General features: G+C 64.7%; 52 protein-coding genes, 2 tRNA genes and 1 pseudogene (2 of these 55 running past the window's edge). 28 read left to right on the top strand and 27 right to left on the bottom strand.

All coding sequences use genetic code 11. The annotated features are described in order from the left end of the window. A protein-coding gene (locus AC1DQ3_RS12055; protein ID WP_477120422.1) for an alkaline phosphatase family protein crosses the window boundary here: on the top strand, window positions 1–1,292 show its 3' portion. 376 nt of this gene lie to the left of the window's left edge; 1,292 of the gene's 1,668 nt are visible here — the last part of the coding sequence; the start codon falls outside the window, past its left edge; the stop codon is at window positions 1,290–1,292. Between the two features lie 82 nt (window positions 1,293–1,374). Here AC1DQ3_RS12055 and AC1DQ3_RS12050 read toward each other — a convergent pair whose 3' ends face one another. The 3 genes from AC1DQ3_RS12050 to AC1DQ3_RS12040 all read right to left on the bottom strand — a co-directional run bounded on the left by AC1DQ3_RS12050 (window position 1,375) and on the right by AC1DQ3_RS12040 (window position 3,210). After that, window positions 1,375–1,521 (bottom strand): hypothetical protein, encoded by a 147-nt coding sequence (locus AC1DQ3_RS12050; RefSeq protein WP_477120421.1) that lies wholly within the window; start codon window positions 1,519–1,521, stop codon window positions 1,375–1,377. Between the two features lie 128 nt (window positions 1,522–1,649). Beyond that, complete coding sequence (gene dmeF, locus AC1DQ3_RS12045; RefSeq protein ID WP_477120420.1) at window positions 1,650–2,927, bottom strand: CDF family Co(II)/Ni(II) efflux transporter DmeF; 1,278 nt, start codon at window positions 2,925–2,927, stop codon at window positions 1,650–1,652. 7 nt (window positions 2,928–2,934) lie between these two features. Beyond that, window positions 2,935–3,210, bottom strand: coding sequence for a metal/formaldehyde-sensitive transcriptional repressor (locus AC1DQ3_RS12040; RefSeq protein ID WP_477120419.1), 276 nt, complete (start codon window positions 3,208–3,210; stop codon window positions 2,935–2,937). Between the two features lie 131 nt (window positions 3,211–3,341). On the opposite strand from AC1DQ3_RS12040, the pseudogene AC1DQ3_RS12035 reads away from it, so the two are divergent. Next, window positions 3,342–3,476, top strand: a pseudogene (locus AC1DQ3_RS12035) (EamA family transporter); the annotation flags it as partial. Window positions 3,477–3,496: 20 nt separating this feature from the next. On the opposite strand, the gene AC1DQ3_RS12030 reads toward AC1DQ3_RS12035, so the two are convergent. Both AC1DQ3_RS12030 and AC1DQ3_RS12025 read right to left on the bottom strand, forming a co-directional pair. Beyond that, on the bottom strand, window positions 3,497–3,700 hold the full coding sequence (locus AC1DQ3_RS12030) for a hypothetical protein (protein ID WP_477120476.1): 204 nt from the start codon (window positions 3,698–3,700) through the stop codon (window positions 3,497–3,499). Window positions 3,701–3,979: 279 nt separating this feature from the next. After that, window positions 3,980–4,309 carry a hypothetical protein gene (locus AC1DQ3_RS12025; RefSeq protein ID WP_477120418.1) on the bottom strand — a complete coding sequence of 110 codons (330 nt, stop codon included), beginning with the start codon at window positions 4,307–4,309 and terminating at the stop codon, window positions 3,980–3,982. A 1,013-nt stretch (window positions 4,310–5,322) separates the two neighbouring features. Between AC1DQ3_RS12025 and AC1DQ3_RS12020 the strand changes: the two genes are divergently transcribed. Then, a complete protein-coding gene (locus AC1DQ3_RS12020) occupies window positions 5,323–7,752 on the top strand; it encodes a DUF3772 domain-containing protein (protein ID WP_477120472.1) in 2,430 nt (809 codons plus the stop codon). A gap of 11 nt (window positions 7,753–7,763) precedes the next feature. On the opposite strand, the gene fusA is transcribed toward AC1DQ3_RS12020, so the two are convergent. Next, window positions 7,764–9,812, bottom strand: coding sequence for an elongation factor G (fusA, locus tag AC1DQ3_RS12015; protein ID WP_477120417.1), 2,049 nt, complete (start codon window positions 9,810–9,812; stop codon window positions 7,764–7,766). A 251-nt stretch (window positions 9,813–10,063) separates the two neighbouring features. Here fusA and AC1DQ3_RS12010 point away from each other — a divergent pair. Then, window positions 10,064–10,140: transfer RNA gene (locus AC1DQ3_RS12010), tRNA-Arg, on the top strand. Window positions 10,141–10,249: 109 nt separating this feature from the next. Further along, window positions 10,250–10,618 carry a hypothetical protein gene (locus AC1DQ3_RS12005; RefSeq protein WP_477120416.1) on the top strand — a complete coding sequence of 123 codons (369 nt, stop codon included), beginning with the start codon at window positions 10,250–10,252 and terminating at the stop codon, window positions 10,616–10,618. 50 nt (window positions 10,619–10,668) lie between these two features. Here AC1DQ3_RS12005 and AC1DQ3_RS12000 read toward each other — a convergent pair whose 3' ends face one another. Continuing rightward, window positions 10,669–11,370, bottom strand: coding sequence for a TetR/AcrR family transcriptional regulator (locus AC1DQ3_RS12000; protein ID WP_477120415.1), 702 nt, complete (start codon window positions 11,368–11,370; stop codon window positions 10,669–10,671). A gap of 310 nt (window positions 11,371–11,680) precedes the next feature. Between AC1DQ3_RS12000 and AC1DQ3_RS11995 the strand changes: the two genes are divergently transcribed. From AC1DQ3_RS11995 to AC1DQ3_RS11945, 11 genes are all read left to right on the top strand, one after another. Further along, a complete protein-coding gene (locus AC1DQ3_RS11995; protein ID WP_477120414.1) occupies window positions 11,681–13,387 on the top strand; it encodes an AMP-binding protein in 1,707 nt (568 codons plus the stop codon). Window positions 13,388–13,461: 74 nt separating this feature from the next. After that, window positions 13,462–14,643 carry an isovaleryl-CoA dehydrogenase gene (locus AC1DQ3_RS11990; protein WP_477120413.1) on the top strand — a complete coding sequence of 394 codons (1,182 nt, stop codon included), beginning with the start codon at window positions 13,462–13,464 and terminating at the stop codon, window positions 14,641–14,643. 70 nt (window positions 14,644–14,713) lie between these two features. After that, window positions 14,714–16,321, top strand: coding sequence for a carboxyl transferase domain-containing protein (locus tag AC1DQ3_RS11985; RefSeq protein ID WP_477120412.1), 1,608 nt, complete (start codon window positions 14,714–14,716; stop codon window positions 16,319–16,321). 64 nt (window positions 16,322–16,385) lie between these two features. Beyond that, window positions 16,386–17,174: an enoyl-CoA hydratase/isomerase family protein gene (locus AC1DQ3_RS11980; RefSeq protein ID WP_477120411.1), complete on the top strand. Its 789-nt coding sequence runs from the start codon at window positions 16,386–16,388 to the stop codon at window positions 17,172–17,174. Window positions 17,175–17,249: 75 nt separating this feature from the next. Beyond that, window positions 17,250–19,262 carry an acetyl/propionyl/methylcrotonyl-CoA carboxylase subunit alpha gene (locus AC1DQ3_RS11975; RefSeq protein ID WP_477120410.1) on the top strand — a complete coding sequence of 671 codons (2,013 nt, stop codon included), beginning with the start codon at window positions 17,250–17,252 and terminating at the stop codon, window positions 19,260–19,262. A gap of 358 nt (window positions 19,263–19,620) precedes the next feature. After that, window positions 19,621–20,355 (top strand): class I SAM-dependent methyltransferase, encoded by a 735-nt coding sequence (locus AC1DQ3_RS11970; protein WP_477120409.1) that lies wholly within the window; start codon window positions 19,621–19,623, stop codon window positions 20,353–20,355. 212 nt (window positions 20,356–20,567) lie between these two features. After that, window positions 20,568–21,764 carry an aminotransferase class V-fold PLP-dependent enzyme gene (locus tag AC1DQ3_RS11965; protein WP_477120408.1) on the top strand — a complete coding sequence of 399 codons (1,197 nt, stop codon included), beginning with the start codon at window positions 20,568–20,570 and terminating at the stop codon, window positions 21,762–21,764. Window positions 21,765–21,977: 213 nt separating this feature from the next. Then, window positions 21,978–23,186 (top strand): efflux RND transporter periplasmic adaptor subunit, encoded by a 1,209-nt coding sequence (locus AC1DQ3_RS11960; RefSeq protein ID WP_477120407.1) that lies wholly within the window; start codon window positions 21,978–21,980, stop codon window positions 23,184–23,186. Continuing rightward, window positions 23,183–23,857: an ABC transporter ATP-binding protein gene (locus AC1DQ3_RS11955; protein WP_477120406.1), complete on the top strand. Its 675-nt coding sequence runs from the start codon at window positions 23,183–23,185 to the stop codon at window positions 23,855–23,857. Before AC1DQ3_RS11960 ends, AC1DQ3_RS11955 begins: the two co-directional genes overlap by 4 nt. Window position 23,858: 1 nt before the next feature. Beyond that, window positions 23,859–25,073 carry an ABC transporter permease gene (locus tag AC1DQ3_RS11950; protein ID WP_477120405.1) on the top strand — a complete coding sequence of 405 codons (1,215 nt, stop codon included), beginning with the start codon at window positions 23,859–23,861 and terminating at the stop codon, window positions 25,071–25,073. Window positions 25,074–25,075: 2 nt separating this feature from the next. After that, window positions 25,076–26,275 carry an ABC transporter permease gene (locus AC1DQ3_RS11945; RefSeq protein ID WP_477120404.1) on the top strand — a complete coding sequence of 400 codons (1,200 nt, stop codon included), beginning with the start codon at window positions 25,076–25,078 and terminating at the stop codon, window positions 26,273–26,275. A gap of 395 nt (window positions 26,276–26,670) precedes the next feature. Here the strand turns inward: AC1DQ3_RS11945 and AC1DQ3_RS11940 are convergent, their stop codons facing one another. The 6 genes from AC1DQ3_RS11940 to AC1DQ3_RS11915 form a co-directional block, all read right to left on the bottom strand. Then, window positions 26,671–27,957, bottom strand: coding sequence for an RNA polymerase sigma factor (locus tag AC1DQ3_RS11940; protein ID WP_477120403.1), 1,287 nt, complete (start codon window positions 27,955–27,957; stop codon window positions 26,671–26,673). Between the two features lie 5 nt (window positions 27,958–27,962). Beyond that, complete coding sequence (locus AC1DQ3_RS11935) at window positions 27,963–28,088, bottom strand: hypothetical protein (protein WP_477120402.1); 126 nt, start codon at window positions 28,086–28,088, stop codon at window positions 27,963–27,965. 65 nt (window positions 28,089–28,153) lie between these two features. Further along, window positions 28,154–28,567, bottom strand: coding sequence for a YciI family protein (locus tag AC1DQ3_RS11930; protein ID WP_477120401.1), 414 nt, complete (start codon window positions 28,565–28,567; stop codon window positions 28,154–28,156). A 166-nt stretch (window positions 28,568–28,733) separates the two neighbouring features. After that, window positions 28,734–29,087 carry a YciI family protein gene (locus tag AC1DQ3_RS11925; RefSeq protein ID WP_477120400.1) on the bottom strand — a complete coding sequence of 118 codons (354 nt, stop codon included), beginning with the start codon at window positions 29,085–29,087 and terminating at the stop codon, window positions 28,734–28,736. 305 nt (window positions 29,088–29,392) lie between these two features. Continuing rightward, window positions 29,393–29,926: a G/U mismatch-specific DNA glycosylase gene (mug, locus tag AC1DQ3_RS11920; protein WP_477120399.1), complete on the bottom strand. Its 534-nt coding sequence runs from the start codon at window positions 29,924–29,926 to the stop codon at window positions 29,393–29,395. 11 nt (window positions 29,927–29,937) lie between these two features. Then, a complete protein-coding gene (locus tag AC1DQ3_RS11915) occupies window positions 29,938–30,927 on the bottom strand; it encodes an SLAC1 anion channel family protein (protein WP_477120398.1) in 990 nt (329 codons plus the stop codon). 194 nt (window positions 30,928–31,121) lie between these two features. Here AC1DQ3_RS11915 and AC1DQ3_RS11910 point away from each other — a divergent pair, with 194 nt between their 5' ends. Beyond that, window positions 31,122–32,009, top strand: a complete 888-nt coding sequence (locus AC1DQ3_RS11910; protein ID WP_477120471.1) for a LysR family transcriptional regulator — start codon at window positions 31,122–31,124, stop codon at window positions 32,007–32,009. A 111-nt stretch (window positions 32,010–32,120) separates the two neighbouring features. On the opposite strand, the gene AC1DQ3_RS11905 is transcribed toward AC1DQ3_RS11910, so the two are convergent. The 5 genes from AC1DQ3_RS11905 to AC1DQ3_RS11885 all read right to left on the bottom strand — a co-directional run bounded on the left by AC1DQ3_RS11905 (window position 32,121) and on the right by AC1DQ3_RS11885 (window position 37,205). After that, the gene (locus AC1DQ3_RS11905) at window positions 32,121–33,005 is read right to left on the bottom strand and encodes a fumarylacetoacetate hydrolase family protein (RefSeq protein ID WP_477120397.1); all 885 of its coding nucleotides are present in this window, start codon (window positions 33,003–33,005) and stop codon (window positions 32,121–32,123) included. 49 nt (window positions 33,006–33,054) lie between these two features. Then, a complete protein-coding gene (locus AC1DQ3_RS11900; protein WP_477120396.1) occupies window positions 33,055–34,038 on the bottom strand; it encodes a Bug family tripartite tricarboxylate transporter substrate binding protein in 984 nt (327 codons plus the stop codon). A gap of 81 nt (window positions 34,039–34,119) precedes the next feature. Continuing rightward, entirely contained in the window at window positions 34,120–35,106 is a 987-nt protein-coding gene (locus tag AC1DQ3_RS11895; RefSeq protein ID WP_477120395.1) for a Bug family tripartite tricarboxylate transporter substrate binding protein, read from the bottom strand. A 60-nt stretch (window positions 35,107–35,166) separates the two neighbouring features. Beyond that, entirely contained in the window at window positions 35,167–36,309 is a 1,143-nt protein-coding gene (locus AC1DQ3_RS11890; RefSeq protein WP_477120394.1) for a mandelate racemase/muconate lactonizing enzyme family protein, read from the bottom strand. An 11-nt stretch (window positions 36,310–36,320) separates the two neighbouring features. Beyond that, window positions 36,321–37,205 (bottom strand): TauD/TfdA dioxygenase family protein, encoded by an 885-nt coding sequence (locus tag AC1DQ3_RS11885; protein WP_477120393.1) that lies wholly within the window; start codon window positions 37,203–37,205, stop codon window positions 36,321–36,323. 110 nt (window positions 37,206–37,315) lie between these two features. Here AC1DQ3_RS11885 and AC1DQ3_RS11880 point away from each other — a divergent pair, with 110 nt between their 5' ends. Further along, window positions 37,316–38,251 carry a LysR family transcriptional regulator gene (locus tag AC1DQ3_RS11880; RefSeq protein WP_477120392.1) on the top strand — a complete coding sequence of 312 codons (936 nt, stop codon included), beginning with the start codon at window positions 37,316–37,318 and terminating at the stop codon, window positions 38,249–38,251. 60 nt (window positions 38,252–38,311) lie between these two features. Here AC1DQ3_RS11880 and AC1DQ3_RS11875 read toward each other — a convergent pair whose 3' ends face one another. Then, window positions 38,312–38,617 carry a panthothenate synthetase gene (locus AC1DQ3_RS11875; protein WP_477120391.1) on the bottom strand — a complete coding sequence of 102 codons (306 nt, stop codon included), beginning with the start codon at window positions 38,615–38,617 and terminating at the stop codon, window positions 38,312–38,314. 532 nt (window positions 38,618–39,149) lie between these two features. Between AC1DQ3_RS11875 and AC1DQ3_RS11870 the strand changes: the two genes are divergently transcribed. The 4 genes from AC1DQ3_RS11870 to AC1DQ3_RS11855 are packed head-to-tail and all read left to right on the top strand — an operon-like array spanning window position 39,150 to window position 42,129. Further along, window positions 39,150–40,385 carry a SpoIIE family protein phosphatase gene (locus AC1DQ3_RS11870; RefSeq protein ID WP_477120390.1) on the top strand — a complete coding sequence of 412 codons (1,236 nt, stop codon included), beginning with the start codon at window positions 39,150–39,152 and terminating at the stop codon, window positions 40,383–40,385. A gap of 21 nt (window positions 40,386–40,406) precedes the next feature. Beyond that, complete coding sequence (locus AC1DQ3_RS11865; protein WP_477120389.1) at window positions 40,407–40,976, top strand: SiaB family protein kinase; 570 nt, start codon at window positions 40,407–40,409, stop codon at window positions 40,974–40,976. Window positions 40,977–40,997: 21 nt separating this feature from the next. Then, window positions 40,998–41,387, top strand: a complete 390-nt coding sequence (locus tag AC1DQ3_RS11860; RefSeq protein WP_477120388.1) for a DUF1987 domain-containing protein — start codon at window positions 40,998–41,000, stop codon at window positions 41,385–41,387. A 7-nt stretch (window positions 41,388–41,394) separates the two neighbouring features. Then, the gene (locus AC1DQ3_RS11855) at window positions 41,395–42,129 is read left to right on the top strand and encodes a GGDEF domain-containing protein (RefSeq protein WP_477120387.1); all 735 of its coding nucleotides are present in this window, start codon (window positions 41,395–41,397) and stop codon (window positions 42,127–42,129) included. Window positions 42,130–42,238: 109 nt separating this feature from the next. Here the strand turns inward: AC1DQ3_RS11855 and AC1DQ3_RS11850 are convergent, their stop codons facing one another. Continuing rightward, window positions 42,239–43,009, bottom strand: a complete 771-nt coding sequence (locus AC1DQ3_RS11850) for a ferredoxin--NADP reductase (protein WP_477120386.1) — start codon at window positions 43,007–43,009, stop codon at window positions 42,239–42,241. A 177-nt stretch (window positions 43,010–43,186) separates the two neighbouring features. Then, complete coding sequence (locus AC1DQ3_RS11845) at window positions 43,187–44,197, bottom strand: LysR substrate-binding domain-containing protein (protein WP_477120385.1); 1,011 nt, start codon at window positions 44,195–44,197, stop codon at window positions 43,187–43,189. Window positions 44,198–44,376: 179 nt separating this feature from the next. Here AC1DQ3_RS11845 and AC1DQ3_RS11840 point away from each other — a divergent pair, with 179 nt between their 5' ends. From AC1DQ3_RS11840 to hpaI, 4 genes are all read left to right on the top strand, one after another. After that, window positions 44,377–45,390 (top strand): tripartite tricarboxylate transporter substrate binding protein, encoded by a 1,014-nt coding sequence (locus tag AC1DQ3_RS11840; RefSeq protein WP_477120384.1) that lies wholly within the window; start codon window positions 44,377–44,379, stop codon window positions 45,388–45,390. Between the two features lie 8 nt (window positions 45,391–45,398). Then, window positions 45,399–46,922 carry a UxaA family hydrolase gene (locus AC1DQ3_RS11835; RefSeq protein WP_477120383.1) on the top strand — a complete coding sequence of 508 codons (1,524 nt, stop codon included), beginning with the start codon at window positions 45,399–45,401 and terminating at the stop codon, window positions 46,920–46,922. Window positions 46,923–47,174: 252 nt separating this feature from the next. Then, a complete protein-coding gene (locus AC1DQ3_RS11830) occupies window positions 47,175–48,647 on the top strand; it encodes an NAD-dependent succinate-semialdehyde dehydrogenase (protein ID WP_477120382.1) in 1,473 nt (490 codons plus the stop codon). A gap of 38 nt (window positions 48,648–48,685) precedes the next feature. After that, window positions 48,686–49,489, top strand: a complete 804-nt coding sequence (gene hpaI, locus AC1DQ3_RS11825; protein ID WP_477120381.1) for a 4-hydroxy-2-oxoheptanedioate aldolase — start codon at window positions 48,686–48,688, stop codon at window positions 49,487–49,489. Between the two features lie 52 nt (window positions 49,490–49,541). On the opposite strand, the gene gltS is transcribed toward hpaI, so the two are convergent. Both gltS and AC1DQ3_RS11815 read right to left on the bottom strand, forming a co-directional pair. After that, complete coding sequence (gltS, locus tag AC1DQ3_RS11820) at window positions 49,542–50,741, bottom strand: sodium/glutamate symporter (protein WP_477120380.1); 1,200 nt, start codon at window positions 50,739–50,741, stop codon at window positions 49,542–49,544. 135 nt (window positions 50,742–50,876) lie between these two features. Continuing rightward, window positions 50,877–51,692: a 5'-3' exonuclease gene (locus AC1DQ3_RS11815; RefSeq protein ID WP_477120379.1), complete on the bottom strand. Its 816-nt coding sequence runs from the start codon at window positions 51,690–51,692 to the stop codon at window positions 50,877–50,879. A gap of 147 nt (window positions 51,693–51,839) precedes the next feature. Between AC1DQ3_RS11815 and AC1DQ3_RS11810 the strand changes: the two genes are divergently transcribed. Both AC1DQ3_RS11810 and AC1DQ3_RS11805 read left to right on the top strand, forming a co-directional pair. Further along, on the top strand, window positions 51,840–52,076 hold the full coding sequence (locus AC1DQ3_RS11810; RefSeq protein WP_477120378.1) for a methyltransferase family protein: 237 nt from the start codon (window positions 51,840–51,842) through the stop codon (window positions 52,074–52,076). A 278-nt stretch (window positions 52,077–52,354) separates the two neighbouring features. Beyond that, window positions 52,355–52,430, top strand: a tRNA-Met gene (locus AC1DQ3_RS11805). 117 nt (window positions 52,431–52,547) lie between these two features. On the opposite strand, the gene AC1DQ3_RS11800 is transcribed toward AC1DQ3_RS11805, so the two are convergent. From AC1DQ3_RS11800 to AC1DQ3_RS11785, 4 genes are all read right to left on the bottom strand, one after another. Continuing rightward, window positions 52,548–53,498 (bottom strand): SMP-30/gluconolactonase/LRE family protein, encoded by a 951-nt coding sequence (locus AC1DQ3_RS11800; protein WP_477120377.1) that lies wholly within the window; start codon window positions 53,496–53,498, stop codon window positions 52,548–52,550. Window positions 53,499–53,501: 3 nt separating this feature from the next. Then, window positions 53,502–54,485, bottom strand: a complete 984-nt coding sequence (locus AC1DQ3_RS11795) for a Bug family tripartite tricarboxylate transporter substrate binding protein (RefSeq protein WP_477120376.1) — start codon at window positions 54,483–54,485, stop codon at window positions 53,502–53,504. A 68-nt stretch (window positions 54,486–54,553) separates the two neighbouring features. Continuing rightward, window positions 54,554–55,501, bottom strand: coding sequence for an NAD(P)-dependent oxidoreductase (locus AC1DQ3_RS11790; protein ID WP_477120375.1), 948 nt, complete (start codon window positions 55,499–55,501; stop codon window positions 54,554–54,556). Then, window positions 55,498–55,698, bottom strand: the 3' portion of a protein-coding gene (locus AC1DQ3_RS11785) for an RraA family protein (RefSeq protein WP_477120374.1). 483 nt of this gene lie beyond the right edge of the window; 201 of the gene's 684 nt are visible here — the last part of the coding sequence; the start codon falls outside the window, past its right edge; it ends in the stop codon at window positions 55,498–55,500. The genes AC1DQ3_RS11790 and AC1DQ3_RS11785 overlap by 4 nt, the downstream gene beginning before the upstream one ends.

Below are 55,698 nucleotides of genomic sequence, written 5' to 3'. Positions count from 1 at the left end.
GGCAAGGCATTCCCGGCTTGTACGCCGATTTTTCCAAGATCTCCCAATTGACCGGGCACGCGCAGGACCTGATCAATCCGGCCTTGCTGCCGGTATCTCCGCAGAATTGCGAACCGGTCTACCCGCACCAGTATCTCAAGGTGAACACGATCTTCGAGGTCGCGCACAAGCACGGCTTGCGCACCGCCTGGTCGGACAAGCATGCCGCCTACGAGATTCTCAACGGGCCGTCCGGCCAGAGCATCGATGATCTCTTTGCCCCCGAAATCAACAGCTCGGTAACCGACCCATCGCTGCCGGCGGGGCCGGGCGACGACTGGACCAAGGACAACACCAATACCCAACTGTACGATAGCTTCAAGGTACAAGCCGTGCTCAACTGGATCAAGGGCCAGGACCACGCCGGCAACGGCACGCCCGGCACCCCGGCCATCTTCGGCATGAACTTCCAGGCCGTGTCGACCGCGCAGAAGCTCAACAAGTCGAGCTACTACACCGATCCGAACGACACCAGCACCAAGGTGGCGGGCGGACTTGGCGGCTACACCATGAACGGGGCCACGCCCGGCGTGGTGCTGCAAAGCGCGCTGACCTTCGTCAACAACAAGCTGGCGGAGCTGGTGAGCGCCCTCGACCGGACCAACACCGTGGTCATCCTTTCGGCCAAGCATGGCCAGTCGCCGCAGAGCCGCGCCGACCTGACCATCATCAACGATGGCGATATGATCGATGCGCTGAATTGCGCCTGGGAAAAATACGCTGCCACGTGCAAGGACCCGGCCAAGCCCCATCTTGTGGCCCATGCGATCGACGATGACGGCATCCTGATGTGGCTCAACGACCGCTCTCCCGCTGCCATCCGCTTTGCCAAGCGTTTCCTGCTTGGCTATTCCGGCTCCGGCATCGGCTCCGATGACGCCGGAAACACGATCGAAAACAAGCCGTTCAGCCAGGCAGGGGTAACCAGGATCTACGCTGGCGAAGAAGCCGCCGACTTGTTTGGCGTCAGGCCGAGCGATGATCGCGTGCCCGACCTGGTCGGCATCGCCCAGCACGGTACCGTCTGGGCGGGCGGGAAACTGTCGAAGATCGCCGAACACGGGGGCCATGCCAGGCAGGACCGTCACGTACCCATCGTTGTGTGGGGTGCTGGCATTGACCAGAACATCATCGAGGAACCGGTTGCGACAAACCAGATCGCGCCGACCATCCTGAAGTTGCTCGGGCTCAAGCCGCATGAGTTGCAGGCGGTGCAGGCCGAACACACGGAAGTACTGCCGCACCTGCGTTGACCGGTGGCGGGACAGCCGGCAATAGCGGCTGTCCCACCACAAAAAGACCGCGTGAGGCGGACTCCGGGACGGTGTTGCCGGCTTAGTGCCGATGGATCAAGTGATCGAACCAGCTGCGTACAGATTGTTCTTGCGCCGAAAGCAGCGTCGGATCCCGCTCGCGGATCACCCAGACGACGATCGCACAGAGAGCCAACCCGATAAGCAAGATGACAAGTGAGGCAACCATGGCGGCCTCCTATTAGCGTGGCCATATAAACAGTGTAGGCCCTTCCTGCTCGTCGCGAGTGCGTTTCCGGCAGCGACTGGCCCACGAACGGCCATGCAGTCTTCGCCCAATCGCGGAGCCCGTCTGGCTCAAGCGCTGCGCGCAGAGCGAACTTCCACAGTGACATGCGACAAGCTCTTGAATTGCTTTAGCAGTGCGTGGTAGAACTGCGGCCCGCGTTGGGGAGCATTGGTGGCTACGGAAACCACGGCGCTCAGATGGCCCGGGCCTATGCGCCAGACGTGCAGGTCGACCAGCTTGTCGCCATCGGCTTCGATTGCTGCCCTGAGCCTGCCCGCCATGTGCTGGTCTGGATTCATATCGACCAGGATGCCGCCGGTATCGCGGATCAGGCCATATGACCAGTTGGCAATCACCAGCGCACCGACGACACCGGCCAGCGGGTCCATCCAGAGCCAGCCAAAGCTCTTGGCCAGCAGCAGGCCGGTGATCGCCAGAACGGAGACGGCGGCATCCGCGACCACGTGGATATAGGCCGCTCGCATATTGTGGTCGCGGTGGTGGGCGCCGTGGTCATCCTCGTGGGCGTGGGCGTGCTCTTCAAATTCCAGGGTGTGCTCGCGGCCGGCAAGGCCGACCACCACCGTGAAGGCATGCGGCTCCGGAATCTCGGTTGTGGACTCCAGGTAGTCAGCCTTGCGCAACAAGACAAATTCCTGGCGGTTGCCGTCCGGGCGGATCGTGGTCACCGTCACCGTGTTGCCCGGCAGCGCCAGGCCTGCCGTTTCCGCCGTGAGGCGAAATACCGGCGGCACACCCTCCTCGAAAATGGATAGCGTGAAGTCGCCCGCCGGTGTGGAGATAGGCTGCGCCTCTTCCTCATGGCCATGCCCGCCGCCGTGCACGTGTCCATGACCGTGACCGTGGCTGTGCCCATGATGGTCGCCGCCGCTCAACAGCCACGCACTCACGACATTCACCAGCAAGCCGACGACAGCGATCGGAATGGCTTCGTCAAAGTGGATCGGAACGGGCGAGAAGAAACGCACGAAAGCTTCATAGGCAATCAGCAAGGCAATCATGGCCAGGATGATGGCGCTGGTGAAGCCGGCAAGGTCGCCGAGCTTGCCGGTGCCAAACACGAAGCGCGAGTCATTGGCGTGCCGGCGCGCGTAAGTGTAGGCGAATGCGGCAATCAGCATGGCACCGGCATGCGTCGACATATGCAGCCCGTCCGCAACCAGGGCTAGCGAACCGAACAGGCTGCCGCCGACGATTTCAGCGACCATCATGGCAGCACAGAGGACAATCACGGCCCACGTCCTGCGCTCGTTCTTCTCGTGCCCGGCGCCCAGGAACACGTGGTCATGGCCTTCCCCAAACGGGGCGTCAAAGAAGTTGCTCATTACCAACTCACTTAAAGTAGCTATGCACGATCTCGATGAGTTGCTCCCTGGCATCGCCTTCCTCACCGTGGTCATGATCAACTTCCACAAGATGCGTGCGGATGTGGTCTTCCAGCACCACTGCCAGCAGGCCGTTCATCGCCCCACGGCAACTCGTGATTTGCTGCAGCACACCCACGCAACCCTGCTCTTCTTCCAGCGCGCGTTCGATCGCATCAATCTGCCCCCGGATACGACGCACCCGGTTCAGCAATTTCTGTTTTTCGCGGATCGTGTGACTCATCCTATCCCCCAATATAGGGTAGGGGAGTATATATTATTGATCTCCGTAACACCAAGATCCTGCCTCCGGCATTTCATTGTGAGACGCCCGACTTCCTCGCTAGACACTGTAGTTCAAGCGTGGCCGTCCCGGATGAGCRGCATTTCCCCATCACACTACATCGGCACGACTTTCCGTGGAATGGCGATGAGCCCCACACGCACTCCCACAGCCATGCCGTGCTGACCCACAAGCATCCACACTATCCGGACACGCATCACCGGCATCGGTTTCGACATGTCGACAGTTACCAGATCGTGCGGCTCATCCGAACGGCAGCGTCGGCGAATTCCCGGTTGGTAGGCGATGTGTGTGCGCCCGAATTGCGCGCAGCCTGATGGCTCGCAGTCGCGGTGCTGGACGTACGCGGATCAATCTGACGCAGGAATGGGGATGCCAGCCGTGCGGTGAGGGCGGACATCCGGTCGGACGAGGTGAAAATTTTACGCATGCTCTACTCCCTGCCGCCCCGTGCATTATTTGCGCAGCGGCACAGTGCCAGATGGTTCTGGCGGGAAACTCAATAAAGGAGCGGGACTGGCCGAATGGCCGAAGGACGCCGCAGCCTTGCCTGGCAGGCAAGACAGCGGTCAAGGGACGACTGCTGGCTTGCCTAGAAACGAATCAAGGATCGACTAGAACAACTGTCCATTTGATTTCCCTCTTTCGGGTCGAATAGCCAAGCCCGTTTCGCCTGAAGGCGCGCGAAAGCGCGCTGCGCATCGGATGCCTATGCCGTGCCGGCGCCGAAATCGGCGGCGGGCAAGGCCATTGCGATGGCGCGCATGGCGGCCTCCCGGCCGTCACGCCCGACTTGCACATGTACCGTCGCCTGGCCGTTCCGATGGTCGACTTCCACCACGTAGATCCGAGCAAGCTGTCCGATCGCCTTATGCAGCAACTGGCGCAGCGCGAACACTTGCGTCGGCGTCACCGTCATGCGCAAGCGGATCCAGCTTCCGGACGAATCCGTGGCCGGCATTGCGAGCATTCCGGTGGCTGCGCCATGGGTGGCGAAATGCCCCATCGGTGCGAAAGCAGCAGCATTCGAATGTCGCATGGATCGTGCTCCACATTGGGCGGACTGCCTGTTGAACATACCTTCATCCTATGGAGGGCTACGTCAATTTGAAGCAGCAATGCCGCGACGCCGCATCAAAATGATGTAAATGGGGCCGTGGCACAAGGCGCGCTGTCTGGCACGAAAGTGCCGGATGGCCTGAGTCCACAGCTTGCCCTGCCCGCGCCCCTTCCAGCCGCAAGCAGGCACCGGCGGCCCGGCGCAAACAGGGAGGGCGCGCAAGCGAACGCAGGCCGCCGTTCCTGATGTGCAGGTCGCAATAAAAAAATAAATGGGAATGGCCGCGCGGAGAACCCGCGAGGTAGCCACTGCCCGCCGCTATCGGCTAGGCAGTGGCGAAGAAGTCGCCTGACTGACTAGCCGTTCAGAAATTGGCCTGGGGCCAACAAGAACAACTGTCCATGGGGGGAAACCCAAAGTGAAGACGGAGCGAAGGATACCAAAGTGTCTTGTCGGGAGGCAAACGATTTCGGCAAATCAAGGGCCCCGCACTGAAGTTTTTGCCACATTCATGCTTCGGCTCCGTGCGCCCGGCCGATGGCGCCAGGGAGGATCAGGAGACCAGCCGGGTTGGCCATGCCGCCACCAGGATCCACGGAAGCGGCGGGGTTACCGGAAACTGCTTCTGTATAATGCAATCTCTTTCGCCCCAACCCGATCCATCGCCAAACTCACATTGGTGACAAGACTTGCACCTGACTGGCTTGATGTGATCCGCGAAAGTGAAGAACAGGCCTGCCCGGCCGCAAATCCGGCTTTGGTGAAGTGGCTTGCTGGCCGCGCGCCCTGATCGTCCGGAACCATGCGGCCCCTGGGGCAAGCCGTCAAAGTCGCGCCCTGCCGCCCGATCGACTTCCCTGTTGATTGGCGCCGCTGCCGTCCAACATCCCGATCGTCGACCCCGGTAACACGCCGTCTGGCGCACCATGGCAATCCGCGGCTTAGCGCCCGATGGCCGGACCGGGTACCCGATCCGTAAAGTTTATTGGCCTATGAGCAAACTCCCCAAGCTCGCACTGAGCCTTGTGCTGATTGCACTATTGCACCTGATCCCGGCGGCGCTGCCGGCAGCCGCCGCGGCTGAAACGGCAAAGAACACGGACGCACGGCTCGCGACGTCACTTTCGCACGCCGAGTCCGTCGCCGAGTTGAAAAGGCTCCAGACCGAGCAGGACCGCATCAAGCAGCTGGCGTCCGCCGCCACCGGCAGCACGCAGCTCGAAGGGCTGGACAGCGACATCCAGCAACTGGCGGGCGACGTCGACAAGCTGACTGCGGCGCTGCGGCCCGAGCGTGCGCAGCTGCAAGCACAGATCGATGTGCTCGGCCCGCCGCCTGCTGCCGGCACGACGCCGGAAGCGCCCGCGGTCGCGCAGCAGCGGGCCGAGCTGAACGCGCGCAAGGCGCAGCTGGACGCAGGACTGAAGCAGGCGGCAGAGAGCAAGGAGAGCGTCGCCAACCTGACAGGGCAGATCGCCAAGCTGCAGCGCAGCCTGCTGAAGAACCAGCTGGCGCTGCGCTCGGACAGCATCCTGAGCCCGCAATTCTGGATGCCGTTATTCACGCCGACACCGGAAGACGAGCAACGGCTGGGTGCGTTCGAAGAGCAACTCGTCCCGTTGTGGCAATTGGCCTGGCAGCCGGGGCAGCAGGCTGTCACCGCCATGCTTGTCGTTCTCGCACTCGCCGTCTGGTTGATCGGCCGACGGCTCATCGAGGGGGCGCTCGCGTGGCTGTGCCTGGCGAAGCTGCCGGAAACCCGGCTGCGGCGCAGTGCGCTGGCCATGGCGACGGCCCTCGCGACCGTTGTGACGACAGCCGTTGCGGTGCAGATCGTCTGCTTCGCCTTCACCCGGTATTACGAGCCGCAGCCTCAACTGCAGGACCTGATCAGCGAACTCGGCAAGCTGACGCTGACGAGCGCGCTGATATCTGGCCTGGGCCGGGCGCTGCTGTGCACGCGTCATCCGTCATGGCGCCTGCCGGCGCTCGCCGATCAGGTCGCGCTGGCAATGAGCCCCTTCCCGGCCGTCCTCGCTGGCCTGCTGCTGTTGGCCGGCACGCTCGAGCAGCTCAACAGGAGCGCCGACACCAGCCTGCAAGTCACGCTGCTGGGCCGCGGTCTCGTATCGCTGGTCGTGGTCCTGACCATCGGCGCAGCGCTGCTGCGCGCCAACCGGGTTCGCACGCTGCTCAGCGCGGCGGGAGAGCCGCCCGAAGCACGCGCCACCCTGGCCGGCATGATCCACGCAGGCGTGACGATTACGGTCATCGCGTCGTTGTTCGCCTTGCTGATCGGCTATATCACCTTTGCGCGCTTCCTGACCTACGAGCTCGTCTGGTTCGACATCGTCCTGTGCAGCCTGTATCTGCTGACCCAGTTGACCCGGGACGCCTGCGAGAGCCTGTTTTCCGCGCACCATGCGAGCGGCAAGGTCATCAAGCAGCTGTTTGGCCTTGGGGACAGCCATCTCGAACAGGCGTCGACGGTCATGGCAGGCGCCGGCACGAGCCTGCTGCTGCTGGTTGCCGTCATTGCGTTGCTGACCGGCGGCTTCGGCACCACGCCGAGCGATCTACTCAACAGCCTGCTCACGGTGCTGGGCGGGGAGAGGCTGCGCAGCCTCAACATCATGCCCGACCGGATACTCAACGCCGTCATCGCGCTGTCGGTCGGCATTTACCTGCTGCGCTCGGTACGGCGCTGGCTGGATGCGGAGCTGCTGCCGAAGGTATGCATGGAGGCGGGCCTGCGCGCCTCGCTCGTCACGCTGTTCAGCAATATCGGCTACGTGCTGCTCGTCTTGCTGATCCTGGCATTGCTTGGCGTGAAATGGGAGAACCTTGCCTGGATCGTCAGCGCGCTGTCGGTCGGGATCGGCTTCGGCCTGCAGGAGATCGTCAAGAACTTCGTGTCAGGGCTCATCCTGCTGACCGAGCGCCCAGTGAAGGTCGGCGACATGGTGAGCATCGGCGGCGTTGAAGGCGACATCAGGCGCATCAACGTGCGCGCGACGGAAATCCAGCTGGGCGACCGCTCCACCGTGATCGTGCCGAACTCCCAGCTGATCTCGCAGAACCTGCGCAACGTGACGATGAGCAACAGCACGCAAGGCGTCGCCACGCTGCTGTTGACGTTCCCGTTGAACATCGACCCGGAAGAGGTGCGCGACCTGCTGCTCGACGCCTACCGCGAAAACGCCGCGATCCTCGACGTGCCGGCACCGTCCGTCACCTTCAGCCAACTGGCGCCGAACGGCATCACGCTGAGCGTGACGGGCTATGTCAACAGCCCGCGGATCGCCACGGCGACCAAGAGCGATCTGCTGTTCGAGATCCTGAAGCGTCTGCGCGCCGCGGAGATATCGTTGTCGACGCCACAAACGCTGCGGGTCCAGAACCTGCCCGCGCTGAGCGCCTGAGGCCCACCGCATCAGCCCGAGCCGTCCCCGTGCGGCTTGTGCTGCGACGCCAGAAGCCCCTGCTGGGCGGGCGGCACGGGTTCGTAGTGACTGAGCTGGATCGTATAGTTGCCGTGACCGCCGGTGATGCTGTTCAGGCGCGACTGGTAGTCGTTGAGCTCGGCCAGTGGCACCTGGCCCTCGACGACGACGCTATTGCCGGCCGCGGTACGCGTGCCCCGGACCTGGCCGCGCTTGGCGGACAAGTCGCTGATGATGTCGCCCATCGCGGTTTCGGGCATCGTCACCTCGATATCCACGATCGGCTCGAGCACGCTCGGCCGCGCCTTGAGCACGGCGTCGATGAAAGCCTTGCGCCCCGCGGCCGCGAACGCCACTTCCTTCGAATCGACCGAATGGCTCTTGCCATCGAACACGATCACGCGCACGTCCTGCATCGGAAAGCCCGCCAGTGGCCCGCTCTCCAGCACCTGGCGGATGCCCTTTTCGACGGCGGGAATGAACTGGCCCGGAATCGCACCGCCCTTGACCGCATCGACGAACTCGAAACCCGCGCCGCGCGGCAGCGGCTCGACGCGGAGCAATACCTCGCCGAACTGCCCTGCCCCCCCGGTCTGCTTCTTGTGGCGATGATGCCCTTCGGCCTTGCCGCCGATGGTTTCACGATAGGCGATCTTCGGCGGCCGCGTCACGACTTCGAGCTTGTACTGATCGGTCAGGCGTTCGAGCGCGCAGCGCAGCTGGAGCTCGCCCAGGCCAAGCATCACGGTTTCATTGGTGCCGGCCGGATGCTCGATGCGCAGGCACGGGTCTTCCGCGCCCAGCTTCTGCAGTACCTCCGACAAGCGCTGCTCATTGCCGCGGCGCGCCGGCTCGATCGCCAGGCCATAGATCGGCTTGGGGAAATCGAGCGGAGTCAGGTGGATGTTGCCGTCCTCGCTGGCGTCATGCAGCACGGCATTGAAGGCAATCTCGTCGATCTTGGCCACGGCGCAGATGTCGCCGGGCCCGGCCTGCGACACTTCGACTCGCTCCTTGCCCTGCAGCATCAGCAGATGCGCGACCTTGAACGGCTGGCGGCCGTCGCCGATATAGAGTTGGCTGTCGCGCGTGACGGTGCCCTGGTGGATGCGAAACACTGCCATCTTGCCCAGATACGGATCCATCGTGACCTTGAAGACGTGCGCCAGCACATGCTTGTCGGGCACCGGCTCGGCGCGCACGATTTGCTGGCGCTCGCCCGCATCGCGGTAAAACAGCGGCGGATTGCCTTCCGCCGGGTTGGGCAGCAAGCGCACAAACACATCGAGCAGCTCCGCGATGCCGGTGCCGCTGGCCGCCGAGGTGAAGCAGATCGGCACCAGGTGGCCTTCGCGCAGCGCCCGCTCGAACGGCGCGTGCAACTGCTCCGGCCTGATTTGCTCGCCCTGCTCGAGATACACCTCCATCAGCTTGGGATCGATCTCGACGACCTGGTCGACAAGCGCCTCGTGGGCCGAGGCCACCGACAGGAAATCCGCGTCGCCGGCCGGGCTGAAGAAGCAATCGACGACCGCGCCGGCCCGCCCCGCCGGGAGATTGATCGGCAAGCACTCTTTGCCGAACGCCTCCTGGATGTCGGCCAGCAGCTTGGGCAGGTCGACCTTTTCCTTGTCGATGCCGTTGACCACGATCATCCGGCACAGCTTGCGATCGTGCGCCCAGGCCATCATGCGCCGGGTCGTCATTTCGATGCCGGTCTGCGCATTGATGACGATGGCGGCGGTCTCGACCGCCGCCAGGGCACTCATGGACAAGCCGGAAAAATCGGGATAACCGGGCGTGTCGACCAGGTGGATGCGGGTGTCGTGATAGTGGAGATGGGCGACTGCCGAGGTAAGCGAGTGGCGATACTTGCGCTCGAGCGGATCGAAATCGCAGACCGTGGTGCCGCGCTCGACGCTGCCGGGGAGGTGCAGCGCGCCTCCCTTGTGCAACACCGCTTCGACCAGTGAGGTCTTGCCGCACCCCGCGTGCCCCAGCAGGGCGATCGTACGAATTGCATCGGGACTATAAAGCATGGTCGCCCTCGTCCGGCAATGGCAGATAGACCATTATTGGCGAAAGGGGCCGGGAACACCATATGCGGTAAAACCCGGGCTTCGCCGGTTCGCGAATAGCGCCGTATCGGTCTCTTGGACAAGCGCCACGGATTGGTGGTGTATTGGTGATGGATTGGTGGTGTGGTGTTACCCGACGTTGAGCTTCAACCAAAAATTGGCAATAATGGCTTGCATTTCCCCGGGATTGCGATATAGTCCTGCCCTCGCGTGCGGCTGTAGCTCAGTTGGATAGAGTACTTGGCTACGAACCAAGGGGTCGTGGGTTCGAATCCTGCCAGCCGCACCACCTATTTGAAGGGCTTCCAGTCATGGAAGCCCTTCTTCATTTCAGCTCTGGACACAGCGCCGCAGCACCGCGATGATGACATCGCTGCAAGCCTCGCCGGGAGCCAGCCATGACATCCTCGCTCCGACACGCCCTGTGTCGTATTCTCAGCATCTGCTGCCTTTTCCTCGCCGCGTGCGGCGGCGGCGACGATGACGGCGTGTTTGTCAGTGGCGGCGGGCCCGGCACGCTGTCGGTGGTCATCTCGGGCCTGCCGGCGGGGACTCCCGCCGACGTCGCCGTCACAGGCCCCGGCGGCTTCCGGCAGACATTAGGACAATCGGTGACGCTGGCGGACCTGATGGTGGGCACCTATACCGTGACTGCGGCCAACGTCGTGAAGGATTCCGTCACGTATAAGGCGCGACTGCCCGTCCAGACCGTTGCGGTGGCCGCTGGTACCGCACCTGTGGTCGGCGTGGTCTACGCTGCGCCCTAGGCGCTTTGTGGCGCCCGTGAACAAGCTATCCGGCACTGCCGGGCGGCCTTCTATTCCACCGCACCCCCAGCCCGCCGCAAAGCGGCCCCCACCTCCCCATAAAACTCCCGCAACGCCACTACCTCCAGATCCGGCGGCAGCAGCGCAGGCCAGAGTAACGCCACGATATCCTTTGCAGTCCGCTCAATATCCACCGGCCGTTGCCTGGCAATGGCATCCCAGAGAATATGCTCCATCGGCCCGAAAATAGCCGAACGCAGCAGGCTCAACGGCAAGTCAGTCCGGATCTCGCCGTTCTCCCGGGCCCGCGCCAGCATATCCATCAGCGGCGCGGTGTACCGCCGTTGCAGCGGCACGAACACTTCGCCCAGCCCCGGGCCCCTGGCACGGCCTTCGGAAAGTACCAGCGCGCACAAGCCGGTGCCCTGGATCAGGAACAGGCGCAAATGGGTCCGCACAAAGAACTCAAGTTGCGCCTTGCTGCCCTGGTCGCGCGGCATGCCCTCTTCCACCACGGCGATGATCTCGTCGTACCAGTCCTCGATCACCCGCACGCATAGCTCGCGCTTGCCGTGGAAGTAGGTGAACACCGTCGCTTCGGAGATGCCGAGGCGCTGGGCGATCTCGGTCGTGGTGGTCCGCTCGTAGCCCATCTCCGCGAAGACTTCGCGGCTGACGCGGAGGATGTCGCGGATGCGCTGCTCCGCCTTGGCGCCCGCTGGAAGGCGGCGCCGCACCATGATCTCGTCCATCGACGTGTTACCTCGCTTGCCGGAAGCCGGCGATTATAGTGCGGCGCAGCAGAAAGCCGTGCCCGGGCGCGCTGCGCCGGGCCTTCGCCGCCGTCCTGGCATTGTAATTGATCTTTACTCAATTCGAGGTTGCAATTTTTCGATCTAGCGTGTACTTTTCCACTCAACGCTATGGGTCCTGCGCATGGTTTGTGGGGCTATAGCCATAACAATATGCACGCTTCGATACTTGAGCCGCACTCAACAAAGTTGAACAAAACTCAAGAAGCCCGGTAACAGACACGATTCCGACATCGCTTTGGAGACAAGCATGACCCCAACGACCTTGCCCATTGGCGGGCTCTCCCACGTACGGGGCCGGACTGATGTCCCCCTGTCCGAACTGACGGTGCCGGCCATGCTGGCGGAGACCGTGGCGCGCTTCCCGGAACGGGAGGCGGTGGTGTTCCGCGAGCAGGGCATCCGCTGGACCTGGCGCGAGTTCGCGCAGGTGGTGGATGCGATGGCCGGGGGCCTGCGCCTGTTGGGACTGGAGCGTGGGGACCGCGTCGGTATCTGGTCGCCCAATCGCGTGGAGTGGCTGGTGACCCAGTTTGCGACGGCGCGGCTGGGACTGGTGCTGGTGAATATCAACCCGGCTTACCGTCTGGCTGAACTGGAATACGCGCTGAACAAGGTGGGCTGCAAGGCGATCGTGGCGGCTGAGTCGTTCAAGACGTCGCGCTACCTGGAGATGCTGCAGACGCTGGCACCGGAGCTGCAAGACTGCGAGCCGGGCGCGCTGCAGGCGGCGCGCCTGCCGGCGCTGCGCTGGGTGATCCGCATGGGCGGCGAGCGTACGCCGGGCATGCTCAATTACGATGCGCTGCTGGCGCATGGCACGCATGCGCTGGTCGGCGAACTGGACGCGATCACCGCGCAGCTGGATCGCTACGATCCCATCAATGTCCAGTTCACCAGCGGCACGACCGGCGCGCCGAAGGGCGCCACGCTGACACACCGGAACATTGTCAACAACGGGCGCTTTATCGCCATGGCGATGCGCTTCTCCGAGCAGGACAAGCTTTGCATCCCGGTGCCGTTCTATCACTGCTTCGGCATGGTGCTGGCGGTACTGGCCAGTGTATCCACCGGCGCCTGCATGGTATTCCCGGGCGAGGCCTTCGACCCGGTGGCAACCATGGCGGCGGTCAGCGAGGAGCGTTGCACGGCGCTGCATGGCGTGCCGACCATGTTTATCGCGCAGCTGGAACATCCGGATTTTGCCAAGTACGACTTCTCCACCTTGCGCACCGGCATCATGGCGGGCTCGCCCTGCCCCATCGAGACGATGAAACGCGTGATCTCGCAGATGCATATGGCGGAAGTGACGATCGCCTACGGCATGACCGAGACCAGCCCGGTTTCATTCCAGAGCTCCACCACCGATCCGCTGGAGAAGCGCGTGACCACGGTGGGGCTGATCCAGCCGCATCTGGAAGTGAAGCTGGTGGACGGCGGGGGCGATATCGTGCCCGTCGGCGAGAAGGGCGAGCTGTGCACGCGCGGCTATTCGGTGATGCAGGGTTACTGGGACGACGAGCCGCGCACCCGCGAAGCGATCCGCGACGGCTGGATGCATACCGGCGACCTGGCCACCATCGACGAAGAGGGCTACTGCAATATCGTCGGCCGTGTGAAGGACATGCTCATACGCGGCGGCGAGAACATCTACCCGCGCGAGATCGAGGAATTCCTGTTCCGCCATCCCAAGGTGCAGGCGGTGCAGGTGTTCGGCGTGCCCGATCACAAGTATGGCGAGGAAGTCTGTGCGTGGATCGTGCTGAAGCCCGGCGAGACCGCCACGGAGGACGATATCCGTACCTTCTGCCGCGACCAGATCGCGCATTACAAGATTCCGCGCTATATCCGCTTTGTGAGCGAGATGCCCATGACCATTACCGGCAAGGTGCAGAAATTCGCGATGCGCGACCGCATGATGCAGGAACTCGGGCTGGACGAGACCAAGACCGCCTGATTCCAATCCCGCTTTCACTGGACATCCGGCTGCCCTCCCCGGCAGCCCCACTCGACACGATAACGAGCACTACCATGAACGAACTCCCAGGCCTCAATTTCCATCTCGGCGAAGATATCGACATGCTGCGCGAATCCGTGCGCAACTGGGCGCAAGCCGAACTCGCCCCGCGTGCCGCCGAAATCGACCGCACCGACCAGTTCCCGATGGACGCCTGGAAGAAGATGGGCGACCTGGGCGTGCTCGGCATTACGGTGGCCGAGGAGTACGGCGGCGCCAATATGGGCTACCTCGCCCATATGATCGCAATGGAGGAAATCAGCCGTGCCTCGGCCTCGGTCGGCCTGTCCTACGGCGCGCATTCCAACCTGTGCGTGAACCAGATCCACCGCAACGGCTCCGCTTCGCAGAAGGCGAAATACCTGCCCAAGCTGGTGTCCGGCGACTGGATCGGCGCGCTGGCCATGAGCGAGCCCAATGCCGGCTCGGACGTGGTCAGCATGAAGCTGCGCGCGGACTTCAAGGGCGACCGCTACGTGCTCAACGGCACCAAGATGTGGATCACCAACGGCCCGGACTGCGACGTGCTGGTGGTCTACGCCAAGACCGAGCCGGACCTGGGCGCGCGCGGCATGACCGCGTTTATCGTCGAGAAGGGCATGAAGGGTTTCTCGGTGGCGCAAAAGCTCGACAAGCTGGGCATGCGCGGCTCGCACACGGGCGAACTGGTGTTCCAGGACGTGGAAGTGCCGGTGGAAAATATCCTTGGCGGCGAGAACAGTGGCGCCAAGGTGCTGATGAGCGGGCTGGACTACGAACGCGCGGTGCTCTCCGGCGGCCCGGTCGGCATCATGCAGGCCTGCATGGACGTGATCACGCCCTACATCCACGACCGCAAGCAGTTCGGCCAGAGCATCGGCGAGTTCCAGCTGATCCAGGGCAAGGTGGCCGACATGTACACCACGCTGCAGGCGGCGCGCAGCTATCTGTACACCGTGGGCAAGAACCTGGACGCGCTGGGCGCCGGGCACGTGCGCCAGGTGCGCAAGGATTGCGCCGCGGTGATCCTGTACACCGCCGAGAAGGCAACCTGGATGGCCGGCGAATCGGTGCAGATCCTGGGCGGCAACGGCTATATCAACGACTACCCGGTGGGCCGCCTGTGGCGCGACGCCAAGCTGTACGAGATCGGCGCCGGCACCTCGGAAATCCGCCGCATGCTGATCGGGCGCGAGCTTTACGCCGAAACGGCGTAAACAACCTCCGCGGCCTGCCAGCGCTGCCGCGATCACTGCACGAGACACCAGAACAAAGACCCGACACCCTATGCCCACGCTCGAAACCAAACTCAATGCGCGTTCGGAATCCTTCCGCGCCAATGCCGACGCCATGCAGGCGCTGGTCGTCGACCTCAAGGCGAGGATCGCCAAGCTGGCCGAAGGCGGCGGCGAGGAAGCCCGCGCCAAGCACCTCGGGCGGGGCAAGCTGCTGCCGCGCGACCGCGTGCAGCAACTGCTCGATCCGGGTACGCCGTTCCTGGAACTGTCGCAGCTCGCGGCGTATGACATGTACGACAATGCCGCGCCCGGCGCCGGCATCATCACCGGCATCGGCAGCATCGCCGGGCAGGAATGCGTGATCGTCTGCAACGACGCCACCGTCAAGGGCGGCACTTACTATCCGCTCACCGTGCGCAAGCACCTGCGCGCGCAGGAGATCGCCGAGCAGAACAACCTGCCCTGCATCTACCTGGTGGATTCCGGCGGCGCCAACCTGCCGAACCAGGACGACGTCTTCCCCGATCGCGACCACTTCGGCCGCATCTTCTACAACCAGGCCAACCTGTCCAAGCAGGGTATCCCGCAGATCGCGGTGGTGATGGGTTCGTGCACCGCTGGCGGCGCTTATGTACCGGCGATGAGCGATGAGTCCATCATCGTCAAGAACCAGGGCACGATTTTCCTGGGCGGGCCGCCGCTGGTGAAGGCGGCCACGGGCGAGGAGGTCACCGCCGAGGACCTGGGCGGCGCCGACGTGCACACCCGGCTCTCGGGCGTGGCCGACTACTTCGCGCAGAACGACGCGCACGCGCTGTCGCTGGCGCGCAATATCGTGCAGCACCTGAACCGCCGCAAGCCGGACCAGATCCGCCTGCACGAGCCGCTGCCCCCGCGCTATCCGGTGGAAGAACTGTATGGCGTGATCCCTACCGATACGCGCAAGCCTTACGACGTGCGCGAGGTGATCGCGCGCATCGTGGACGACTCGGACTTCGACGAGTTCAAGGCGCGCTATGGCACGACGCTGGTTTGCGGCTTTGCCCGCATCTGGGGCTACCCGGTCGGCATCATCGCCAACAACGGCATCCTGTTCTCGGAATCGGCGCTGAAGGGCGCGCACTTTATCGAGCTGTGCTGCCAGCGCAAGATCCCGCTAGTGTTCCTGCAGAACATCACCGGCTTCATGGTGGGTCGCAAGTACGAGAACGAAGGCATCGCACGCAATGGCGCCAAGATGGTGACGGCGGTGGCGACGGCGCAGGTGCCGAAGTTCACGGTGATCATCGGTGGCTCGTTCGGCGCGGGCAACTATGGCATGTGCGGACGCGCGTATTCGCCGCGCTTCCTGTGGATGTGGCCAAACGCGCGGATCTCGGTGATGGGCGGCGAGCAGGCGGCCAGCGTGCTGGCCACCGTGCGACGCGACGGCATCGAGGCCAAGGGCGGTAGCTGGAGCGCCGAGGAAGAAGACCAGTTCAAGCAGCCGATCCGCGACCAGTACGAGCACCAGGGCCATCCGTACTACGCCAGCGCGCGGCTGTGGGACGACGGCGTGATCGATCCCGCGCAGACCCGCACGGTGCTGGGCCTGGGCTTGTCGGCCAGCCTGAATGCGCCGATCGGCGAGATGAAGTTCGGCGTGTTCCGCATGTAATTTGCCATTGCGCAAGAGCCCCGCATAGCAAATCGCACCGAATCGCATCGCACAGGACACCACCATGGAATTCACCACCCTTACCGTCACCGCCGCGCAGCACGTGGCCACCGTCACGCTGAACCGGCCGGACGTGCGCAACGCCTTCAACGAGACCGTGATCGCCGAACTGACCGGAGCCTTCCGCGCGCTGGGCAGCGAGTCCACGGTGCGCGCCATCGTGCTGGCGGGCAATGGCCCGGCCTTCTGCGCGGGCGCCGACCTGAACTGGATGAAGAAGATGGCCGGCTACTCGCACGACGAGAACCGGTCGGACGCGCTGACGCTGGCGCAGATGCTGCACACGATCTGGGCCTGCCCCAAGCCCGTCATAGCGCGCATCCACGGCGATACCTATGCGGGCGGCGTCGGCCTGGTTGCGGCCTGCGATATCGCAGTGGCCGCGGAACCGGTGAATTTCTGCCTGTCGGAAGCGCGCCTGGGCCTGCTGCCAGCCACCATCAGCCCCTACGTGATTCGCGCCATGGGCGAGCAGGCCGCGCGCCGCTACTTCATCACGGCCGAGCGTTTCGGCGCGGCCGAGGCGCTGCGGCTGGGCTTTGTGCATGAGGTGGTACCGGCCGATGCGCTGGACGACAGGGTGACCGAGCTGGCCGCCGCGCTGGTGGCCAACAGTCCCAATGCCGTGCGCGAAAGCAAGCGGCTGGTGCAGGAGGTGTCTGGCCGTGCCATCGACGATACGCTGCTGGCCGATACCGCCGACCGCATTGCCGCAATCCGCGCGTCGGAAGAAGGCCGCGAGGGCGTGCGCTCCTTCCTGGAAAAGCGCTCGCCGTCCTGGCGGCCTGCCTGAGCCGAGCCCCAGCTCCATGACGCGCGCCGTGCGGCCATTGCAGCCACGCCGCCAGAACCAAAACTAGGAACATCCATGTTCAACAAGATCCTGATCGCCAATCGCGGCGAAATCGCCTGCCGCGTGGCAGCCACCTGCCGCCGCCTCGGCATCCGCACAGTGGCGGTCTACTCCGACGCTGACGCCAACGCACGCCACGTGGCGCTGTGCGACGAGGCGGTGCACATCGGCGGCGCCGCCGCGCGCGACAGCTACCTGCGCGGCGACCACATCATCGAGGTGGCCAAGGCCACTGGCGCACAGGCGATCCATCCCGGCTACGGCTTCCTCTCGGAGAACGACGGCTTCGCCGAAGCCTGCGCCGAAGCGGGCCTGGTCTTTATCGGGCCGCCGGCATCGAGCATCCGCGCCATGGGCAGCAAGAGCGCGGCCAAGCGCCTGATGGAACAGGCCGAGGTGCCGTTGGTGCCGGGTTACCACGGTGAGGATCAAGACCCCACGCTGCTGCGCCGCGAGGCCGACCGCATCGGCTATCCGGTGCTGCTCAAAGCCAGCGCAGGCGGTGGCGGCAAGGGCATGCGCGTGGTGGAATCCAGCGAAGGCTTCGAAGCCGCGCTGGCCTCGGTGCAGCGCGAAGCCAGCGCCAGCTTCGGCGATGACCGCGTGCTGGTGGAGAAATACCTGACGCGTCCGCGCCATATCGAAATCCAGGTGTTTGCCGATACGCATGGCAACTGCGTCTACCTGTTCGAGCGCGACTGCTCGGTGCAGCGCCGCCACCAGAAGGTGCTGGAAGAAGCCCCCGCACCCGGCATGAGCGAAGAGCGCAGGCGCGCGATGGGCGACGCTGCCGTTGCAGCGGCGCAGGCCGTGGGCTACGTCGGCGCCGGCACGGTGGAATTCATCGCCAACCAGGACGGCTCCTTCTACTTCATGGAGATGAACACCCGCCTGCAGGTGGAGCATCCGGTCACCGAGATGATCACCGGGCAGGATCTGGTGGAATGGCAGCTGCGCGTGGCCTCCGGCGAGCCGCTGCCGCTGCGGCAGGATCAGCTTCGTATCCACGGCCACGCGCTGGAAGCGCGCGTCTATGCGGAGAACCCCGATAAGGGGTTCCTGCCCTCCACCGGCACGCTGCGGTACCTGCGCACGCCGGCGGCGGTGACGTTCACGCTTGGCCATGACGGCGACGGCCCCGCCGGCGTGCGCATCGATTCCGGCGTGCGCGAGGGCGACACCATCAGCCCGTACTACGACCCCATGATCGCCAAGCTGATCGTCTGGGGCCGCGACCGCGACGAAGCGCTGGCGCGCATGGCGCAAGCGCTGGCCGAATACCACGTGGTGGGCTTGTCGACCAATATCGCCTTCCTGCAGCGGCTGGTGACGTCGCAGGCTTTCCGCACCGCGGACCTCGACACCGGACTGATCGAGCGCAATCAGGCGGCCCTGTTCCCGCCCCCCGCGAAGGTGGGCATCGACGTCATTGCACTGGCCGTGGCGGCGCTGGCGGACGCGCAAGCCCGCGCGCGGCGAATCGATCCGGCCGACGCGCATTCGCCCTGGCACAACGCCGGGGCATGGCGCCTGAATGGCGAAGCCAGCAGCCAGTTCCGCCTGCGCACGAGCGAAGGCGAAACACTTGCCAGCCTGCGCAGCGATGACGGCAAGCAATGGCTGACCGTGGGCGACCAAACCGTGCCGTTCCGCGCCACCACGCATGCGCTCGACCTCGGCGAGCGCATCGTCAAGAGCAGCACGCATATCGACGGCGACGCGCTTTACGTGTTCAGCGGCAACCAGCAAACCCGGCTGGAGGTGATCGACCCGCTCGCCCACGCAGGCGCGGCCGATGCCGAAGGCGGCAAGCTGGTGGCACCGATGCCGGGCCGCATCATCGCGGTGATGGTCCAGGCCGGCGCCGTCATCGGCAAGGGCGATCCGCTGATCGTGATGGAAGCCATGAAGATGGAGCACACCCTCACCGCACCCGCCGACGGGGTGGTGCAGGAAGTGCTCTACGCCGTCGGCGACCAGGTGCAGGACGGCGCGCAACTGGTCACACTGGAAGAAGCGGCGGCCTGATCCCGCCTATCCGCCCTGCCCTGCCCGCGCGTGCGCAGCATGTCGATGACAAGCTGCATCGCGGGCGTGGGCGGGCGGCTCTTGCGCATCACCAGGCCACAGGGCGCAAGCCGGCCATCCAGGGCCACCGGCAGCGTGGCGATTGCGGCTGCCCCTTCCACCCTTTCCACCCTTTCCGGCACCTGTTCATGCCCATGACAGTTGACCCGCTCCCTTTCCTGCACATTTCCCCGTAATTCGGTGCATTTGGAGACTATTTCCAGGCTATCCCGGGCTGCCCCGGGGTATTTCGGGCATACTGCTTCGTTCCCTCCCTATTGCTATTGCGAAGCCGCCGTCCCGGCTTCCTCCCCCCTCGATGCCCGGCTACCAAACCAAGCAGGAGAGCATCGCCGTCGCGGGCGTCGCCGACCTGGTCATTCGCTCGCTGCTGGATAAACAGCAGTATTACGATCCTCTCGGCGAAGCCGCTCGCATAGGCATTTCGTCCGCCATGTGGCCGTTGTTCGGCATGCTATGGCCGTCCGGCGCGCACCTGGCCGCACGCATGGCGGCGCGGCCGGTGGATGCCACCGAACGCGTACTGGAAATTGGCTGCGGCCTGGGCCTGGCCAGCCTGGTAGGGCACCGCCGCGGCGCCGACATGACCGCCAGCGACTGCCACCCGATGGCGGCCAGCTTCCTCGCGGAAAACGTGCGCCTGAACGGCCTGGCGCCGATGAAATACCGGCACGGCCACTGGAGTGCGGCGGAGCATGAACAAGACGCCGCCGACGGTGCCAGCCCGGCCCCCGCCAGCGTCCACGGCCACTTCGACCTGATCATCGGCAGCGACCTGCTCTACGAGCGTGATGCCAATGCCAACCTCGCTCACTTTATCGGGCGCCATGCCAGCCCGACCGTCGAGGTCTGGATCGTCGATCCCGATCGCGGCAACCGCCCGGCTTTCAACCGGCAGATGGCCGAGCAGGGCTTCCTGATGCGCGAGGAAAAACTCGACCGTGCGGCATCGCCGGGCGTCGATGCCTATAAGGGACGCCTGCTGGTTTATCGCTGGGCCGCGCAGTTGCCGCCCGCACCCGTCTTGCAGTAGCAGGGCACGCCGGCCTGAGCACCAGCCGTTCCCGGTTCTCCACCACCTCGTCCACAAGCACGCCCCCTCGACAAGGCGTAGCATGTCGTGCTTCCAGCGCCCGCGTCCAAGGCGCATGCGTACCAGGCAATCCCTGCCGCTTCTTTCCGTGGATGTCGAAGCCATCATTTCGCTGGCCCAAACCTGAACCAGACGCGCTCACCACAACGCCCATGCCCGCTCCCCTCACCCCCGCCGCCGTGGACGCGCTGCGCGCCCTCACGCCAGGCACGCAGACCACCACGCATTTCAATCACGCCGGCGCCTCGTTGCCGTCCACGGCCACGCTGGAGGCGGTCTACGCCCACTTGCGGCGCGAAGCCACGCTGGGGCCGATGGAAGCCGGCGTGGCGGCACGCGAACAAACGGAACGCGCGCGTACCCTCGCCGCGCAACTGCTGAACGCCAGGCCGGAAGAGATTGCACTGACCACGGGCAATTCGCCTGGATGGGGCGCCGCCTTCGCCGCCCTGGGATCCTGGCGGCCCGGCGACCGCATCCTGGTCGGTCGCCACGAGTGGGGCGGCAACCTGGCCGCCATGCGCCTGAGCGCGCAGCGGGCGGGCGCATCGATCGAAACCATCCCGTCGGATAGCAGCGGCGCCGTCGATCCCGAGGCGCTGGAGGCCATGCTGGATGAGCGCGTGCGCCTGATCGCGCTGACCTGGCTACCCGCCAACGGCGGGCTCATCAATCCCGCCGCGGCCATTGGGCAAGTGGCGCGCCGTCACGGCATCCCCTACTTCATCGACGCCGCGCAGGCGGTGGGCCAGTTGCCTGTCGACGTGGCCCAGGTGGGCTGCGACGTGTTGAGCGGCGCGGGCCGCAAGGCGCTGCGCGGCCCGAGGGGCACGGGGCTGCTGTTTGTGCGGCAGGATTTCCTGCCCCGGCTGACGCCTGTCTTCGCCGACACCTATTGCGCGCCGCTGGATGCGCATGGCGAACCTGTCTGGCGGCCTGGCGCGGCCCGCTTCGAATCGGCGGAAGCGGCGATGGCGCTGCGCTGCGGCTTGGCCAATGCCTTGCAGGAAGCCCTGGAGATCGGCCTCGACAATATCCGTGCGCGCATCGACGCCACCGCGCAGGCGCTGCGTGCGCAACTGGCTGAAATACCCGGCGTGACGGTGCTGGATCAGGGCCGCGAGCGTTCCGGACTGGTGGCATTCAACGTGGACGGCCAGGATGCCGTGGCGGTGCAACGCGGGCTGGCCGCGCAGGGGGTGGTGATCGGCAGCAACGGGGTCGCCTACACGCCGTTGGATATGAACGCGCGCGGACTCAGCCAGATCGCCCGCGCCTCGGTCAGCTACCTGACCACCGAAGCCGAGATCGGGAAATTGCTGGACGGCTTGCGGGCCCTGGCGCGCTAGCCGTGGCGCAGGCACCGCCTGCATGGAAGCCAGCGCGGTAGGCCGGCGAACGTCCGATTCCCGGCGAGGCAGCAGGCAGGTGTCGCGTGTGGCGCTTGGTTGCGGGACGGGCTACGATAAAGAGACCGTGCGACAGTGGGACAGTGGGGTTGATGCAGCGCAACAGCGCAACAGCGCAACATTGGCACCCGACGTCTTCGCATCCCTTACCCTATGCCAGACAAGCCCCTGTCTCCGCCAGGATCGCTGATACGCAGCCGCCTCGTCAGGCGCATCGCGATTGCCCTGGCGATACTCGCAGGCATTGTTGCCACAGGCTGGTACGCAACCCGGGCCAAGCCGGTAGCGGTGCTGACGGCCCGGGCCGTGCAGGGGCGGGTCGAAGCCACTGTCGCCAACACGCGGGCAGGCTCGGTTTCCGCCTGCCGGCGGGCGAAACTGGCGCCGCCGGCGGCCGGACGCATCGAAGTGTTGAATATCCGCAAAGGTGACCGGGTAAAGACGGGCCAGGTGCTCCTGGTTCTCTGGAACGAAGACCTGGTCGCGCGCGAACACCTCTCGACAAACCAGTTTCTGACGGCCACGGCGCATGTGCGCGAAGTGTGCGAACTGGCCAAGGCGGCGGCAAGCGACGCCAGGCGCGCCAGGGAACTGGTGGGGAGAGGTTTCGTCTCGCCCCAGGCGGTGGAACGGGCCGATGCCGACGCCGACTCCAAGCGCGCAGCGTGCGAATCGGCAAAAGCGCAGGTGAAGGAGGCCGAGTCGCGCATCGCCGCCTCGCGCGCCGACACTGCGCGCACCGTGCTCAAGGCGCCTTTCGACGGCGTGGTGGCCGAAGTGAATGGCGAGATCGGCGAATACCTGACCCCCTCCCCGCCCGGCATCCCGACGCTGCCGGCCGTGGACCTGATCGACGATTCGTGCCTCTATGTGTCCGCGCCGATCGACGAGATCGACGCGGCACGCCTGCGCGTGGGCATGCCGGCGCGCGTCACCCTGGACGCCTATCGCGGCAGGCATTTCGACGGCAAGTTGCGGCGCATCGCCCCTTACGTCCTGGCACAGGAGAAGCAGGCGCGCACCGTTGAAGTCGAGGTCCAGTTCGACAGTCCCGACATCGTCCGCCATCTCCTGGTCGGCTATAGCGCCGATGTGGAAATCGTGGCCGATGCCCGCGATCACGTTCTGCGCATCCCGACCACTGCACTGACATCCGGCAACCAGGTACTGGTGTTGAACGCCGCCGGCAGGCTGGAAGCGCGCAAGCTGGACACCGGCATTTCCAACGCGGAGTTCACCGAGGTGACCGGAGGGCTCAAGCGCGGCGAGCGCGTCGTCACCTCACCGGAACGGATCGGTCTCAAGGCTGGCGTCGCCGCTGTCGAGGAAGAACAGACTACCGCGGAGACGCGAGCAAAATGATCCGGCTCGACGGCATCGGGAGGAGATTCGTGCTGGGCGGCGAGGCTGTGCATGCGCTCCATGAAATCAACCTGGCGGTTGCCCAGGGAGAATACCTGTCCATCATGGGCCCATCGGGCTCGGGCAAGTCCACCTTGCTCAATATCCTGGGCCTGCTGGATCGCGCCGATACCGGCACTTATCAACTCGACGGCCGCGACGTAACCGCTCTGCCGGACGACGAACTGGCGCGCCTGCGGCGTGAGAAGATCGGCTTTGTCTTCCAGTTTTTTCACCTGGTGCCGCGCCTCACTGCCGCTGCAAACATCGAGCTGCCGATGGTGCTGGCAGGGATGGACCCGGCGGAACGACGCCGCCGCGTGGACACGTTGCTTGGCGAGTACGGCCTGCAAGACCGCGCCAGGCACCGGCCTGACGAGCTCTCGGGAGGGCAGTGCCAGCGGGTTGCCATAGCCCGTGCCATGGCCATGCGCCCGGCGATGATCCTCGCCGACGAGCCCACCGGCAATCTGGACCGGCATACCGGCCAGGAAGTCATGGCCGTGCTCGAAGGCCTGCATGCACAGGGGGCAACGCTGATCGTGGTCACGCATGACCCGGAAAACGGCGCGCGCTCCCGGCGCAGGCTGCGCATGGTGGACGGCGGCATGATCGGCGACGAGGCGCGATAGCATGGCCATGCGGCTCACTGACATTCTCGGCTTCACCTGGGAGGTACTGCGTGGCTACCGCTCACGCAGCCTGCTGATCTTGCTCGCCATGGGTATCGGCGTCGCCGCCGTGGTGACGGTCAGCGCGCTCGGCGAGGGGGCAAGGCTGTACGTGGTGAACCAGTTCGGCGCACTTGGCACAAACCTCGTCATCGTACTGCCCGGGCGTAGCGAAACGTCCGGCGCTGCGCCGGGAATCGTGCTGGGCGCGACCACGCGCGACCTGACGCTGGACGATGCGCTCGCCCTGAGGCGCAGTCCCGCCGTGCTGCGCATCGCGCCGCTCATCGTCGGCAACGCGGATCTGCATGTCGGCGCGCGACGACGCGAAGCGCCGGTGCTGGGGTCCACCGCCGAGTTGCTGGCGGTGCGCCATATGGCACTAGCCCAGGGCAGCTTCCTGCCCGAAGGCGATCCACATCACGGCCAGCCCGTCTGCGTGATCGGCACCAGGGTGGCGATGGAGCTGTTCGGCTCACGCCAGGCCCTGGGTGAATGGTTGCGCATCGGCGAGCGTCGCTTTCGCGTGATCGGGTTGCTGGCAGGCCAGGGAGAGTCGCTGGGCTTCAACACGGACGAACTGGTCATCGTTCCCTTGTCCTCGGCCCAGGCGCTGTTCAACACCGACTCGCTGTTCCGCATCCTGATCGAGGCCAGGACGCGCGAGCAGATTCAGGACGCCAAGGCCGACGCCGAGGAGATCATGCGCCAGCGGCACGAGGGCAAGCGCGACGTAACCGTCATCACACAGGACGCGGTGCTCGCCACGTTCGACCGCATCCTGCGCGCGCTCACGCTGGCGGTGGGCGGCATCGCCGCCATCAGCCTCGCCGTCGCCGGCATCCTCATCATGAACGTGATGCTGATCGCCGTGACCCAGAGGCAGCGCGAAATCGGGCTGCTCAAGGCGCTCGGCGCCACCGCCGGCCACATCCGGCTGCTCTTCTTCACCGAGGCCGTACTGCTGGCGCTCGGTGGCGTGGGCGCGGGCCTGGCCGTGGGCGAAGCTGCGTGCAACCTTGCCGTCCGGTTCTATCCGGCGATTCCCTTCACCCCACCCTGGTGGGCCTTGCTGGGGGCGCCGGCCATCGCGGTCATGACCGCCATAGCCTTCACCGTGGCACCAGCGCAACGCGCGGCAAAGCTGGATCCGGTGCAGGCCTTGTCGCGAAGATGACCATGCGCTACGCAGACTTCATCCGTTTCACCCTCGCCTCCCTGGCTGCTCACCGGCTGCGCACCTTGCTCACCGCGCTGGGCATTTCCGTCGGCATCGCCGCGGTCATCCTGCTGACCTCGATCGGCGAAGGGCTGCATCGCTTCGTGATCGAAGAGTTCACCCAGTTCGGCACGAATCTGATCGGCGTGACGCCGGGCCGCACCCAGACCCACGGCGCTTCGCTCGGTTCGATCAATACCGTGCGCCCGCTCACGATCGAAGACGCCATCGCCCTGCGCCATGCCCCCCACGTGCGCGTGACCAACCCGCTGGTGCAGGGCAATGCCGAAGTCGACTACCTCGGTAAAAGCAGGCGGGTAACGTTGTATGGCGTCGGGCCCAGCTTCACCGAGGCGCTGAGCATGCGCGTGGCCACCGGCCAATTCCTGCCGGATGACGATCCACGCGCCGCACGCACGCTGGCGGTACTGGGCGCAAGAGTGGCGCGCGAGCTGTTCGGCGGCGACAACCCACTGGGCGCGCGGATCCGCGTAGGCGGCGAACGCTATCGCGTGACGGGCGTGATGGAAGCAAAGGGCCAGATGCTGGGCTTCGACCTGGACGATACGGTCTACATACCGGCCGGTCGTGCCCTGGACCTGTTCAATCGGGAAAGCCTGGTGGAGATCGAGGTCACTTACGATCCCACCGCCCGGCTCTCCGACGTGGAGGACGGCATCAAGCGCCTGTTGAGCGCGCGCCATGGTGCCGAGGATTTCACCGTCACGCCCCAGCAGAAAATGCTGGAGGTGTTCGGCACCGTACTCGATGCCATCACCTTCGCGGTAGCAGCGATCGGCGCCATCTCGCTGATCGTGGGCGGGGTGGGGATCCTCACCATTCTCACCATCGCCGTGGCTGAACGCACATCGGAGATCGGGCTGCTGCGCGCCCTCGGCGCGACCGAGGCACAGGTCATGCTCCTCTTTCTCGGTGAGGCGGCGGTGCTCGCTGCCGTCGGCGGCATGGCCGGACTGCTGCTCGGATGGGGCATCGCGCTAGCACTCGCAGCCACGGTGCCAGCGCTGCCGGTCCACACACCCTGGTCCTACGCGCTGTTCGCCGAACTGGTGGCCGTGGTGACCGGTCTGGCTGCTGGCGTGCTGCCGGCACGACGGGCCGCACGGCTTGCTCCGCAGGAGGCCTTGCGATCGGAATAGAAACCCGGACCGAACCGCTTCTACATCGGCCACCGAGTGCCCGAATAGGGGTTTATGCCAGCTTTTCGCGGGCTCCGCGTTGCGGTCTACTGGAAGCGAATCAAGACGTGGCTGGAGCATGGAACGGTACTGCTTAACTTGCCACTACATTCCGGCCATGGGATTCCTACATCAGGAGACAACACCATGGTGACCAAGCAGGACGATGCCTTCATTCTGAGGAACCTTCTCGCACTGGCAGCAGTGGAGGCGCTCGGCGGCGCGATTGCGCTAGGGTTCGCCTTCAATCTCCTGACCTGACTGAAGAAATCGGAAGCCCTCGTTGTCGTCAGGTAGCAAAAGCATCGAGGTCTGCAAGGTCTTCGACAAGATCGGCATCAGCACACGCTGGTATGTCAGGAGCGGATGGCGCCGGCATCGCGTGCCCGCCCCAGCAGGAACTCGCGCTCGCGGGCATTGCGCGTCATGCCCGCGGCGCGCTCGAACTCGGCGCGGGCTTCGTCGAGGCGGCCGAGCTTGAACAGCAAGTCGCCACGCACGCTGGGCAGCAGGTGGTAATTCGCCAGCGACGGCTCGGCGATCAGGGCGTCGACGAGTTCCAGGCCGGCCTCGGGGCCGAAGGCCATGCCTACTGCTACGGCGCGGTTCAGCGCCACCACGGGGGACGGCGCGACCTGGGATAGCGCATCGTAAAGCGCGGCGATCTGCGCCCAGTCGGTCTCGTCCGCGCTGGCCGCGCGGGCGTGGCAGGCCGCCAAAGCCGCCTGCAATGCGTAGGGCCCGAGCGCCCCGCCGAGTTCCTCCGCCCGCGCCAGCGCGCCAAGCCCGCGGCGGATCAGCAAGTGGTCCCAGCGGCTGCGGTCCTGCTCCAGCAACAGCACCGGACGGCCCTGCGCATCCACCCGCGCATGCACGCGCGAGGCCTGGATCTCCATCAGCGCCACCAGCCCGTGCGCCTCGCTTTCCTCCGGCACCAGGCCGGCCAGGGTGCGGCCCAGGCGCAGCGCTTCCTCGCATAGCGCGGGGCGCATCCAGTCGTCGCCGGCCGTAGCGGAGTAGCCCTCATTGAAAATCAGGTAGATCACCTCCAGCACCGAGGCCAGGCGCGGCGCCCGTGCCTGCGGGCCGGGCACCTCGAAGGGTACGCGAGCCGCGCCCAGGGTGCGCTTGGCGCGTACGATGCGCTGCGCGATGGTGGCCTCCGGCGTGAGAAAGGCGCGCGCGATTTCCCCGGTGGTGAGCCCGCCCAGCAGGCGCAGCGTCATGGCGACCCGCGCGTCGGTGGACAGCACGGGATGGCAGGCGGTGAACACCAGACGCAGCAGGTCATCCCCGATATCGTCCTCGCGCGCGGCGTCGAGCGCATCGACAAAATCCGGCACCACATGGGCCTCCATCGCTTCAAGATCATGACCGATCTGCTCATGCTTGCGGGCGTGCAGCGCATGCTGGCGCAAGTAGTCGAGCGCGCGGTTCTTCGCCGTGGTCATCAGCCAGGCGCCAGGATTGTCCGGTACGCCGGCCTCGGCCCAGCGCTCCAGCGCGGCAACCAGCGCGTCCTGCGCGAACTCTTCGGCCAGCCCCACATCGCGCACCACACGCGCGACGTGGGCGATGACCTTGGCGGATTCGATGCGCCAGACGGCTTCGATGGCCCGCTGCGCCGGTGTCGTCGTCGCCATGTGCCTCAGGTCGCTCCCACCGCGGACGGCTCCATATACATCAGTTCCCGGATATGCCCATCGAGATCATCGAACCCGTGCGCGTACCTGCAGCCGTGACCCTGCGGGTTCAGATAGATTTTCCTGTGCATGTTCTTTCCCCCCTGATCCAGTATCGCGTGATTGGGTATGGATCGCGCAGGAACCGGCGCCGGGTTCAATGCTGCCCGATGCCAAGATCCTGGAAGCGCTTTACCGACGGGCTGGGCCCGAAGTCTTCCAACTCGAACAACTGCCGCACCTCGATCTCGCCGTCGGCCAGTTCGCCATGCGGCGAGGGAAAGCGCCGCGCCCATTCCATGGCTTCGTCGCGGCTGCGCACCTGGATCAGTGTGTAGCCGGCCACCACTTCCCTGGTCTCGGCGAACGGCCCGTCGATGACCGTGCGCTGGCCGCCGGCGTAGCGGATGCGCCAGCCCGCGGAAGTGGGCTTGAGCCCGGCGGCGTCCAGCAGCACGCCTGCCTTGGCCAGTTGTTCGTGATAGGCCGCCATGGCGGCGAAGAGACCTTCTTCCGGCATCACGCCGGCTTCACTGCCTTGCGTGGCTTTCACCAGGATCATGAATCGCATCGCAGCGCTCCTTGAGATCGGGGTTGTTCGTTATCGGTAGCGAGCCACGCCGTTTCGGTGGCTCTTACCGGTACGACGATCCATGCGAGGCCGCATCGACATCCAGGACGAAAAAAGCCGGAATGTCAGGATAACGGCCTGGGACGCGCCCTTCCCGCGTCGATATTTACAGAAAGCACGGTCCGACCTCGCGGACTTCCACGGTGCACCATGCCGCGGCAGGACATTCGGCGGCGATGGCAATGGCTTCGTCCTGCGAAGCGCAGTCGAGCAGGAAGTAGCCGCCGATCATTTCCTTGGCTTCGGCAAACGGGCCATCGAGCAGGTCGCGGCGGCCTTCGCGCACCTGCACGCGTACGCCCTTGGCTTCCGAGGTGAGGGAGTTGACGCCGAGCAGCAGCCCGCGCGCATTCAGGCCTTCGGCAAAGCGCTGCATGCTGGCGTAGGCTTCGCGGCCCTCTTCCGGAGTGCGCTCGGCACGCTGGCCGATGGGTTCGACGATGAGCAGCATGTAAGACATAGGATCTCCAGCGATGTTTCAAATGCGGCATGACAGGAAGAGCGCCGCCAAGTGTACGTCCACCTGGCCTGCCGCGCACATCCTGCCTGTCTCTGGGCGCCGGGCGCAGGCGGCCGGCGGGTTCGTGGGGTGGGGGATTTTTTGGCCGTTAATTGCGGATATAAACACGTTGACTGCTCCCCCACGTTTGCGGAAGAACCGGCCCATGGAGGCGGAAGATGTCCGCGACCTCGAGCACGGTCAACTCGGGGGCCCTCCGGAAAAGCGAGACGAAACGTACCGAGTGCGCGACGGCTTTGCGAGCGTCAATCTATCGCAAGGTACAACTCTCTATAAGCCCCAACGAGATCATCGAGGCTGAACGAGCGGTTCAAGCCGCTCGGATTTGGCAGGATCCACACTTTCGACCCGCCGAACATAGCCCTCTGGCGTCCCCATAAGACGTGCCGCTGACCTGAAATGGCTGTGTATGCGGCCTTCCCCAGGAAGGCGATATATGTCGGGCGATGAAGTTCGATTTTCTTCAGTAACGCGGAAGTCGACTCAAGGAATTCATGCGGTAAAAGCTGATCGGCCCGCGCCGTAGGCCGGCCAACAGCTGTTGTCAATCCGCACCGATGGGCGAGCAGGTCCCGGTCGTTTTCGGGGCGCATCAGCTCTGGCGTGAAACCGGCCAAATGCAAGACCCGCCAGAAACGGTTGCCATTACCTTCAAAATGGTGGCCGGTCGCTACCGCTTTCATGCCGGGATTGATTCCACAAAAAACGACGGCCAAACCTTCCGATATTGCGTCCGGAAGTGATGTCAGCGCAACTGGCCCAGGCGTACAGGTAGCCATTTATGTGCCGTTCAACCGGCGAGCAACTTGCCGTTAAGGAGAATGTGCAGCGTTCTGACAAGGAGAATCACAATCGCGAGGCTCAGCATGGCGAGCAGGATGATTGCAATCACCTTCACGGGCCACGCCTGGACGAACATCGCGTATTTCAGCGCGGCACTCGCCAGCGCTGCCATCGGAAAGCTGATCGCCCACCACCCGGTAGCGAACGGAATTCCCCTGCGAAACACCTTGGGTGCCAGTGTGAGGAATACGAAAAGACCGAAGTAAAACAGCAACCCGGAGAAGGTGTCGACGTGCTGCGTAAAGTTGGTGTAGGCAAGAAAGCCCACTTCGAACGGCGCCATCAGGATTAGCAGCGAAGGGACCATGCCGGCGGGCAGCGGCTCGTGGTGAATCATTCGCGACATGATCATCGTAAAGAACAAGAGGGCAATCATCGTTCCCACGGCCAGTGCGAACATGTTGACTTCATGCGCCCACGGCATTGGCATGGTCCCGCCGGCAACGGCGATATCCAACGTGGCCACACCCGGGATGAACCAGGCGGGAACTGCGTGCGCAGCGTCGATCTTTCCCCGCAGCAGCCGGCCCGCAATCGCGAAACAGAGCGCGAGCGTGAAAATCGTACCCACCGTCCACATGACTTCGGCGAGCGTCTGGCTCAATTGGGCAACGACCGAGGAAAGCAGCAGGATAGCGATCGTGATCGTGCCGAAAAAATTGCCGGCAACGGGATGCCGGTATTCGGCGACGACCGCCTCAGGATGTTTGACTGCCTTGAAGAGATAGCCCGCGCTCAGCACGACGAATACAACCAGGGCGAGGATACCGGCTGCTTCAGAGATTAGCGGACTCACCCCAAAATCGTGGCTGGCCTGGCGCCACGCAATGGACAGTCCGGCAATACCCATCACCGACGCAAACAGGTTGACGGGCAAGTTTCTGATGGAAGTGGTTGTTCGCAAGGATTGTGGATGGGGACTCGAAAGCGTTGACACAGCACATTCTCCTGATTCTTGGGGACCCGAGACGTGGCGGCCCAAAGCAGCCGATCGAGAAGCCTCGAATCGTTCGCCGCCTCGCTTGTCGGGGGATGCCACCGATACTATTCTCTTCCACCCATGAAGATAATCTGCCATTATCGGGAATCATCCTCCCAAAAAATGAGAACGTGGCCGATCGCTTCGAATCCATGTCGATCCTGGTGGCTGTGGTCGAAGCAGGCAGTTTTTCTGCCGCGGCGCGCCAACTCAAGATGCCGCTCGCAACGGTGAGCCGCAAGGTTGGAGACCTGGAGTCGCACCTGAAAACCCGACTCCTGCATCGCTCCACCCGGCAGCTTTCTCTCACCGAAGCCGGGCAATCGTATGTCGCCGCATGCCGGCGCATTCTCGAGGAAGTGGGAGAAGCGGAGCGTGCGGCGTCGGGGGAATACGCGGCGCCCAAAGGCGAGCTCGTCATCACTGCACCCATCGTCTTCGGACGCCTGCACGTCTTGCCCGTGGTCGCGGAATTCCTCAAGACTTATCCGGACATCGATGTGCGGATGGTGCTGACCGACCGCGTGGTGCCTCTTCTTGAAGAGCACGTCGACGTCGCATTGCGGATCGCCGAACTGCCCGACAGCAGTTTCATCGCAGCACGGATTGGCACGGTGCGTCGGGTGGTGTGCGCAAGCCCCGCCTACTTCGCTGAACACGGCACGCCGACGAGCCCCCTTGAGCTCGCCGCGCATGCATGCATTACGTTCGAACAGATGACATCCAGGCAGGTTTGGAGCTTCATGTCGGGCAAGTCGGAGATCTCGGTGCCAGTCCGCTCGCGGCTTGCCGTCAGCACTGCCGAAGCCGCAATCGATGCGGCGGTGGCCGGCGTTGGAATCACTCGCGTGGTGTCTTATCAGATGGCGAGTGCGTTGCGCGCCGGTGCACTCAAGATCGTGCTCGCACCGTTTGAGCCGGTTCCGTGGCCCATCAGCCTTGTTCACACCGGACAGGGAATCCTGCCGCTGAAGTTGCGCGCTTTTCTTGATTTCGCCGCGCCGCGGTTGAAGGCCCGGGTGGTGGAGGTGGCGGTCTGACGTTTGTAAGTCGGGGGTGCGAACGTCGCAAGTGGGTTGTGCGTTCAACCGGTCGCCGCTTCGGCTCGAGAGACCGCTTCATCAGTCTGTGCGGACGACCGCGAGGAGACGCTATTGAGGCCCGCTACCCGCGCTTGCCTCGCCCTGGTGGCCTCCGTTTTTGACATGCTGCAGTTGTTCGCCAAGTCCGGCGATCCCGACGCGCATTGCGTCACCCGCCTTCAGATACCGCGGCGGGCGGAAGCCCATGCCGACCCCCGGCGGCGTGCCGGTGGCAATGACGTCGCCCGGCATCAGGGTCATGCAGCGGCTGATATAGCTGACCAGTTGCGCCACACTGAAGATCATTGTGCGGGTATTGCCGGCCTGTACCCGCTCCCCGTTGACCTCCAGCCACATGTCGAGCGCCTGCGGATCTGCGACTTCGTCTGCGCTGACCAGCCATGGGCCGATCGGGCCGAAGGTGTCGAAGCCCTTACCCTTGTCCCACTGGCCACCGCCACGTTCCAGTTGGTATTCCCGTTCGGAGACATCGTTGATCACGCAGTAGCCGGCCACATGCCTGAGCGCGTCGGCCTCGCTCACGCCACGGGCCAGCGATCCTATGACGACGCCAAGCTCGACCTCCCAATCACCCTTTACCGAACACGCTGGCAGCACCACGTCATCGTTGGCGCCGCTGATGCAACTGGTCGCCTTGCTGAACAGGATGGGTTCGCCAGGAATCGGCATGCCGGCCTCCGCAGCGTGGTCGGAGTAGTTGAGTCCGACCGCGATGAACTTGCCGATGCCGTTGAGCGGCACGCCGAGCCGCGGTTCACCGGGTACCTGCGGCAGCCGCTCTGGGTCCAGCGCGGCAAGTGCCTGCAGGCCCTCGGGGGCAATGAGGCGGGTGTCGATATCACGCAGCAGCCCGGACAGGTCGCGCAGGTTGCCATGGGCATCGAGCATGCCGGGCTTTTCCTGGCCCGCGGGGCCATAACGAAGCAGTTTCATCGTTCTAATTTCCTGAGTAAGAGGCAGGGGATGCGGCAATGAGGCCAGTTCAGCGTTCCGCGCGCACACCGGTTGTCTGGGCAATCTGCTGCCAGCGGGCTGCGTCGTCCGCCAGGTACTCCGCGAATTTGGCGCTGGGCAGCGGCGTAACAATGCTGCCTTCGCGCGCCAGCCGGTCCCGTACTGCGGGAAGCTGCATGATCTTCATCAGGGCGCCATTCAGTTTCGCCACGATTGCCGGGGACGTGCCTGCCGGCGCCAGTACGCCTGACCAGAAGCTCACCACGAATCCCGGCTGGCCCGCCTGAATCATGGTCGGTACATCAGGCAGCGCGGGCAGCGGTTCCTGCGTAGTCACCGCCAGCGCGCGCACCCGACCGTTCTTGATATAGGGCAGTACGGGCAGCACATTGCTGAACATGACTTGCACCTGGCCCGCCATCAGGTCTGCCATTGCCGGGCCACCACCCTGGTAGGGCACGTGTGTCCAGTCGAGCCCCACCTTTTTCTTCAACAGTTCGGTGGCCAGTTGCTGCGGCGAGCCAATGCCGGTGGACGCGTAGTTCACGGCGCCCGGATGCGTTTTCGAATAGGCCAACAGCTCCGCGAACGACCTCGCCTCTAGTGTGGAGGAGGCGACCAGCACGAACGGCGACTCGGACAGCAGCGTCACCGGCACGAAATCCTTCGTCGGATTTACCCGGGCCTTGGCGTCGACCGCAGGGCTGATGGTGACGTTGGCTGTGGCCATCAGCAAGGTGTAGCCATCGGGTGCGGCGCGGGCCGCAGACTCTGTGCCGATTGCGCCGGACGCGCCGCCGCGGTTGACCACCACGATGGGTTGGCCGAGCGTCTTCGACAATTCGGCTCCCACCACGCGGGCCAGGATGTCCGTGCCGCCACCGGGAGGGTAGGCGACGATCATCTGGATCGGCTTGGTCGGATAAGCGGCCTCGTCCTGCGCCTGCACAGGCTGCCCGACCGTCGAAAGCGCGGCGAGCACGGTCGCCATGCACCATTTCGCGTGTTTCATTGCTGTCTCCATGTCCCGTCATTCGCTCTATCCAGGCTACTTGGGCTACTTGAACTACTTGAACTACTCGGGCTACTTGGGTTATTCGGCGCGCACGCCGGACTGCTTGACGATTTGGGCCCACTTGCGCACTTCCTCGCGATGGAAGGCAGCAAATTCTTCCGGCGTATCGCTTACGGGATCCACGTATAGTGCCGCGATTCTTGCCCGGACGTCCGGCGCGGACAGCACCTTGACGATGGCGCTGTTCAGGGTGCTCACTACCTCCGGCGGCACCTTCGCGGGCGCGAACACGCCGAACCAGCCGAGTTGCTGTAACTCGGGCATGCCCTGCTCGCCAAAAGTGGGCACCTCCGGCAACAATGGCGAACGCTGCGCCGAGTTCACCGCAATGGGCCGTACCCTGCCGTCCTTGATGAACGGCATGACCGCGCCAGTCGTCACCACCATCGCGCTGATCTGGCCGCCGATCAGGTCGGTCAGGGCGGGGTTGCTGCCGCGGTAAGGCACGTGGCGCATGTCCACGCCGGCAAGCTGTGCCATGCGATAACCCAGCAAGTGCTGCGGCAGCCCGATACCGGGCGATCCGTAGGTTATGGTGCCGGGCCGGGCCTTGGCGGCCGCAAGCAGCTCACGCAGCGACTTGATGGGAGAGTTCTCCGCCACCACCAACACTTCCGGCGCGGTTGCTACCAGGCTGATTGGCGTGAAGTCGTTGATGGGGTCGTACGGGCTCGGATGATGCATGGCCGGCACGATGGCGTGGGTTGCCGCATGCCCGAGGATCAGCGTGTAGCCGTCCGCCGGCGCCGTCTGGACATACTTCGTGCCGATCAGGCCCGAAGCGCCGGCGCGATTTTCCACCACGACCGGCTGCTTCCAGATCACTGTCAGGCGCTCCGCCAGGACGCGGGCCAGGAAGTCGGTGCCGCCGGAGGGCGGGCCCGCCACGACCAGCCTGACAGGCCGGTCCGGGAAGGTACCTGCCATCGCCAGGCCGGCGCTGACCGCCATCATGAGCGCGCCGAGCCCACGGACCATCGAATGGCGCAATAGGGTCATATTCATGGTTGTCTCCTGAAGCATCCGCGTGCGCCTTCTCTGCGGCGCTACGCTTGTCGCAGCGTCTTAGCGTCGCGTGGGCCGCACGTGGAACGCCTTGCTGTCGCGCGTATGAAAGGCCAGCACATCGCGGTCGATCTCCGGCCAATAGCCGGCGCGCAGCCTGATGGCGCCCTGGCCGAACTCCAGCGGATTCGCAAACAGGCGCTGGCTCACTTTTAGAAAGCCATTCATTTCTCCCGCGTTGTCGATCGTGTGTACGGCCACGCAAGCCTCCATCCAGCAACCGATCTCGATGGAAACACCGTCGCCCATCACCGGCGTCATGCCGAGCTCGCGGATGCGGTGCAGCGCATCGCACAGCATCCCGGCGCTGCCGACCTTCTTGAGCTTCAGCTTGACGAAGCCCACATTGCCGATGGTGGCCGCACGCTCGATTTCCTCCAGGCCATAGATGGACTCGTCGAGCATGACCGGCACAGCCGATGCCGCCGCCACGGCGGCGTTGTCGGCCCAGTCTTCGGCGCCGCAGGGTTGTTCCAGCAACTCTATGCCTTGCGGCTGCAAACGCCGGGCAAAGGCGATGCCGTCCGTGCGGCTGAAGCCGCGGTTGGCGTCCAGCCGCAAGCTGGCGCGCCCGGCCACGGCAGCCTGGATCGTCTCCAGCCGGTCGAGGTCGTCCTGCCAGGCATAGCCGACCTTTACCTTCAGCGTGCGGAACCCCTGCTCTACCAGACTGTCGACCTCATCCCGGATGCGCGCCGCCTCATGCTCCTGGCAAGGCGCCAGCAGTGGAACCTCCACATCCCGCCGGACCTGCAGCATCGGCTCGCCAGCCAGCATGTCGAGCGCCGCGAGGATGGCGCTGACCACGCCAGGATTGGGCAGGATCCATGCCTTCGCCAGTGCCGCAGCCCGGTCGAAGGGCACCCCGACAATCCGCTCGGCCAGCGTGCCGGCCACTTGCCATGCGCCTTCCACGGACTCATGCGTATAGCCTGGAATGATCAGGGCCTCACCCCAGCCGCAGTGTCCGTTGCTGTCCCGGATCTCGATCACGATGGGATCGAACAGCGTCAGGTCGCCCGACGACAAGCGGTAAGGCGCGCTCAGCGGGAAAGCGAGATGGCGCACGGTAACGTGATCGATGGTCCCAGCGGCGCTCCAGGGAAAACCGGAGGTACACGCCAAGTCAGGTAATGCATGCATGGCCGCGCTCCTCAAATCACGGCCTCGCCGGTAATCTGCGTGCGGTACATCAGGCGCCGCGTGGAGGGGTCGAAGCTGTCGCGCCGGTGCATGGTGCAACGGTTATCCCACAGGATCACGTCGCCAAGCTGCCATTGCTGGGCCCAGACGAATTCCGGCCGTGTGGCATGGGCCCAAAGGGCATCGAGCAGCGCCTCGCTTTCCTCGAGCGGCTGGCCGGGCAGGCAGGCATTGCGGCGGCGCCCGAGAAACAGGCAGCGCTTGCCTGTGACCGGATGCGTGCGCACCACCGGATGCACGGCGCCAACCGTATGACGAGGATCCGTGATGTCGGCAAAGCCCATGCGCAACTCCCCCGCGCTGTTGCGGCTCGCGTCATGCACGCAGTGCAGGTGTTCCACCCGTGCCTTGAGGTCGGCCGGCAGGGTCTCGTAGGCGAGGTACATATTGGCGAAATGCGTGTCGCCGCCGCTCGGCGGAATCTCCACCGCATAAAGGGCGCTGCCCTTGGGAGGCGTGGCGTTGTACGTCATGTCCGAATGCCAGACTGCTTCATACGATCCCAGCCCGCCCACCGGCTTGCCGTCGACGACGACATTCGAGATCACCGTGATTTCCGGATGCTGCCAGGCGAAGTCCTTGCCCATCTTCCGGCTCGCCACGGGAGCGCGATCGAGGTCGCCGAACCATCGCGAAAAGTCTGCAAGCTTCTGCAATGGCACTTCGCCATTGCCGCGAAAGCGCAGCACGAGGTGCTCGGCCCAGGCCTGCCTGACTTGCCGGAGTTCTTCGGCGGACAGGTCCTGCTTGATGTCGACACCGATGACATCGGCGCCAAGCGCCTTGCCCGAGGGGACTATTTCAATGGAGGAGACGGCGAGTGCGGCTTCGGCCATGGTGGATTTCCTTGCGCCTGGCGGTTGGGAATGACCTCCACATTAGGGCCAATGAATTTATCCGTCCAATTTCATTATGTGATAGATTTATTTGTCCACGATATATATCCATGAAATCGAAGATCACGCTACGGCAACTCGAAGCCTTCCTCGCGGTCGGACGTACGCTCAGCTTCAGCGAGGCCGCCCGGCAGGTCCATTTATCCCAGCCGGCGCTGAGCGCCACAGTGCGCAAGCTGGAGGAGCAGATCGAGGCGCAACTCTTTGACCGCACCACGCGGCACGTTGCATTGACCCCCGTGGGTGTGGAACTGCTGGGTATCGTGGAAGGCCTGTTCGAGAACTTCGACGGCGCTTTCGCGGCAGTGCGCGATTTCGTCGATGGCAAGCGGGGACGTCTGGTGATTGCGGCCTCGCCTTCGCTGGCGGCTGCATTCCTGCCTGAGGTGATTGTGGCGTTCGAGGCGGCGTACCCCGGTGTCGTCCTGCAGGTACATGACGTACTGTCGGACGTCTCGATCGAGATGGTGCGGCAAGGCATGGTCAACCTCGCGCTGGCGCCCGTCAAGTCCGACGAATACGACCTGCACGACCTGGTGCATCGCGAGCTGTTTCAAGACAGTCTGGTGCTGCTCTGCCACTCCGAGCACCCGCTTGCGCAGTCCCGTACTGTGACCTGGCGGCAATTGCAGCCTCACCGCCTGGTGTCCCTGAAGAGCACCAGCAGTGTGCGCCACCTGATGGAAGCCGCCTTCCTGCAACAAGGCGGCGCGCTCCGTCCGGCCTTTGAGGTGGAGCATGCGAGTACCGTTATCGGCTTTGTCGCCAATCGCCTTTGCGCGGGGGTATTGCCGCTGTCTCTCCTGCCCCTGGTCAGGGTCGGACAGGTCACCTACCGGCGCATCACACATCCCGAGATACAGCGGACCATCTGCGCGATTACGCTCAAGGCCCGCACGCCGTCGCCGGCCGCCAAGGCATTTCTCGATCTCTGCAGTGAATTCGCGCAAAAGCGAAAGAGCCCGCTAGTCAACTCTGCTCGTTGAAGCCGATCGTGCTCAGGCCGTCTCGGGCATCGATATCGGCGCGGCCAGGTTCCTCGCTCGCTATTTCCACTTCGATCCAAGATTTTCCAGCCCAGCCTTCTTAAGGTCTTCAGGTGCCATCACCACGCGAAATTCGCAATCGGCATTGAGCATCAAAAACCAAGGTTCTGCGAATGCCGGAATCTGCGATGGCTCATCGAGATTGACAACCAGAATCGCTCCGCGCGTCCCGTTCTGCTCAGTAAAGTAGGCGGCCTCTGGCTTTGCCTCTGCGAGAATCCGCCCCATCACGTCCCCGATGGTGCCATCCCGCACAAACGTATTGAATGGCTCGTGAGGTATTCGTACGTTAAGAAGCATGCGCATGGTCAACCTCCTTGATTGAACGTGGGGATCTTCGCCAGGCGATTCGAACGCGCTGGCGTCATCCCATGGAATCCGCGCTTACCTTCAGGCCCAGCGTGAAGAGCCCCGGCAGCGCGCTCACAACCTCATCGAAGCGGCACGAGGCTTTCAAGTTAGCTGATAGTCGCTGGGTGTCCAGAATTCGCGTTGCTGCGCACGTGCGGTATCGCACTGACAGCGGGATCGCCAAGCCCGCAGGCGAACTTCCCATCTTCTGCCGGTGCCGGTGCCGGTGCCGGTGCCGGCCAGGCTACGGATGCGCCTTCGATCCATGTTGAGCACTCGCCTGCACCGGCTGCCCGGCAATTCAGCTGATTCCGTATTTCCGGTCCAGCAAAAGCGCACCCGGTCCAGCCAATTCCGGTTACGCACAGCACCAGCAGCTAAAAAGCGCCAAAACATCCCGCGCCACCAACGACCGCCCAGGTGTCACATTACCGACACGCGAATGCCATACAATCGGCGGTTTCCAGATCACCCAACTTCCTTGGCGATGTCCGACGCTCCGGTTGATGCCCTCGTGGCTCGTTCGCGTTTCCGGCAGCCTTGCGCCGAGGATCTCTGCATAGCCACGCCGTCGGTGACGACGGAGCAGACCAACCACGACGTGCTGGAAGTGTTCGGCAAGCACCGGGATCTGGCCTGCCTGCCCGTGACCGAGAACGACCGGCCGATCGGCTTGATCAACCGTGCGATCTTCATGTCGCAGATGAGCAAGCCCTATCACCGCGAGCTATACAACCGCAAGAGCTGCATCGCCTTCATGGACAAGGAGCCGCTGGTGGTGGATGCCGGCATGAGCATCGAGGACCTGACCTTCAAGGCGGTGGAGGTCGGCGAAAAGGCGCTGGCCGATGGCTTCATCATCGCGCGGGATGGCCGTTACCTGGGCCAGGGGCGCGGCTTGCAGCTGATGCGCCTGGTAGCCGACATGCAGGCCGAGAAGAACCGGCAGATCATGCACAGCATCGACTACGCCAGCATCATCCAGCGCGCGATGCTGCGCCCCTCGCGCGAGGTCCTGGCCAGGACCCTCGCCGACGCTGGCCTGGTGTGGGAGCCGCGCGATGTGGTCGGCGGCGACTTCTACCACTTTGCCGCCTTCGACGACGGCTGGTTCGCAGCCCTGGCAGATTGCACCGGCCACGGCGTGCCGGGCGCGTTCATGACACTGATTGCCTCGTCCATCCTGATCAAGGCGATCGAGCAACAGGGTCCGCGCGACCCCGGCGCGCTGCTGATGGCCGTCAACCGGGGCATCAAGCAGATGCTGGGCCAGAGCGAGCGCCATGACGAATCGCCCGAATCGAACGACGGCATGGATGCAGCCTTCTTCTGGTTCGACAACACCAGCCGGCGCCTCGCGTTCGCCGGCGCCAAGAGCGCCCTGTTCGTGCTCCACCCCGATGACGAGGATGGGGAGATGGTGGACGGGGAGCGCATGGGAGTGGGCTATGTCGATACCGATATGGATTTCGCCTGGCACAACCGCATCGTCCAGACCCAGTCCGGCAGCGTGGTGTTCGTGACAACCGATGGCCTGATCGACCAGATCGGCGGTCCCAAGGACATCGCCTTTGGCAAACGGCGCATCCGCGAGGCCGTCCGCGCCAGCCGGGATGAACCCGCGGCGCGGATCAACCAGACCGTGCTGGACCGGTATCGCGCGTGGCAAGGCCATCAGCGCCGCCGCGACGATCTCACTTTTTTCTGCTTTCGCGTTCAATAGTCCGCGTTCAATAGTCCAGAGATGAACGGTAATCCGATTGACAACGAATATGGGGCATTCTTCGAAGTGGCCAGGGAGCGCAACGTGATCTTCTACTACGTCGGCTATTTCTCCCAGAACATCATCGCGGCCATGTCGGACGCGGTGCGGCTGCAGTTGACGGTAAGCGGCGTCGACGGATCGACGCGGCGCAAGCTGTTTTCTTCCTTCGTGGAGATGGCGCAGAACATCGTTCATTACTCGTCCGATGCGCTGACCCCGCCCACCCAGGACAGCAACCAGCTGCGGCACGGCTCGGTCTGCATCAGCATGGTCGAGGACCGCTACCGGCTGATGTGCTCCAACCCGGTGGCGCTCACCCGGGTCGGGCAGTTGCGCGCCGCGCTGGAGCCCTTGCGCAGCATGACGCTGGACCAGATCAAGCAGGCGTACAAGGAAACCATGCGGGCCGAGGCACCGGAAGGCAGCAAGGGCGCCGGCCTCGGCTTCCTCACGGTGGCCCGCGACGCCAGTGCACCGCTGGAGTATGGCTTCCAGCCTATCGACACGGATCCGGCATCGACGATGTTCTTTCTTACCGCCACCATCTGAACGGGATCGAAAGGGAACCTGATGGAAAACCTGTTCATTGCCGCCACGCCGACCTCGCCCGAGGTGAGCTTCGATTTCAAGCAGCACACCCTCTCCCTCAAGGGCGAATCCTACCCGGAGAATGCCGCGGTGTTCTACGGCGACTTGATCCTGCGCCTGCGCAAATACCTGGCCGCCTGCGAGGATACGGAAGTCACCGTCCATGTGGCGTTGACGTATTTCAACAGCTCCAGCACCAAGGTGCTGTTCAGCATGTTCGATGCCATGAACGATGCGGCCGACAAGGGCAACCGGGTGATATTGCACTGGTATCACGACGTGGACGACGACACCATCCTGGAATTCGGGCAGGACCTGCACGCCGATTTCCCGGCCATTGTGTTCTTCGACCACGCCACGACGACAAGCTGAACTGCATATGACCGAGCCAGATCTTTTCGAGTTGGAGAACACCGTCCTGGCCGATGCCAGGGCAGTGTTCTCAAATCCCGACGCGGGTGCCCAGGCGTACCGCGACAAGCTCGGCGACCTGATCGGCTACTACGAGCGGCTGATGCGCGAAACGCGGCGCCTGATACGGCGCAGCGACCGCGAAGAACTGGAAATGAACCGGCTCAATCATCGGTTGCAGGACCTGGCGCGCGAACTGGAGTTCCGCGCGACGCGCGACACGCTCACCGGCGCGCTGAACCGCGGCGCCATCATCGAACGGGCCGGCGCGTTCCTTGCCGCCGAAGGCCTGGCGCTGATCGTGCTCGATATCGACTATTTCAAACGGGTCAACGACACGCTTGGCCACCCGGTGGGCGACACCGTGATCTGTGGCGTTGTCGACTGCCTGGAACAGGCAGTGCCGGATGGCGGGCTGATCGGCCGGGTGGGCGGCGAGGAATTCGCGGCGCTACTGCCGGGACGTTCGCTCGACGCCGCCGTAACGCTTGCCGAACGCATGCGGCTGCGTATCGCCAACCATGCGTTCCCGGTGCCGGGCCTGCAGGTCACGGCGAGCTTCGGCGTGAGCTGGAATCGGCCCGGAACGACGTTCGAACAGGCGTATGCGCGCGCGGACGAGGCGCTGTACCAGGCCAAGCGCAGCGGCCGCAACCGGGTTGTCAGCCTGCCTGAGTCCGAGCTCGTCGTGCCGCTGCACTGAGACGTTGCGCGGCGGCCCGCTGGTGGCATGGGAATATGGGTCCCGCCAGCAGGATTAAGCGATTACCGGGGAGCCCCGGTGATCGTTATAGCGCTCCGTGGCTGAACGCTCAGCCTACAAATGCCTTTTCAAGCACAAAGTGGCCCGGTTCGCTCATATTGCCTTCCGTAAAATGCTGTTCAGTCAGCATCGTGCGGATGTCCTTGAGCATGTCCGGGCTGCCGCACAGCATGATCCGGTCGTTTTCCAGGGAGAACGGCTCCACGCCCAGGCGCTCGAACRGCTCGCCGTTGGCGATCAGGTCGGTGATCCGGCCCTGGTTGTCAAATTCTTCGCGGGTCACGGTGGGGAAATACACCAGCTTTTCGCGGATCAGATCGCCCAGGTGCTCGTGCTGCGGCAGGTGTTCCTGGATCAGCTCGCGATAAGCCAGTTCCTCGACAAAGCGGCAGGTGTGGGTCAGCACGACTTTGTCATAACGCTCGTACACTTCCGGGTCGCGGATGATCGACAGGAACGGGGCCAGGCCGGTGCCTGTGGCCAGCAGCCAAAGGGTCTTGCCGGGCAGCAGGTTGTCGACCAGCAGCGTGCCGGTGGGCTTCTTGCCGACAAAGATCTGGTCGCCTTCCTTCAGGTGCTGAAGGCGGGAAGTCAGGGGGCCGTCGGGCACCTTGATGCTGAAGAATTCCAGCGTTTCCTCGTAGTTCGCGCTGGCAATGCTATAGGCACGCAGAAGCGGACGACCGTTCACTTCCAGGCCGACCATGGCGAACTGGCCGTTTTCGAAACGGAAGCCGGGGTCGCGGGTGCAGGTGAAGCTGAAGAGCGTGTCGGTCCAGTGGTGGACGGAGAGGATGGCTTGCTGGTTGAGATTGCTCATGAATAAAGCGCGTAGAGCGCTGGATAGCGCCGGCGTCGATGGGCCTGATGCCAGTGGCTGGGCGTTAGCTTGCCGGTTGCGTTCAACAAGGCGGGCTCCGGTCCGAAGGCTGGAAGACGCGCCGATCAAGGTGAGAAGATAGCGGATTTTAGAAGAAAACGCAGGGCGCGTCCCGATTCATCCATGCTCAGGGGGTGGTTTTAGCCCCACGCCCCGCGTTTTCCGCCCCAGGCCGGCCTTGACAGGGCCCTGCACGGCGAATTGCCCGGCGGCCGCGTGCAGGCACTCGACCAGTTGCAGGCTGCTGGGCGTGGGCCGCCCCTCGCGCAGCGTGATCACGCCGACGGGCGGCAGTTCGAGCGGCACGTCCATGGGCAGGATGTGGAAGTGCCCTTCCCGCTCGAACTGCTGCCCCACCGACCTCGCCAGGAAGCCCACCGCGTCGCGTTGCGTGACGAAGGTGGAAATCGCCAGGTAGGAGGAGGTCTCGATCAGGTCCGTGGGCGGCTGCAGCCCGTGGCGATAGAACTCCTGTTCGAGCTTGACCCGCAGCGACGCCCACGGCGGCGGCACCACGCAAGGCATGCCGGCCAGGTCCGCCCAGCCGGGCGTGCGCTTGCGCTCCAGCGGGTGGCCGCGGCGCACCACCGCCACCATCGGCTCGTTATACAACGGTTCGGTGACCAGGTCCGGCGCGGCATAGCCGGGCTCCAGCCTCCCGATGATGAGATCCAGTTCACTGATGCGCAGCTTGGGCAGCAGGTGCGGCAGGTCGCCTTCCTCCACCAGCACGGTAGCCTGCGCGGAACGCTGCTTGAGCAGGCCGACCGCCTGCGCCAGCAGCACCGGCAAGGCCGCGCCCATCGAGCCCACCCGCGTGCGCCCCGCCGCGCCGCTGGCCTCGGCGGCGATCTCGTCGCGGGTGCGCTCGTATTGCGCCAGCACTGAACGCGCAAAACGCACCAGCGATGCACCGGCCGGCGTGGGCTCCGTGCCGCGCGTGGAGCGCGTGAAGAGCGTCAGGCCGAGCGCTTTCTCCACCTCGGTGAGCATCTTGGAGACGGCCGGTTGGCTCACGGAGAGGAAGTCCGCGGTGTGGCCGAGATGGCGGAATTCGTCCAGCGCCACCAGCAGCTGCAGGTGGCGTAGCTTGATATTGGAGCGCAGCGCGCGGTCGATCTGGGGCATGGGGGGATTCTACTTAACTCCTGCTTAACTTCTACTTAACCTTGAGGTTATGAAGCCATTCCGATCTTTGATTGGATTGTTATGAAGCGCCTTGCCACAATCCAGCCTGACCGATGAACATTGCCATCGGGCCCATGACCAATAACTACGCCAATAACGACATCCTGCGAGGACGACACATGACCGCACCCCACGGCATCAATCCCGGGCGGCGCCGCCTGCTCATCGGCGGTGCCGCGGCCGCCACGGCCGGCACGGCAAGCCTGCTGCTGCCGGGCTTCGCGCGGGCTGCCGAGTATCCGGAACGTCCCATCACCTTTATCTGCCCCTGGCCCGTCGGCGGCACCGCCGACCAGTCGATGCGCACGCTCTGCCAGGTGGCGTCGGGCGTACTCAAGCAATCGATCGTGGTGGAAAACCGTGCCGGCGCGTCGGGCATGATCGGCACCAAGGCGCTGGCCCGCGCCAAGCCGGACGGCTACACCATCGGCCAGATCCCGATCTCGGTGACTCGCTTCTCGCAGCTCGGCATGCTGCAGCTCGATCCGCGCACCGAACTCACCTATCTCGCCCGCACCTCGGGCCAGACCTTCGGCATTGCAGTACCCGCGAACTCGCGCTTCAAGTCGCTGCAGGACGTGGTCGCAGAAGCCAAGGCCCATCCCGGCAAGCTCACCTACGCGCACGCCGGCATCGGCGGCGCCACCCACGTGGGCATGGAGGAATTCGCGCAGGCCGCCGGCATCCGCTTCAATGCCATCGCTTACAAGGGCGGCGCGCAGGCCCTGCAGGACGTGCTCGCAGGGCAGGTCGACCTGCTGGCCGACTCCAGTTCCTGGGCGCCCCATGTGGAAGCCGGCAAGCTACGCCTGCTGGCGACCTGGGGCGAGCAGCGCACGCCCCGCTTCAAGGACACGCCCACGCTCAAGGAGCTGGGCTACAAGGTGGTGGTGGAAGCGCCCAATGGCATCGGCGCGCCGGTGGGACTCGATCCCGCCGTGGAAAAGAAGCTGCGGGACGCCTTCAGGCAAGCCGTGGCCAGCAAGGAGTTCCAGCAGGTCGCGAGCCGCATCGACGCGCCTGTCATGTACCTGGACGGCCCGGAATACAAGCGCTACATCAGCACCGTGTACGACCAGGAAACCCATCTGATCCAGCGCCTCAAGCTCAAAGAGCTGCTGCAACAAGGTTGACCGCCCCCGTGAAATCCGCTGCCCTGATCCGACTGCATGCGAACGATAACGTGCTGATCGCGCGGGACGCCCTGAGCCTCGGCCAGAGCCTTCCCGAGCTGGGCCTGCGCGTGCGCGCGCAAGTGCCCGCCGGGCACAAGATTGCCGCCTGCGCGATTGCCAAAGGCACGCAGGTGCGCAAGTTCGACACCGTGATCGGCGTGACCGAGCGCGATATCGAGGCCGGCGACCACGTGCATTCGCATAACCTGGCGCTGGTGGATTTCTACCGCGACCCCGGCTTTTGCGAGGACGTGCGTCCGGTGGACTATGTGCCCGAGGCCGAGCGCGCCAGCTTCATGGGCTTCGTGCGGCCCGACGGCCGCGTCGGCACGCGCAACTTCATCGGCATCCTGTCGTCGGTGAACTGCTCGGCCACGGTGATCCGGCATATCGCCGACCACTTCACGCCGGAGCGCATGGCGGCGTATCCCAATGTGGATGGCGTGGTCGCCTTTGCGCAAACCAGCGGCTGCGGCATGTCCTCGCCGAGCGAGCACTTCGACGTACTGCGCCGCACGCTGGCCGGCTACGCGCGCCACCCCAACCTGGCCGGCGTGCTGATCGTGGGCCTGGGTTGCGAGCGCAACCAGGTGGCGGGGCTGGTGGAATCGCAGGGCCTGGTGCCGGGCAGCCACGTCCGCACCATGGTCATGCAGGATACCGGCGGCACCGCAGCCACCATCCAGGCCGGCATCCACGCGATCGAAGCGATGCTGCCGGGCGCCAACGCCGCGGTACGCCAGCCGGTAAGCGCCAGCCACCTGAAGATCGGGTTGGAATGCGGCGGCTCGGACGGCTTCTCTGGCATCAGCGCCAACCCCGCGCTGGGCGCCGCCATGGATATCCTGGTCCGCCACGGCGGCACCGCCATCCTGTCGGAAACCCCCGAGATCCACGGCGTGGAATACATGCTCACGCGCCGCGCCGTGACGCCCGAAGTCGGCCAGAAACTGCTGGACCGCCTGGCCTGGTGGGAGCGCTACACCGCCGGCCAGAACGCCCAGTTCAACGGCGTGGTCGGCCACGGCAACCAGCAGGGCGGCCTGGCCAACATCTTCGAGAAATCGCTGGGATCCGCCATGAAGGGCGGCACCACGCCGCTGCAGGCGGTCTATGAATACGCCGAGCCGATCGAGCAAGCGGGCCTCGTCTTCATGGACTCGCCGGGCTACGATCCGGTGGCGGCCACCGGCCAGATCGCCAGTGGCGCCAACCTGATCTGCTTCACCACCGGGCGCGGCTCGATGTTCGGCTCCAAGCCCGCGCCCACCATCAAGCTCGCGAGCAATACGCCCATGTACAGACGGCTCGAAGGCGATATGGATATCAACTGCGGGCTGGTGCTGGACGGCGAGTTGAGTGTTGAGCAGATGGGGCAGCGGATCTTTGAACATATCCTGCGGGCGGCTTCCGGCCAGCCGACCAAGAGTGAGGCGCTGGGGCTGGGGGACAATGAGTTTGTACCCTGGCATCTGGGGATTGTCAGTTAGGGAACGAAACCAGTGGCTTTGTGCGGCACGACGGCTCATGAATGCCCGTCCTCTCCCCCGCCCCCCCTCATCCGCCCCCCCCTCATCCGCCCCCTCATTCGCCCTGCGGGAGAGGGGAGCACACCACCGCGAAGAAGAGCGCCGCCCCGCAGGGGTGGTGACACTGCCCTTGACTCCAAGCCCTTGACTCCAAGCTGTTGACCTTGAAGTCAGCAGCCGCCAATCAACCCCCACAGACGCCCTATCACTGTCATGCTTTCCCTCCGCCACCCCGCCCTACTGCGCACCCAGAACCTCATCGGCAAGGAGTCGAGCGACAGCCAGGACGGTCACCGCCTGGACGTCAGCAACCCCGCCACCGGCACCATCTTCGCCTCCGTCCCGGACAGCACCGCCAAGGATGCTGCCCAGGCAACAAACGCCGCCGCCGCCGCTTTCCCAACCTGGAGCCGCCGCCCCGCACGCGAGCGCGCGCAACTGATCAAACGCTGGCACGCCCTGATCCTCGAACACCAGGAAGACCTCGCCCGGATCATCTCGACCGAACAAGGCAAACCCATCAAGGAAAGCCGCGCCGAAGTGCTATACGGCGCCTCCTATGTAGAGTGGTTTGCCGAGGAAGCCACCCGCATCAGCGGAGAGATCGTCGCCGAGCCGGTACCTGGACGCAAGATGCTGGTACTCAAGGAGCCGGTAGGCGTGGTGGCAGCCATCACGCCATGGAACTTTCCGCTTGCCATGATCGCCCGCAAGATCGCGCCTGCACTGGCCGCAGGCTGCACGGTAGTTGCCAAGCCCGCGGAAGACACCCCGCTGACCGCGCTCGCCCTGGTCTATCTTGCCCAACAGGCCGGCCTGCCCCCCGGCGTGCTCAATATCGTCACCGCCTCGCGCGCCAACACCCCCGCCGTGGTCGACAGCTGGCTCGCCGACAGCCGCGTGCGCAAGATCACCTTCACCGGCTCCACGCCGGTGGGCAAGCACCTGGCCCGCGAGTCCGCCGGCACGCTGAAAAAGCTCTCGCTGGAGCTAGGCGGCAACGCGCCCTTCATCGTGTTCGACGATGCCGACCTGGACGCCGCCGTCGACGGCCTGATGGCCTCCAAGTTCCGCAACGGCGGCCAGACCTGCGTCTGCCCCAACCGCGTCTACGTACAGGCGGGCGTGCACGACGACTTCGTGGCGCGGCTTGCGCTGCGTGTGGCCGCCCTGCACGTCGGTCCGGCTACCGAGGAAGCATCCCAAATCGGCCCCATGATCAACGCCCGCGCGGTGGACAAGATTGCGCGCCACGTGGAAGACGCCGTAGCCAAGGGCGCCCGCGTGGTCACCGGCGGCAAACGGGTGCGCCCGGACGACGGCCCGCACTACTACGCCCCCACCGTGCTGACCCACGCCACGCCGGCGATGGCGCTTGCGTGCGAGGAGACCTTCGGACCGGTGGCCGCCGTGTTCCGCTTCACCGGAGAAGACGAAGTGATCCGCGACGCCAACGACACCCCGTTCGGCCTGGCCGCCTATTTCTACTCCAACGACGTGCGGCGCATCTGGCGCGTGGCGCAGGCGCTGGAAACCGGCATCGTCGGCATCAACGAAGGCGCCATCGCCTCGGAGGCGGCGCCCTTCGGCGGCGTCAAGGAATCCGGCTACGGACGCGAGGGATCGCGCCACGGGCTGGACGACTACATGCACACCAAATATCTCTGCCAGGGCCAGCTCGGCTAAGCGCCACGGCACCTGGTCCACGACGCCAAGGAACAATCATGCCCGCACACAATGCATTCAAGGCCGCACTGGCGGCCAGCCAGCCCCAGATCGGCCTGTGGCTCTCGATGGCATCGCCCTACCTGGCCGAAGTCTCGGCCACCGCCGGCTTCGACTGGCTGCTGATCGACGGCGAACATGCCCCCAACGACCTGCGCGGCACGCTGCAGGCACTGCAGGCCATCGCGCCCTACCGCTCGCAGCCCGTGGTGCGCTGCGTGGCGGGCGAAGTGGCGCTGATCAAGCAGTTGCTGGATATCGGCGCGAAGAACCTGCTGGTGCCGATGGTGGATACCGCCGAGCAAGCTGCCGCGCTGGTCTGCGCCACCCGCTATCCGCCGCTGGGCATTCGCGGCGTCGGCAGCGCCGTGGGCCGGGCTTCGCAATGGAGCGCGCGCACCGATTATCTCGCCGTGGCCGACAACGAAATCTGCCTGCTGGTGCAGGCCGAAACCGTGAAGGCCCTGGGCAACCTGCAAGCCATCTGCGCCGTGGACGGCGTCGACGGCGTCTTTATCGGCCCGGCCGACCTGGCCGCCTCGATGGGCCATCGCGGCAACCCCGGCCACCCCGAGGTACAGGCCGCCATCGAGGGCGCGATGCGCACCATCGTGGCCAGCGGCAAGGCAGCAGGCACACTGACCTCCGACACCACGCTGGCGCGCCGCTATCTGGATCTGGGCTGCACCTTCGTGGCGACAGGCGTGGACGTACTGGTCTATGCTGGCGCCGCGCGCCGGCTGGCGGCGGACTTCATCGGTACCAGCGTCACACCCGCGGCCGCTCCGTCCGCCGCGTACTGAACCCAGCGCCGCCCGCTCGACAACCAGCCCGATGGCGCCGGGCCACAAGGCGCTAGGGCGTCGCAAGCAGCAGCAGGTAGACCTTGATCACGATCGCGTTGGCCAGGTCGATGAAAAAGGCGCCGACCATGGGCACAACCAGGAAGGCCAGGTGCGACGGACCGAACCGATCGGTGATCGCCTGCATATTGGCGATGGCGGTCGGCGTCGCGCCCAGGCCAAAGCCGCAATGGCCGGCGGCCAGCACCACGGCGTCGTAGTTGCGCCCCATCACCGTGAAAGTGACGAACATCGCATAAGCTGCCATGGCCGCCGCCTGCACCAGGAGAATCGCCAGCAAGGGCAGCGCCAGCGCGGACAGCTCCCACAGGCGCAGGCTCATCAGCGCCATCGCCAGGAACATCGACAGGCTGACGTTGCCCAGCACGGAGACCGAGCGGTCGAACACGCTGTACCAGCCGAGCACCGCCAGGCCATTGCGCAGGATCACCCCGATAAACAAGACCCAGACGAAGGTGGGTAGCGAGAACGTGCTGTCGGACAAGGCATTCGCCAGCGCCTGCCCGGCGGTCAGGCAGACCAGTATCAGGGCCAGCGTCTCGATCATGGCCGACGCGGTGATCAGGCGCACCGCCGCCGGCTCTTCGAAGTTGAGCGGATTGGGGTCATGCGCAGCGCTGTCAGGCGTCTTGACCTTTCGCATCAGCGCGCGCGCGACAGGACCGCCCAGCAAGCCGCCAAGCACCAGCCCGAAGGTGGCGCAGGCAATGGCCAGCTCCTTGGCCGCCGTCACGCCGTACTGGCTGGCGAACGTGTGGCCCCAGGCCACGCCGGTACCGTGTCCGCCCGACAGGGTGATGGACCCCGTCAGCAGCCCGACGACCGGCTTCAGCCCCAGGGCGGTCGCCATGCCGATGCCGATGGCGTTCTGCATCACAAGCAGGCCGACGACCACAAACAGGAAGATGACGATGCTCTTGCCTCCCCGGCGAAGACTGGCGAGATCCGCGCTGAGTCCCAGCGTGGCAAAGAACGCCAGCATCAACGGCGTCTGCATGGTGAGGTCGAAACCGACCTCCAGCCCGGCGAGCGAGCGCGCGGCGAAGAGCGCCAGCGCCACCACCAGGCCTCCCACCACAGGCTCCGGGATGCTATAGGTCTTCAAGAACGGCGTGACGGCGATCAGCTTGCGGCCGGCCAGCAGAACCAGGGACGCAGCCACCAGGGTTTCATATGTATCGAGTTGCAACATATCCTCTCCCGCGGATTGCGATAGTCTGCGCCGCAAATGTGGGGATTGGATACTGAAGTTTTTTGTCCGACGCTTGATCGGCTTACCCGATGCGGTGCACCGGCGGAGAACAAGGCGAGCGGGCCCCGCCCGACCTTAGGAAGGCTCCCCCGCCGGCTCGCCCACGCGCAGCATGTTCCAGGTCAGGCCAAGCTGGACATCGGTCTTGAGGGACAGCAACTGGCGCGATAGCCGGGCCAGGTGCGCCTGCTCCGCCAGGTTCTTGCCGATCACGCCCTTTTCCCCGGCGGCGTTGGCCAGCACGGTCTCCAGGTCGCCATAGCGCTGCAGGAGTTTCACGGCGGTTTTCGCCCCGATCTTGTCGACGCCGGGAATCCCGTCCGTGCCATCCCCCAGCAAGGCGAGGTAGTCGGCAAGCTGGTGGCTGCCAACGCCGAACTTGTTCTGGACATAGCTTTCGTCGAACCAGGACGGCTCGCCGTTCTTCGCGGTCGCGAAGTGGTTGCGTACGATCGCGCCGTCGGCAATCAGCTGGAGCACGTCCTTGTCCGTGCTCACCGGAATCGCCTGCCCTTCCTTGCTCGCGGTCCAGCGATAGAAGACGGTGGCGATGATGTCGTCGGCCTCGTAGCCGTCAACCGCGGCGGTCTGGAGTCCCAGGACCTCCGTCAACGTCAGGCGGAAGTCGGGAATGACCTCCGCCAGTTCCGGATCCATGGGTTTGCGGTGCTGGCGATACTGGGGATACAGCGCGTGGCGCCAGGTCTTGCCGCCGGCATCGAATGCCGCCAGCGCGTGCGTCGGCCGGCATTCGGCCAGGGCGCGGCGGAACGAGGCCAGGGCCGACAGCACGGCCCCTTCGACCTTGGCCGGAATATCCTCCGAAGGATTGGCCTCGTAGACCCGGCGCAGGATGTTCAGGCCATCGATCAGCAGTAGTGTGTGCTTCATTAGTCTTGCAATGCTTGCCGTCAGACCCTCTATTCTGACGCGCCATGGCGATGGCGCAACTTTTTGGAGCAATCTATCCGCGAGAATGCGGGGTTGCGCCGGCGGCCTACCTCGTCTAGTCTGAGCAGACTCAACCGACACCCGGAAATGAACAACAATCACGATACTCGCCAGGCAGTAATCGACGCCCTGAAGAAAGCGGGCACTCCGATGGATGCATATCAGGTCGCAAAGGCCACGGGCGTCAGCCCGATCCAGGCTGCCCGGACACTGACCAAGCTCACCGCGAAGGGGCTTGTGCGGACCGATGATGCGTCAGGCGCCGAGGACCTGTCCGCGCGGTTCAGTCTCGTGCCGGAGTCGAAGGACGGCAGCCAGGGCTGAAGGCGGACGGTTTCGGGGGTGGATCCTGGTGATAGCTCCGGATCTCCACGGAAAGAAGCCAAATTCGCCACCTCCCAGGATTTTCCCAGGCAACTTGCGTCGCCGGCCGCACTTTCGCTCAAGAAAGCCTCAACCGCTAATTGGACGTTGTGCTCCAGACGTGGCGCAGCAGACTTACCTTGTCTGATTCGATCGATTCCAGCAGGTGCACTGGCCGCTGCTGGAAGAAACTGTAATTAAGGCTTTCCATTACCAGCCAACCCGCGTATATTTCGGCCCGCGGGGTGGAGCAGTTGGCAGCTCGTCGGGCTCATAACCCGAAGGTCGCAGGTTCAAGTCCTGCCCCCGCAACCAGATTCCAAGGCCCGTACGGTTCTCGCCGCACGGGCTTTTTGCATTTGCCCCGCGAGCCGGTGGCAAGGCGCATTCATCCGGCCGCGTTGGTCGTCCGCGCCGAACTCGCCCCAATGGCTATCCTCCGGGCTGTGCTTGCAGCTTTGCGTCTTTCTTGCGTGGGCCTATCGGTAGTCCCGCCACCTCCATCTCGATGCGCAGGATGTCCCCCGCCGTGGAGTCCGTCACGAACAAGGACTTGCCGGCCGGACCGCCAAAGGCAAGATTGGTCAGGGAATGCCCCGCAGTGCCGCGCAGCACCTGTACCGGCTCGGCGCGGTGGTTCAGCACCCACACATAGCCCAGCCCCGGGTTCGCCACCAGCAGCCGGCCCGACGCATCCATGGCCAGCCCGTCCGGGCCGCTCGGACCATACGACGTAAAGAACTGCCCCGCCTTGGACACGCCGCCATCGGCAAGGATCGGCATGCGCCAGACGCAATTGCCGCGCGTCACCGCCACGAACAGGAACCGCTCGTCGGGGGACAGTACGATGCCGTTGGGGCTGGGCACGTTGGAGAGCAGCAGTTCCAGCCGGCCCGCGGCGCTCAGGCGATAGACGCGACCCGTAGGATCATGCAGGCCGGTCTGCCCCTGGTCCGTGAAGTAGATGTTCCGTTGCGAATCGATGGTGAGGTCGTTGACGCCCTTGAAGCTCTCGGTATTGCGACGGCTCAGGTAAGGCGCCACCTTGCCGCTGCGCATATCCAGCAGCATCAGCCCGTTGCGATAGTCCGTCACCAGCAACTCGCTCGCACTGAGAAACTTCATGCCATTGGGCTCGCCGTCCCACTGCGCCACCAGTTCCCAGTCGCCCTTTGGATCGATGCGAAAGACGCGGCCGTAGGGGATATCGGTGACATAGAGATTGCCGGCGTCATCGAACACCGGCCCCTCCAGGAAGGCGTCGATCTCGCGCCCGCCCTGGTTGGCGTCGGCCCAGACCGTGCGCCTGGGCTGGCGGTACCGCGCCGGCATGCGGGTAAAAGCGTCCAGCTCACGGACTTCCGGGGCATTCAGCAGGAACATGGCTTATTGCTTTTCAAACGTGGTATTGGCCGCTATCTTGCCCCAGAACGCCGTGCGCTCGGCAAGCTGCCTGGAAAACGCCGAGGCATCCCAATAGCCAGGCTCCGCGCCAATGCCTTCGGCAAAGGTCTTCATATCCTGGGAGGCCATCGCCGTCGCCACTTCTTTTTGCAGGCGTTCCAGTACCTTCGGCGGCGTGCCCTTGGGTGCCCACAGGCCGGTGAAATTGACCACACCATAGCCCTTGACGCCGGCCTCGGCAAATGTCGGCACGTTGGGCAGCGCTGCCAGGCGCTTGTTGCCGCTCACCGCCAGCAGGCGCAGGCTGCCGCCCTTGACTTGCCCGATGACCCCGGGCGTGGAGGCGATCTGGTAGTCGACGGTGCCGCCGAGCAGCGCCATCGTGGCCTCGCCCGCGCCCTTGAACGGCACGTGCATGAAGTGCGTACCGGTTGCCACGCCAAGGGCTTCGCTGGCGAAGTGCGGCGTCGTGCCAGCGCCGCCCGAGCCATAACTCACCTTGCCGTCGCCTGCGCGGGCAGCGGCGATCAGGTCGCTCATGGTCTTGAACTTGCCGTCGGCCTTGACCGCCACGGCCATCGGCGCGAACACGAAGGCGGCCACCGGCTGCAAGTCACTGGCGTAGTCGAACGGCAGCTTCTTGAAGATATGCGGCAACAACGAATACGTGGTGTCGTTGGCAAGCAGCGTGTAGCCATCGGCCGGGGCACGCGCCACTTGCGCGGTGCCGATGGTGCCGGTGGCGCCTGCCTTGTTTTCCACCACGAAGCTCTGGCCGGTCTGCTCGCTGAGGCGCTGGGCCATCTTGCGGGTCACGGCGTCCACGGCGCCGCCCGGCGGATAGGGCACGACGATCCTGACCGGCTTGTCGGGCCAGGTCTGCGCGTGCGCTGAAATGGCGATGAACGCAATCGCGCCCAGCGCATGGCGGCGCAGCACCGGCGCGCGGTTCGATCTGGTTTTCATGGTCGTCTCCTGCCTTGTCTTTTCCTGCTTTGTCTTTTCCTGGCCCGAACGGGGGCCGCCTTCGATCTTCAGACCTTGGCCGGGACCGGGGCATCCGCACGGTCCAGCACGCCAAGCGTGTTACGCGCCGCCATCACGCCCATGTTCACATAGGCGGTGCGGGTCACACCACCGATGTGCGGGCTCAGCACAAAGCCGGGCTGGCCGTGGAAGATATGCGGCACTGTCATCGGCTCGACTGCAAAGCTGTCCAGCCCGGCGATGGCTACCTGTCCCGACTGCACCGCGGCCAGCAATGCGGGCTCGTCGATCAACCCGCCGCGCGCCGTGTTGATGAGAATCACGCCCTTCTTGCAATGTGCCAGGGTCTGCGCATTGATCATCGCCTTGTTTTCGCTGGTCAGCGGGCAGTGTAGCGAAATCGCGTCCGCTTCCCTCCAGATCGTTTCCAGGTCCACGGACTCGATATGGTCCGGCAGATCCCCGGCGAACGGATCGAAGCCAATCACGCGCATGCCCATGGCATCGCACATCCTGGCGAAGCGCCTGCCAATGGCACCGAGCCCGATCAGGCCGATGGTGCCGCCGGCCAGCTCAAGGCTCTTGTGCGTGGCCTTGTCCCAGCAGCCGGCATGCATGCGCTCATTGAGCCTCACCACGGATTTTGCGCAGGCCAGCAGCAAGGCCAGGGCCTGTTCCGCCACCGCGGCCGCGTTGGCGCCCGCGGCGGCCGTTACCTCGATGCCGCGCTCCGCGGCGGCGGCCTTGTCGATCGTGTCGGTGCCGCTGCCATGCTTCGAGATGACCTTCAGCGCGGGCGCGGCATCCATGAGTTCCGACGTCACTGCGCCGTAGCGCACGATAATGCCGACCGGGTTGTGGCGCTGCGCCAGCGCCACCAGATCGGCGGCCTGGGGCGTCTTGCCGGCGTAGACCACGTCGTAGTCGGCAAGCAGTGCTACCGCCTGAGGCGCGAGGTCGGCCGCGGTGACGAGGATCGCAGGCTTGTTGCTCACAGCGTCTCTCCTTCTTTCAGCACGCCGGCCGTGATCAACGAGGCGAGCAGCCAAGGGGCGTTGGTCTTGCCTTCTTTTATCTGAGCGATGCGGCGCGCTTCGGCGGCTTCCTTGTGCTCGGCGAGCGGCAGCAGCGATGCGATCTTTTCACGCTCGACCACCACCAGGCCGTCGGCATCGCCGCAGATGAAGTCGCC

The organism is Cupriavidus sp. 01T418, from assembly GCF_056398885.1.
The sequence above is the reverse complement of the archived record's forward strand: the minus strand, read 5'-3'. Positions and strand labels throughout refer to the sequence as shown.

Bases quoted from the DNA above. Each gene is read 5' to 3' on its own strand.
- AC1DQ3_RS12050 (WP_477120421.1), bottom strand. From the start codon at position 1,521: ATGGTTGCCTCACTTGTCATCTTGCTTATCGGGTTGGCTCTCTGTGCG.
- dmeF (WP_477120420.1), bottom strand. From the start codon at position 2,927: ATGAGCAACTTCTTTGACGCCCCGTTTGGGGAAGGCCATGACCACGTG.
- AC1DQ3_RS12040 (WP_477120419.1), bottom strand. From the start codon at position 3,210: ATGAGTCACACGATCCGCGAAAAACAGAAATTGCTGAACCGGGTGCGT.
- AC1DQ3_RS12030 (WP_477120476.1), bottom strand. From the start codon at position 3,700: ATGCGTAAAATTTTCACCTCGTCCGACCGGATGTCCGCCCTCACCGCA.
- AC1DQ3_RS12025 (WP_477120418.1), bottom strand. From the start codon at position 4,309: ATGCGACATTCGAATGCTGCTGCTTTCGCACCGATGGGGCATTTCGCC.
- AC1DQ3_RS12020 (WP_477120472.1), top strand. From the start codon at position 5,323: ATGAGCAAACTCCCCAAGCTCGCACTGAGCCTTGTGCTGATTGCACTA.
- fusA (WP_477120417.1), bottom strand. From the start codon at position 9,812: ATGCTTTATAGTCCCGATGCAATTCGTACGATCGCCCTGCTGGGGCAC.
- AC1DQ3_RS12005 (WP_477120416.1), top strand. From the start codon at position 10,250: ATGACATCCTCGCTCCGACACGCCCTGTGTCGTATTCTCAGCATCTGC.
- AC1DQ3_RS12000 (WP_477120415.1), bottom strand. From the start codon at position 11,370: ATGGACGAGATCATGGTGCGGCGCCGCCTTCCAGCGGGCGCCAAGGCG.
- AC1DQ3_RS11995 (WP_477120414.1), top strand. From the start codon at position 11,681: ATGACCCCAACGACCTTGCCCATTGGCGGGCTCTCCCACGTACGGGGC.
- AC1DQ3_RS11990 (WP_477120413.1), top strand. From the start codon at position 13,462: ATGAACGAACTCCCAGGCCTCAATTTCCATCTCGGCGAAGATATCGAC.
- AC1DQ3_RS11985 (WP_477120412.1), top strand. From the start codon at position 14,714: ATGCCCACGCTCGAAACCAAACTCAATGCGCGTTCGGAATCCTTCCGC.
- AC1DQ3_RS11980 (WP_477120411.1), top strand. From the start codon at position 16,386: ATGGAATTCACCACCCTTACCGTCACCGCCGCGCAGCACGTGGCCACC.
- AC1DQ3_RS11975 (WP_477120410.1), top strand. From the start codon at position 17,250: ATGTTCAACAAGATCCTGATCGCCAATCGCGGCGAAATCGCCTGCCGC.
- AC1DQ3_RS11970 (WP_477120409.1), top strand. From the start codon at position 19,621: ATGCCCGGCTACCAAACCAAGCAGGAGAGCATCGCCGTCGCGGGCGTC.
- AC1DQ3_RS11965 (WP_477120408.1), top strand. From the start codon at position 20,568: ATGCCCGCTCCCCTCACCCCCGCCGCCGTGGACGCGCTGCGCGCCCTC.
- AC1DQ3_RS11960 (WP_477120407.1), top strand. From the start codon at position 21,978: ATGCCAGACAAGCCCCTGTCTCCGCCAGGATCGCTGATACGCAGCCGC.
- AC1DQ3_RS11955 (WP_477120406.1), top strand. From the start codon at position 23,183: ATGATCCGGCTCGACGGCATCGGGAGGAGATTCGTGCTGGGCGGCGAG.
- AC1DQ3_RS11950 (WP_477120405.1), top strand. From the start codon at position 23,859: ATGGCCATGCGGCTCACTGACATTCTCGGCTTCACCTGGGAGGTACTG.
- AC1DQ3_RS11945 (WP_477120404.1), top strand. From the start codon at position 25,076: ATGCGCTACGCAGACTTCATCCGTTTCACCCTCGCCTCCCTGGCTGCT.
- AC1DQ3_RS11940 (WP_477120403.1), bottom strand. From the start codon at position 27,957: ATGGCGACGACGACACCGGCGCAGCGGGCCATCGAAGCCGTCTGGCGC.
- AC1DQ3_RS11935 (WP_477120402.1), bottom strand. From the start codon at position 28,088: ATGCACAGGAAAATCTATCTGAACCCGCAGGGTCACGGCTGCAGGTAC.
- AC1DQ3_RS11930 (WP_477120401.1), bottom strand. From the start codon at position 28,567: ATGCGATTCATGATCCTGGTGAAAGCCACGCAAGGCAGTGAAGCCGGC.
- AC1DQ3_RS11925 (WP_477120400.1), bottom strand. From the start codon at position 29,087: ATGTCTTACATGCTGCTCATCGTCGAACCCATCGGCCAGCGTGCCGAG.
- mug (WP_477120399.1), bottom strand. From the start codon at position 29,926: ATGGCTACCTGTACGCCTGGGCCAGTTGCGCTGACATCACTTCCGGAC.
- AC1DQ3_RS11910 (WP_477120471.1), top strand. From the start codon at position 31,122: ATGTCGATCCTGGTGGCTGTGGTCGAAGCAGGCAGTTTTTCTGCCGCG.
- AC1DQ3_RS11905 (WP_477120397.1), bottom strand. From the start codon at position 33,005: ATGAAACTGCTTCGTTATGGCCCCGCGGGCCAGGAAAAGCCCGGCATG.
- AC1DQ3_RS11900 (WP_477120396.1), bottom strand. From the start codon at position 34,038: ATGAAACACGCGAAATGGTGCATGGCGACCGTGCTCGCCGCGCTTTCG.
- AC1DQ3_RS11895 (WP_477120395.1), bottom strand. From the start codon at position 35,106: ATGAATATGACCCTATTGCGCCATTCGATGGTCCGTGGGCTCGGCGCG.
- AC1DQ3_RS11890 (WP_477120394.1), bottom strand. From the start codon at position 36,309: ATGCATGCATTACCTGACTTGGCGTGTACCTCCGGTTTTCCCTGGAGC.
- AC1DQ3_RS11885 (WP_477120393.1), bottom strand. From the start codon at position 37,205: ATGGCCGAAGCCGCACTCGCCGTCTCCTCCATTGAAATAGTCCCCTCG.
- AC1DQ3_RS11880 (WP_477120392.1), top strand. From the start codon at position 37,316: ATGAAATCGAAGATCACGCTACGGCAACTCGAAGCCTTCCTCGCGGTC.
- AC1DQ3_RS11875 (WP_477120391.1), bottom strand. From the start codon at position 38,617: ATGCGCATGCTTCTTAACGTACGAATACCTCACGAGCCATTCAATACG.
- AC1DQ3_RS11870 (WP_477120390.1), top strand. From the start codon at position 39,150: ATGTCCGACGCTCCGGTTGATGCCCTCGTGGCTCGTTCGCGTTTCCGG.
- AC1DQ3_RS11865 (WP_477120389.1), top strand. From the start codon at position 40,407: ATGAACGGTAATCCGATTGACAACGAATATGGGGCATTCTTCGAAGTG.
- AC1DQ3_RS11860 (WP_477120388.1), top strand. From the start codon at position 40,998: ATGGAAAACCTGTTCATTGCCGCCACGCCGACCTCGCCCGAGGTGAGC.
- AC1DQ3_RS11855 (WP_477120387.1), top strand. From the start codon at position 41,395: ATGACCGAGCCAGATCTTTTCGAGTTGGAGAACACCGTCCTGGCCGAT.
- AC1DQ3_RS11845 (WP_477120385.1), bottom strand. From the start codon at position 44,197: ATGCCCCAGATCGACCGCGCGCTGCGCTCCAATATCAAGCTACGCCAC.
- AC1DQ3_RS11840 (WP_477120384.1), top strand. From the start codon at position 44,377: ATGACCGCACCCCACGGCATCAATCCCGGGCGGCGCCGCCTGCTCATC.
- AC1DQ3_RS11830 (WP_477120382.1), top strand. From the start codon at position 47,175: ATGCTTTCCCTCCGCCACCCCGCCCTACTGCGCACCCAGAACCTCATC.
- hpaI (WP_477120381.1), top strand. From the start codon at position 48,686: ATGCCCGCACACAATGCATTCAAGGCCGCACTGGCGGCCAGCCAGCCC.
- gltS (WP_477120380.1), bottom strand. From the start codon at position 50,741: ATGTTGCAACTCGATACATATGAAACCCTGGTGGCTGCGTCCCTGGTT.
- AC1DQ3_RS11815 (WP_477120379.1), bottom strand. From the start codon at position 51,692: ATGAAGCACACACTACTGCTGATCGATGGCCTGAACATCCTGCGCCGG.
- AC1DQ3_RS11810 (WP_477120378.1), top strand. From the start codon at position 51,840: ATGAACAACAATCACGATACTCGCCAGGCAGTAATCGACGCCCTGAAG.
- AC1DQ3_RS11800 (WP_477120377.1), bottom strand. From the start codon at position 53,498: ATGTTCCTGCTGAATGCCCCGGAAGTCCGTGAGCTGGACGCTTTTACC.
- AC1DQ3_RS11795 (WP_477120376.1), bottom strand. From the start codon at position 54,485: ATGAAAACCAGATCGAACCGCGCGCCGGTGCTGCGCCGCCATGCGCTG.